Raw genomic sequence first — 57,671 nt, 5'->3', positions numbered from 1 at the left:
GTCGCGATCAGTCGTCGAAATTCTCGCCAAGTCAGACCAATCAATATTATCCAAAAGTGAGTGGTTCGTTCATTGTATCGGATCTTGATTTCTGGAAAAATCTGTCGTTCAGTAATGCCTTTAATAGTCTGAAACTACGGGCTAGCTATGGCGAAGCGGGTAACCTGTCGGGTATTGGTTCGTATGCTCGTTTTTATCAATTCAGTCCGGTGGCATTCCTGGGTAAGAATACCATAACACCTGGCACGCAATTGGCTAACCCTGATGTACAGCCCGAACGGATGGCCGAACTCGAAGGCGGTATCGATCTGGCATTCCTGAATGGTCGGATTGGGTTGGGCGTAACGGCTTATCATCAGAAAATTACCAATCTGGTTGTAAACCGGACGCTGGCGCCAACCACAGGTGGTACCAGCATCGTGAATAACGTAGGTGCAATGGAAAACAAAGGGTTTGAAATCGTGTTAGACGCTACGCCCGTTAAAACCAAGAATTTGAGCTGGGATGTCACGTTCATCTTCAACCATAACCGTAACAAGGTTCTGGATTTGGGTGGATTGCCGATCATCAACCCCGATGCTTCATCGGCGTCAGGATCACCAGTTAACCTGATCGTTGGCCAGCCTGTTGGTGTTTTCTATGGCACTCCTTATGCGCGTAAGTCAGATGGCTCATTACTGCTTTCTCCGTCTGGTTTCCCACAATCTGATCGGGCTATTGGACAGGCTAACGGCGCAGTTAACTACGTACAGGCTATTAATCCAGATGGTACGCTGGACGTAACCAAACCAACCGCCAACGCGATTATTGGCAACCCAAACCCAAAATGGACCGGTTCGTTCAGTACAAATCTGGCTTACAAAAAACTGTCTCTGCACGTGTTGTTAGATATGGTTCAGGGTGTCGATGTTTTCAATGCCGACAAACGGACACGGCAGGGCGTAGGTTTAGGCGACTATGCCGAGCAGGAATTGCGGGGTACATTGCCACGGGGGTACATCTTCGGCGTTTATAACACGCAGGAATTTCGGGTTGATCCAGGCTCATACACCAAGCTGAGGGAAGTGTCGCTCAGCTATACACTGCCTCCGCTGATTAAGGGGCTTAGCCGCCTGACAGTGTCTGCCGTAGGTCGTAACTTGTATTCATGGGACAAGTACACGGGTTTCGATCCAGAAACCAACGCAGGTGGTAACAACGACTTGCTGCGAGGCATGGACTTCGGAAACGTCCCTATTCCACGTACCTACCAGTTTAAACTAGCCGCGACATTCTAATTATGAAAAAGATTCTCATACCAACTCTCCTTACGGGCGTACTCCTGACGCAAGTTGCCTGTAATAAGGAATATTTAAACCCAAGCACAATCAGCCAATCGCAGGCGGTTAGCTCGCCCGACGGCTTGATGACCCTGGCCAACGGCTTGCAATATCGGTACACGACAGGTGGAGCCGGAAGCGTGCTATATGCCAGCACCGCCGGAGCAGGCCTGACAACCAAAGAAGAGTTTGTGCTGAATGCTGGTAACCTTGATGAAGTCAACCTAACGGTTGGTGCTGGTAACGTCAGCAACATCAATAGCGTTGTGGTTAACCTTTGGACCAAAAGCCATCTGGTTCGGGCTAACGCCGAGTTGATTCTGGCAAACACAAATGTTGTATCGGATGCCGGGACCAAGAGTGGCATTATCGGCTACGCATCTATATTCCGAGCTTTGTCGCTGGGTACACTGGGTCTGTTTTTTGAGCAGTCGCCTATTACTACGGGTACGAACGTTCCGTTTGTTCCTCGGATCGATGTATTTAAGTCGGCCATTGCAACGCTGGAAACAGCGGCTACGCAGGTAGCCAGCGCACCAGTTTCAGCTGACTTTACCAGTAAGATTGTGACAGGGATCGATATTCCCAACACGATTCAGGCACTGATTGCCCGATACGCGCTGTTTGCTGGCGATTATGACAAAGCATTGGCCGCAGCCGCCAAAGTCGATTTGACGAAGAAGTCAGTCTATAATTTTGATGACAATACCCGTAACCCATTGTTCGAAGCTACGTTTGGTAACCTGAACGTTATTCAGCCGACCAATGCTAACCTGGGTTTGACGGGTGCATTGGCGCCTGATCCAGCCGACAAACGGCTTGCCTTCCTGACGAAAGTGAGTAGCAATACGGCTGTAGCGCCAGTTGTTGCGTCGGCTTTCTACACAGCTAACGGCGCAGCTGTTCCAGTCTATCTGCCGGGAGAAATCTTGCTGATTCAGGCCGAAGCGTATGCCCGGAAAGGTGATCTGGCTAATGCTGTAATTGCTCTGAACAAGGTCTTGACTAAAACAGGGTCTTCTACAGATACTTACTTTGGTCTGGGTGCTGCATTACCTGCCTATTCGGGTGCGCAAACAGCCGATGCAATTCTGTTGGAAATTCTACGAAATCGTAATATTGAACTGGCCTACCAGGGTTTCCGACTGGAAGATAGCCGCCGGTTCAATCGGCCAGGACCCGGTGCGACGGGCTCGGAGCGGAATCGTAACTTTTTCCCATATCCGCTGACGGAGCGTAACAACAATACAAGTACGCCAGCCGATCCATCGATCTAAGAAGGGGAGAAAAGGGACGAGGGGGAGTAGAGGGAGAAAAGGTAAATCATTGCAAACCTTTTCTCCCTCTACTCCCCCTCGTCCCTTTTACTCCTTATTTTATAATTTCACCGGCAAACCCGTTCGAGTCGATTCATAAATCGCCTGGAATAGAGCCACTACTTTGCGGCCGTCTTCTCCCGTAACCAGCGGAGGCCGATTGTTGCGAATAGCATCGCAAAACTCGGCAATCTGGACGCCGAAATAGTAAACCGTCGCATCAATCGTGTTAAAGAATGCGGTGTCTTCTGCTACGAATTGTGCTAACAGATTCTCTTCGCCAGGAACTGTCCATAAATCATTAACAGGCGGATCGGTAATGCTCGACATACCCGCAATGAACAACGCGCCACCATCGGTCTGAACACCTACCGATGCCCCATTTTCGCCATGTACATGGACTTTTCCGAAAATGCCGGGTTTCTGCGAATTGCTGACAATGATATTTCCCAGACCACCATTTTTGAATTTGATAATGGCCAGCGCCGTATCGTCGACTTCAATGTACGGGTGATTCAGATTGCGCCAAACGCCATATACCTCATCAATGTCGCCCATATACCAAAGCAGTAAATCCAACTGGTGTGGCGACTGATTGACCAATACACCACCGCCTTCTTTGTCCCAAGTGCCGCGCCAGTCGTCACTTTTGTAGTATTCTTCACTACGCCAGCCCAGCATCTGAATGGTACCCAGTACGGGTTTCCCAATCTTTCCGGAGTCGATAGCTTCCCGAATCCGCATGGATGGTGCATAAAACCGCCGTTGACCAATAACGCCGAGATAACGGTTATTTTTCCGGGCAGCTTCAATCATCGCATCACAATCTTCGAGCGACGAAGCTAGCGGTTTCTCAACCAATACGTGCGAACCAGCATTGAGGGCCGCTACCGTTGGCTCCCGGTGGGCAGGGTGCGTTGTGCAGACAAGGCATAGATCGATATTCTCGCGATCAACCATGTCGTATACATCGCTGTAAGCCCGAATATTGTAATGATTCGCAAAGTCTTCTGCTTTCTGATAGGTTCGTCCATAAACGGCCACTAATTCGGCGTCGGGGGTTTGTAAAACGGCCTGAGCATGAAGGTGGGCTACTTTGCCGGGGCCAATGATGGCAATTCGTGTGGGAGCTGTAGACATAATTTAAAACGTATTCCAACTAAATGCTTTAGTTAGGAGTCATCTACTTAAAAAAGGGTGAAATTATGAAAGCTTGGCGACTCTGTCTAGTTCTGTTGATTATTGGTCTATTGGGGTGCCGTGAAGATGAAGCGACTCCTAATGATCAATTGTATCAACGATGGCGCATGACGCAGATACAGTATTCTAATGGCCAACTTATCAATGTATCGTCTGACAATCAATGGTCTATTGTAACGTTCAAATCAAATGGAATGATTCTCTATGGCGATGACGGAAAATTCGATCCCTGCTGTTCGCCTTTCCGCTTTAAACGGAAAGGCAATACATTGGATCTTGTTGATGTAGCATCCATTCCCCTTCCTGAGCTAACGCCAAATCCTACCTGCGCCTTGGTCGACTGTGCACCAATCGATAGCGCCTGGCAGATTGATGAATTGACATCTGATAGCTTGGTTATTAAGCAGGAACGGGCTGTTATTACCTATAAACCCTACCTCTGATATGAAAAACCTACTACTCTCAACAGCTTTGTTACTACTGCTTGTTGCCTGCCAGACTGATCAGCCAGTTGGCCCATCTGACCTGTTATATCGACGGTGGCGAATGACTCAGATCCAGTATTCTGGTAACCAGCCTGTCTATACAAAGGCTGGCGATCAATGGTCTATTGTTACCTTTAAATCGAATGGAACGATTCTTTATGGCGATGACGGAAAATATGACCCCTGTTGTTCGCCCGCTCGCTTTAAACGGAAAGGCAATACACTGGACCTCGTTAATGTTGACGATATTCCAATGCCTGAACGAACAGCAAACCCTATCTGCATATCAGTCAGTTGTGTTGCGCCGGGAGATGCCTGGCAAATTAACAAGCTAACAGATACTAGTTTGATTATATCGCAAGCATCGGCCATTGCCGTCTATGAACCGTATCCCTGAAATCAAGGCTTCAATACTACTTTGATTAAGCCTTTCTCTTTAGCATACAGTCGTTTAAACCAGTCGGCTCCTTCTTCGAGTGGCACCTCGGCACTCAGAATCGCTTCTACGTTTATGCGACCCGACGAGATTAAGGCCAAAGCTGCTTCGTATTCACCATTGATCGCACAGGAACCCTGAAGGCGTAACTGTCGGGTGACGACAGCTTGTAACGGAATTTCAACAGTTGGAGCCAGATTACCGACTAGCGTAACCGTTGCTCCTTTGCGCACACAGTCGATGGCGGTTTTCACAGTTGGGCCAGCACCAACTACTTCGAATGAAACGTCGGCTCCGCGTCCATGCGTCAGCGCCTGCACCTGTTTGGGGACGTCTCCGCTTTTGGCGTTAATTATGTGGGTAGCACCCAGCTTTTGTGCCAGCTCCAGCCGATCATCGTCCAAGTCAATAGCGATGATTGAGCCACAGCCCGCCAGTTTTAACGCCTGAATCACAAACAGGCCAATCATACCCGCGCCCACGACGACGGCAGAATCATTTACCTGAATGGGTGTTAGACTCAGGGCATGAAGTGCCACCGCTACAGGTTCAACCAAAGCAGCCTGGGTGAAACTGACATTATCAGGAATGGCATACAAAATGTGCTGTGGTACAGATACATATTCAGCAAAAGCGCCCTGCCGTTTGAAATCAGGGGTAGATACACCCACCACCTCGCGTCCATCGCTCAGGTTATATTGCCCCCGCCGGCTGTACCAATCATCGAGTGCATAAACGGTTGAGTCGAATGTAACCCGGTCTCCGGTGGCCCAGTCGCGGACATCGGCACCTACTTCGGCTATGATGCCACTAGCTTCGTGACCCATGACGATGGGAGGAATCCGGCGGCCGGAGCTACCATCCATGCCATGAACATCGGAGCCGCAAATGCCTACAGCCTGCACACGAACCAATACTTCGTTGGGCCGAATGGTTGGCTTGGGTACATCTTGTAAATCGAACTGATTGTATTCGGTAAGAACGAGTGCTTTCATGAGTAGCGCGGACATCCTGTCCGCAGGTTTGATACGTTTACTATGTCAGACAGGATGCTGGAACGCCAGCCCGGCCGCGTTACAATTTCTGATAAATTCGTATAAAGGCTTCAACGGGTACCTGATCGTAACTCCCCTGTTGAAGATTTGGGTTAATCTCGTAAGTGACTACCTCATCCATGGATTCCGGCAATTCGCCGAACAATTTGTTGGCAGCATTGGCTGTGTATTTTCGCTTAACCCAGATAAGCCGTTGATCGGGCTCTTTCCCCCAGGCCGGATTATCGCCAAGAATTAGCTGAATCTTGGCCCAATCGTTGAAGAAATACTCCTGTAAAAGTGGAATAATTCGATCGCGGAAAGCATCACATAGCTCTGGATACGTTTCTACCGTAGTCAGATAGGCGTGCCCAATCTGGTGATCGCGGTCAAGTAAGTATTCGATGCGTTCGTTGATGGTTCGCAACAACACCGGAAGTTCAATGCCGTCAATCTCGCGGAGGATTGTTGCGTCGGGGCGGATTTCGCGAAAGGAAAAGCGCCGACGCAAGGCAATGTCTAACAGCGCAATCGAGCGGTCGGTTGTGTTCATTGTACCGATCACGAACAAGTTGATCGGTACACCAAACCGTTCCTGCGAATACGGCAGCGTTAACCAAAGTTCGTTTTCAGCACCAAGGCGTTTGTCCGCTTCGAGTAGCGTCATCAAATCACCGAATACACTGGCTACATTGGCACGATTAACCTCGTCAATGAGCAAGTAGTGTGCTGGTGCCTTTGCCAATTTCTGCCGACGATTTTCTGGTGAGTCGTTCAGGCAATCAGCTATTGTTCCGTAACCTGCCTGTTGAATAGCCGTTTGGCAAGCTTTGTGAAAAATACCTTTCCTGATTTTATAGCTAATCTGGCCACTAATCACCTCCGGCCGAATTCCTTCAACAAATTCTTCGTAGCTATATGATGGGTGAAAGGTAATCAGACTTGCGTTTTGCTCACGCAGGTATGGCTGTAGTGCAAACGTTTTACCTGTACCCGGGGGACCAAACAGAATGAGATTATGAGGCTGTTGAGGTAGCTGCGACGCCGTTTCATACTCGGTTTCTGGTTCTTCAACAGCCAGGCCATTTAGAATGCGATCTTCCAGCGTAGGATCATCGGCTAACCGGATAAGCTCGCTTAGAAAGGCTTCATCTTCTGCCGCCCGATATACATCAGGATTGTGTCGGGCTGAATGGGGCCCACGTTTGGTACTTTCAACCAGTTCGAGCAGGCAGTCTTCCCAGCAGGTGCGCAAAACAGGCAAATAAAGAAGGTGTACATTAGATTGACCAATGACAACCGCCAGATAATCTGACTTTTCGGTTAGTGGTTCAAAGACTAACTCTTCAATACCTTTTAGCCGATCCTGATACGATTTTTTAATCGTCAAGTGATATTCAATCTCGCCACGGCGTGGTTTCTGAATCCGTAATGCCTGAAAGAAATTGACGTTGGCAGTAATCGACGACTTGTCCTGCTTTACGACAAACGCTAACCGGGCATCGCCATTGGGGAGGTTTACGATGTCGATCAACTCCTTCAATAACCCAAAAAATCGCCGGACTGCTTCGGCATGACCTATGTCGCGAATGCATTCAATAAGCGATTGTTGAGGGGAATCAGTTAGCACAGGAAAAAACTATAGTCGTTTGCGAATTTACGATTTTTTCAGCGGTTTTGGGCTTTACTATTCCTTGTAGTCAAAGTGATTATTCCGATAATCAATGGTAAGCTTTCCTTTTTGGAATGGTGCATTACTTAAAATGCCATCTCGTTTAATGTTCAATATGAACCTGTCGTTTAGAGGAGATAAGTAGGCCCGTTTATAAATCAGCTGTTTTTGATCTACCTCGAATGTAAAATTCTTCACGTAACGAAACCAACCTATTTTCGTTTTGCCAATTCCCGAAACCATTCCAGGTCGTTGGGTTGTCTTATAATCACCGAGCTTGGCAACTCCGTTTGTCGTCAGGTCAACACTGTTACTACCAGAATCGAAAAACATATTGAGTTGAGATCCTGATGTTGTATGAACAGTCAGGAAAGGAAGGCCTATTCCAAACAGATTTTTTTTAGCGGTGGTATCAATAAGTGGCTTACGAATGATCAGGGTTTGTGCCTTAAAGTCAGCGGTGTAGGAAAGTTTATGTAGAACATCCCAGCCTAATAAGCCGTCGACATGTATCCTTTTGAAAAACTTATTTTTTTTCGTGTAAAAGACCGGAACATTCGTCAACTGAACAGTACCGATTGATAGTGAATCAAGAAGCCCGACTGGTGTTTTAAGAGTTGTACCAACCGAATTTAGTATATCTGTATCAGCCAAGTACTTTACTTTTAATTCGTCGCTCAGTTTCTGAGAGATGGTTGAAAAATTTGCACCAGAATCAAGGATCAGCCGCACGGGCTTTCCGTTCAGCAAAACCTCTGCAACGATATAACTATGCTTCTTAATCGTGACTGGGATTAATAAACTATCCTGAGTAAACTGAATCTGTGTTGCTTGATGGGCAGCTAATGCCTTAGCCAGTTTGTAGAATACTTGCTTTTCGTTGGTTTGATCCGAAAATTGCACATAATCAGCATAGTTGCCGCGCCAGAAATACAGGTCCGTTAATAAGTAATAACGGGCAACTTTGCTTAATGGAGAATCTGTACGTAAGGCAACTTTCTTCATTAATGCCTCGGCTTTATCAAATCGATGGTAGAGGCTGTGCTCAATAGCGTTGATGTAATCCCGGGCTGTTGAATCTAGCGTAGTATACTCGATAGCTTTAAAATCGAAGTTTTCCAAAGCTAGGGTGGGGTCTTTCAATGGCGTATTCTGCTGGGCAAGAACGGGAGGTGAAAGGAATAAAAGGCAAATTGAATAAAAACAAAATCGCATGATGTTAGATTAAGAGTACGCCTGGTCGATATCGACGTCGCAAACATGCTGATATTGTGACTATTTGTCAATTTTTTGATTACTTTAAGGGTTGTTGTAAGTAAATGACTGGGTCAAATACCAGTAATTCGCCATCATCTCTCACAAGAACATTTCGATGGTGTAAATCGCTGACAATGATGCCAAAGTTTGTGTTGATGTAATCACTGTTTTGAAGTGGGGTAAAGTCAAATGGGAGCATATAAGTTGCTACTTCATCGGATGTTGCTCCTCGTATACCTCGCAACGCTTTTTGACTGACGACAGACTGCAATGAACCTTCTACATCCATCAAACCTAAAAATGTATAACCGGTCTCTGGGAAGAGCCAATTATGAAGTAGAAGGTTGTGCAGGTAACTTAACCAGGTTCCGTAATAATTCAGATTATTCCGCTTGTAATAAACCCCTAATTGAACATACACTTGATGCTCAGCACCGCCTTCACCACCTTGAGCTTCCCAGGCATCCGTGAATGGATCGGCAGGGATCATTTTATTAATAGAAGCCGCCCATCGTCTGAGCAATTTCTCTTCACCAACCCGAAGTGCCTGATCTAACGCTGCTTTTTCAGCACGGTTTTGAGGGGCTGGTCCTTGAGCCGCTTTGCTTGCTCGATGCACTCCTGCAATGACATCAAGGGCTGCTCGGAGACTTTCCTGATCATTTTTTCGCTCTGCAGCCGGTGGTACTCGTTGAGGTATATAACGTTCTCTTCCATCTGGTGTTGGCTCTCTTTCTTTATTAACGGACATATAATCTAACAAGTTCTTATTGGGGTTATGCCAAATAACTCCCAATACTCACCACATCGGCAAACACGCCTGAGGCTGTCACTTCGGCACCCGCACCAGGCCCTTTGATAACCAGCGGTCGGTCTTTATAACGCTCTGTAGTGAACGAAACGATATTGTCTGCACCGGTTAGCTGATAGAACGGGTGTTCCGAATCGACGGGGCGCAGGCCAATGGTTGCTTTGTTATTCTCGAAACGAGCCACGAAGCGTAACTTTTCGCCTTTTTCTTCGGCTTCGGCGAGCAGGTTTTCGAAGTACGCATTGTTGCGCTCCAGTTCGTCAAAAAAGGCTGGTATGGTTGGTGCCGCCAGACATGATTCGGGCAATAGATTGGTAATCGTGACGTCTTCTGGTTCGAGTGGGAAACCAGCTTCGCGGGCCAGAATCAGGATTTTTCGAGCTACGTCCAAACCACTTAGATCATCGCGAGGATCGGGCTCGGTGTACCCTTTTTCTTTCGCATCACGAACCACATCGGCAAACGATGTACCCGGACGAAACGTGTTGAAGATGAACGACAACGTACCTGATAAAATCGCTTCGATTTTCAGGAAGCGGTCCCCCGCTGTCATCAATCCTTGTACAGTGTTGATGATGGGCAAGCCAGCACCCACGTTGGTTTCGTAGAGGAATTTCACCCCACGATTCAGGGCCGTTCGTTGTAATCGTCGGTATTCGGCATAGGTGCCCGAATTAGCGACTTTGTTGGGCGTAACCACCGAGATATTGCTATCCAGCAGCGACTCGTAGAACTGCACAATATCCTTGTCGGAGGTGCAGTCGATGAATACCGAGTTGGGTAGGTTATAGTCCTTGATTTTATCGACGAAAGCGGGAAGCGATGTGGTTACGCCTTCGGTCAGTAGCCGTTCGCGCCAATCATCCAGGGCGATGCCTTTCGGGTCGAGCAGCATCTTCTTGCTATTCGTCATCCCCACCACACAAACCTTCAGCAGTTTCTCCGATCGCAGGAATTCCGACTGATCGAAAATCTGTTTCAACAGCGTTTTTCCAATGAGTCCTGTGCCCACTAAATACAGGTTCAAAACCCGTGCTTCAGACTGGAAGAAGATGTTATGCAGCGAGTTAAGAGCTTTCGAGAGGTTGTTCTTATTAATAACCACCGAAATGTTGATCTCCGACGATCCCTGCGCTACGGCAACAATATTCACCCCATTTTTACCCAGCACCGAGAACAGTTTTCCGGCAATACCGGAGCTTTTTTTCATGCCTTCGCCCACGGTTGCGATCACCGACAAATCGCGTTCGATAGCGATGTTGTCGATTTGACCATGTTCGATTTCCGTAGCAAACTCAGCGTCCAGAATCGTTTTCACATTCTCGGCTCCACGTGGGTCGATGGCGAAACAAATGGAGTGTTCGGAGGATGCCTGTGAAATCAGAATCACGCTGATTTTATGCGCTGCCAAGACACCGAATAACTTCGCTGATACGCCCGCTACCCCAATCATACCCGATCCCTGCACATTCACGAGAGCAATATCGTCGATACTCGAAATGCCCGTAATGGTGTATTGCCGACGTTCGGCGGTGCGGCTGACAACCGTGCCTTCATGTGTTGGGTTGAAGGTATTGAGGACCCGAATCGGAATGTTTCGGGCAAAGGCGGGTTGCAGACTTGGCGGATAAATCACCTTGGCGCCGAAGTGGCTGAGTTCCATCGCTTCGGCGTAGGTAATGGTTGGAATATTGAACGCGTTCGGTACTTTGCGCGGATCGGCCGTCATCATACCATCCACGTCGGTCCAGATGTCAATTACTTCCGCATTCAGGGCTGCGCCTAAGATACTGGCCGTATAATCCGAACCACCCCGGCCCAGCGTTGTGGTTTCATTTTTTTCCGTGGAGCCGATAAAACCCGTTACCATCTGGGTCGCCGTCGACTTGGCAAAATACTCCTGAATAAGCTGATTGGTCAGGCTATAATTTACTTCGGCCTGCCCAAACTGCGCGTCTGTCTTGATAATCTGGCGGGCATCGCAGAACTGTGCCGGAATTCCACGACTTTTTACACATTCGGTGATGATCGTTGTGGATAACCGCTCGCCAAAGCTTGTAATAAGGTCGTGCGTACGGAGAGTCAGTTCACGAATCAACGATACACCCCGCAGAAGGTCTTCCAATTCATTGATAATTCCCCGAACGTGGGCGAATACTTTACTCTGTTCTTTTATCGGAATCAGCGCTTTTACCACATTGAAATGCCGGTCTTCAATCCGCCGAACCAGTTCTATGTAATCCGTTTCCCCCGTTGTGGCCATGCGTCCAATTTCAATGAGCTGGTTCGTAACGCCACCCATCGCCGAGAACACAACGGCTATCTGATCGCCTTTCTGGCGGTGATTATCAATGATCTGAATAACTTGTTTGATACTCTCTACGGAACCAACTGAGGTGCCACCGAATTTAAGAACCTGCATTAGCAATGAGTGAATGAGTGAATGTGTGAATGAGCGAATGACCGGGCCGCCGATGCGGTAAATCGTTTGCAAGCACTCAACACAAGTTTACCAGGAAGCTATTGATGAGGTAATTTTAAGGATGCAAAGATAATGCCTGACGTAAACTTTATGGTGTTATTTATGAGAAAGGCGCACTGATAGGTGCGCCTTCGAGGATGTAAGTATGGCTGAGTTATGCCTAACAATTTGTGTTTTTTTTCTCTATAATGTTCCAACTCGGTAAAAATCAACTACTTTCTCGCGCAGTACTCGTTCATAACGGGCTTGAATCAGGTTTATAGATGCTCGGTCCAGGTTGCTTTTGGCTAGATTATAATCGACAGCATTGAGCAGCCCCGCGTTATAACGAGCTTCAGCCGCTTTGTACGATTGTGCCAGAACGATTACCTGTTGTTCTATTGCCTGATACCGTTCATTCGCATTTTGCTGTTGGTTAACGGCCTGGTCAATGGCTTGCCGTAGATTCCGCCGGACGCTCTCGGCCTGTGATTCGGCCAGTTGTTGTTGCAGGCGGGCGTTCGTAGTGCGATAGCGTACCTGAAAGCCATTCAGAATCGGGATTCGAATGCTCATGGTTACGCTTTTGTACTGATTGTTATCCAGTTGCTGAAAATAATTTATGCGTTCTGTGCTTAGAGTAGGCTCAAGCACTTTAACTGGATACGATTGCCCGGCTACATCAACAAATCCGGTGGTTGATTGAACCACAGCATCTGTACTGTACATGCTACGTCGGGCCGCACTTGAGTACGATGTTCCCCAGTTAGCATTAACAGTAATGGAAGGATACGCTAGTCCTTTGGCCAGGTCTAATCCTTTCTGCGCTGCTTTGGTGCGTAAATCGGCGGCCAGAACTTCGGGCATAACGGTTCGGGCCTGCGTAAAAATCTGGTAGGCATCGGTCGTACTTGCCTGTGGTATCGTTGTGCCTTCCAGCCGAACTACCTGTAACGCCGTTGTAGAGGGTAGATTCAGGACTTGCAACAGCGTTAGCATAGCCGCCTTTAGGTTTGTCTGGGTCTGAACGTATTGCATCTGATCATTAGCCAGTTGGCTTTTGGCATCGTACAGGTTAAAAGGGGGCGTGGTACCCGATTTTACCAGCTTCTCGGTTCGTTCAACCTGTGCCTGTGCCACGCTTACCTGTACCTCACTGGCCGTTACCAGATCCTGAGCTGTGAGCACCTGCAAGTAGGCCAGTAATGTGTTGAGGGTAATTGTATTTTTAGCCGTGGCTACATCAAATTGACTTGCCTTTGCTGTCAGACTTTGTTGTAATAATGTATTCTTCAACTGAAAACCGTTGAAGGCCGTCCAGCTTACACCTAAGCCGACTGTATTGATCGTAATCTGTGCATTGGTAACACTATTTGTATACGGATCGACGTTACGTCCAAAATTCAGCCCCTGATTCGAATAGCCCGACAGTGTCGGTAACTGACTTTTTCGCGTTTGTTCAACCGTGTTATCGGCTAGTTGCTGCTGCAATATCGACTGCCGAATGGAGGGCTGATTTTCAAGCGCCAGGGCAATGCACTGTTCCAATGTTAGTGTTGGTGAACTAGGTAACGAAGAGGTTGCGGGTTGTGCCCAGAGTTTTTCGGAGAAACCCAGTATGAATAGAAGAATGACTATCGGTTTCATAAAGCTAAAGCGGTTTGGGTTTCGGGAGTTGCTACAGGCGTTGCCGTTTGATCGCCGTTAGCGCTGATCTGGAGTAAGTCCAGTTGGGAGAAGCTGGGCGATTTTATGGCCAATGGCATTTGTGAGGCCCAGAGTTTGTAATACGCATTCCCTCTCGCCAGCAACTCGAAATGGGAGCCTTCTTCAATTAATTTGCCCTGTTCGATAACGATGATTTTATCGGCGTTCATAACCGTACTGAGCCGGTGGGCAATCAGAATAACCGTTTTGTTGTGTTCGCGCAGGTGCTGGATGGTTTCCTGAACACATTTCTCGGAAACGGAATCGAGCGATGACGTGGCTTCGTCCAGAATCAGGATGTCAGGATTTTGGTACAAGGCGCGTGCAATGGCAATTCGCTGTTTCTGCCCGCCCGATAAGCTGGCACCGTTCTCGCCCAGATACGTATGAAATCCATTGGGTAGCTTTTCAATAAACTCCGTGATACCGAGCCGCTGGCAAATGGCCACGATTCGCTGCATATCGGGCTGGTATTCGCCCACGGCAATGTTGTCAATGACGTTTCCCGCGAAGAGATCAATCTTCTGCGGCACTACACTTACACGACCGCGAAGACTTTCGTTGCTAATATGCTTGATGTCGTAATCGCCAATATGAATACTGCCGCTTTGAAGAGGATACAGGTTTTGGAGGAGCGATAGCATCGTGGATTTGCCCGAACCGCTTTCGCCAACCACTGCTGTAATTTTACCCTTCGGTACTGTTATGCTCAGACTGTCAAATACTTGCGTGCGACTCCCGTAGCGGAATGAAACATCGGTAAAGCGAATATCACCGATCATATCCGACTGAAGCTCAATTTTATTCTCTGTCGATTCTCGTTCCAGATCCATGATTTCGAACAGGCGGTCGGCGGCAATCAGCGCATCCTGTACTGTTTTGTTGGCACCGATGAGTTGACTGGCTGGGCCTGTGAAATAACCGATCAAGGCGTAAAATGACAGTAGTTCGCCAGGCGTAATCTGATTGTCGATCACAAAACCCGCACCCACCCAAAGCAGGATGATGGTGAATAATCGGGAAACGATTTCCGTAGCATTGCCCGACCAAACCGAGTTGCGGGCCGATGTGAAAATGGTTTTGAGTAACTTGACAAAGCGCGTTTCGGTCTTGATGTTGGCGAACGATTCCAGCCCGAAGCGTTTGATGGTTCCCATCGCATTCAGCGACTCGACCAGTTGAGATTCCAACTCGGCTGCGTCTTCCATCAATGTTCGCTGGTATTTTTTATTCAGCTTGTTAACAATGACGTAGATGCCTGCATAGAACGGAATAACGGCCAGCATAATCATAGCCAGTTTCCAATCGTAGGTAAACATCATGCCGAATGAAAACAGCACAATGAACGCGTTGACAACCAGACTTGTAGCGGCATCGTTGATGAACGCCCGAATCTTAACGGCATCGTTGATGCGCGAAATGATTTCGCCCACACGCATCGTATCGAAAAACTGCTGGGGCAACTTCATCAGGTGTTTGTAATACCCCAGAATCAGCCGGGCGTCGATTTGCTGCCCGGTTTTCAAAGCGAACATGCTTTTCAAACTTCCGATAAACAGTTGCAAAACGAGAATCAAAATCATGGTGATGCTCAATAGGTTGAGCAGATTTTGATTGCCTTCGACAATCACGTTATCGACAATTTTCTGGACATAAATGGAGGTTGAAAGCCCCAGAATGGTATAAATCAGCGCACCGAACAGTGCCTGAATCATTACGCTCCGGTGTGGCTGAATCAACTGCCAGAACCGTTGCGTAGCCGATATTTTTTCGTTGCCCGTTTCAAATTGTTCGTTGGGCAGGAGCAAAATCAAAACGCCCGTCCAGATTTTTTTGAACTCCTCGTGCGTATGTTTAACGAGCTTACCTGGGCCGGGATCCATGACCACGATGTGTTTATCCGTAATATCATAGATGACCACAAAGTGATGGAGTACTTCTTTAATGATGACGTGGGCAATAGCTGGTTTCGGGATTTTCGACAGGCTTTCGAATGTGCCGCGTACACCTTTGGCCTGGAATCCCAATCGAGTAGCCGCTTCGATCATCCCCAGTACATTGGTTCCTTTCTGATCGGTTGACGCCATTTGCCGGATGCGGGCAATGGGCATCATCAGGTTATAATGTGCCGAAATGGAAGCCAAGCAAGCCGCTCCACAATCGGTAATATCATGTTGTTTGATTATCGTATTTTTTGCCATGATTTCAGATGAGATTTGTCTCGAACAGCCGCGACTGTTTGCCACATTTACTTTTGAGCAAGTACAGGTGTATTTTTCGGATTAAGCCAGTCGTCGGCCTTATCGTAGAGCAGATCGAACAAACTACGCTCGGTAACGACAAAGCGCGCCCGGAGTGTCATGCCTTTTTTGAGATAACCTTTGTAGCCCTTTTTGAGCGACAGGAAGCTTTGATCGAGCTTACACTTGACTTTGAAAACCGGGCGATTTTCCATGATGGTAATATCGTTCGAGACTTCGGCCACTTTTCCCTGCGCCAAGCCCCATTGATTGTAATCGAAAGCATCTACCTGCATCCGAGATGTCATGCCGGGGCGTAGCAAGCCAATATCTTTTGGTGATACATAGCACTCAACCAGCAGATTGGAATCGGGGGAGACTACACCAAGGACTTCGCCGGGTTGCACATAGCTTCCAGGATAGCGCCCTGCCAGTTGACTGACCGTACCGGCAACAGGGGCTTTTATAGTATGAAGGTCGCGTTCGTTGAGGAGTTGGCGTTCCTGGGCGCGAAGTTCGTCGAGTGCGAGTTGTTGCTGGGTCAGGCTGGCCTGCCAGTCGCTTACCTGCCGTTCAATTTGCGAAGCATATTGCGCGACTACTGTTTTGTAGGTAAACTCTTTATCCTCAAACTCCTGCTGCGCCAGTACTTTGTCTTCATAGAGCTGACGCGTAACGTCTAATTCACGTTTGCGTTTCTGCTGCGTCTGCGTGTTTTCGGTGAGCAGAAACCGAAACTGTTCGTACTGCTGGCGCACAACCGGCGATTGCAAACCCGATACCGACAGCAAATTTGGACGAGTGGCGTGAACAAGCCGGTCGAGGTCACGAATGTTGAGGAGTTTTTCGGCTTGCTGGGAGTGATTCAGCCGAAGTTTGGTTTCCAGCACCTCGGTCTGTAACCGGATCATGGGTTGCCCCTGTCGAACGGGCTGATTGTCATGAACCAGTACCTGGGCTACTGTACCAGCTACCAGTGGGCGGAGTTCGTTCCGCTCGGCTACCGTGCGAATGATACCCGAACTTTGTACCGAAACTTCGGTGTGAATGAAGGGGAGAGAAACTAAAGCCGCCACAATAGCGAGTGCAACTAAGCAGTAGATGAGTTGGCCTCGTACGGTAACCTGGGGCAAATAAGCCTCCGTAGTGTGCTCGATAACGGCAGGCGGGTGTAACTGATGTTGCATCGTGTTAACGTTTTGGATAAGGGCCGCTATAGGGATGCGGTTATTTCTTATGCCAAAGGTCAGGCGATGCTACGCGAGGTTCAATAACAGACGGTTGTAGTTTATAACGAGAGGGAATAAGTTATACTAAGCGATACGATTACCTATACCCCGCTTGCCATTTCTCCCATATCTGATTGGGTTTTTCTGCATATAACTCCACATTGCCACAGTTGCCACATACAGCAGCATTAACCGTAAAACGATCCGAAAGACGAATGTCGAGCCAATTTCCAGTGTCTTTAGGAGCCTTTATTTTTAGTTGTATCGGGATAGGAGTTTGTATATCGCCATTAACAAAAACTGGATATATTATTTTTTCGGACTGGCACTTTGCGCACTTCTAACTTCGTTGGTTTCCATAAGATACTATGTGGACTATTTTAAAAATGCCACCGAATGCCAAGTGTAATGGCAACGGGCTGCACAATAGGTGTATTGTTGGCAACATTCAGTTGAAAGTCAGTCTGGTCGGGCGTTGTAATGACTTTTTTAGTAAAGAGCTTACCCGATTCTTTAAAGATCATTGATGGCGTATTCGTTAGCATAAATCGATAATTCGATTCAATAAAATAGTCGCGACGCTTTTTCTGAAATGTAAAACCTAACCCGCCTACGCCTGCCCATCCCCGGTCGGCATAAAAGACCTTGACTGGAGTGTCTAATTGCTTGCCTGGATCGACAAAGCCCTCACTGTTTGTAAACTCCGTCAGCAAATAGCCTGTCTGCGACCAGGCAAAAGCGCCCAACGCATAGAGAAATAGGGGATTTCCTTTCTTTTTAACTAACAGACTATAGGTAAGCCCCAATTGGGTGGATTTGTAGTAATCTTTACTCAGTGTACTTTGGAAATTTGAGACATCTACTTTGAAATGGTTTGTTAGTCGAAAGCCATAGTTGGTTCTGAATAAGAGAATAAGGTGTCCCGACGGGAATGACATTTGACTTTCGAGAGGTTTATGTTGGTAAGTTGCTAGTATGATAGGGCTTTGTTGAGCGTACTGAGCAACTCCCAGTCCATAGCTAAAACTCAATCGCTGGAGTACAGCTACCAATTTATCCCGGTTGGTTTTCCCGGGCGCGTATTGCTGTGTCTGTTGCGTTTGCGATATTGCTCTAAACTGCGCCATTTGGCTTTTCTGGGCCGAATCGGCTTCCAGGCTTGTATACTTATCCCAAAATGCGGGATCATATTCGTTCGTTAAATCCGAGAAAATAGCGCCATAGGATAACCGTTTATCATAGGGGACAGGCGTGCCCTGCTCATCATATTGGGTCGTGATAAACGCCAGGTCGTGGGTGGTTTCGCGGTTTGTTTGCTTATTCAGATACGTGGTTTTGCGTACTATGTGGGCTAGATGCCATACCCCATTTTGCTCTATGTACCTACATTCACGTGTTCGGTTTGTACTTGTAATCTGCCTTGTAAGTCCTTGTTGAAGGGGCTTATTACTCTGATACGCAATTTTTACATAAGCCAGCGACTTTTTATGTATCCAGAGTGTACCCGTGGCCGACTCTTCACTGTCTTTCGAGCTAAAGTTGATAACGTAGAGTGAGTCTGAGTTGTAGGGCGTAATGGCCGCCAGCGTATAGCGATACTTTTTGTTAAATGAGCTAGGATTTAGGAAGGCGGCTCTCATTTTAACAAGATCATTCGAATTAGCGATAAATGCACCGCCGTACCATCGAGTGGTTTCGATAGAATCTCGTCCCGGATTTTTGTTGATTCGGGCCTTTAGTACTTCGACCTGCGCATCCTCGTCTGTCGCTTGATAACCACTCATGACGACCTTCAGATACGCTTCCCCATAATGTACTAATTCGTCGTTATCTGTACGTTGATTCAGTTCTCGGTAAAAGCCCTCCAGGGCGAATGTTTTGTGCGGGTAATTTGATTTGATTTTTCGGAAGGCTCCCGTCAGTATAGTTTTTAAAATACTGTCTGGCATCACCCTAACTTCTTGCAGGGCAACACCTTCCGGTAGCGTTATAACCACAGGCTTTGTTGTATGATCAATTCGCTGCGTTACGGTTTGATAACCGATGCTACTTACCAGAATTTGACAGGGAAGTGTGGGGAGTATCAAGTTGAAATCCCCATGTTCATTTGTAGTCGTTCCTTTTGTGGTTCCAACAAGTTGAATAGAAGCAAATGGGATTTCTTTTTTTGATGTCGACAAGACTTTACCCTGTATACGCTGTCCAAATGATATGTTTGAGCAAAAGAGGAGCAGCAAAGGCAGAAGACATTGGGGTTTCATTATAAAACGAATCACTTTGTGGAGGCTGATGAAATGACGATCAGGCCAACCTTAGTAGGATGATCCTGGACTAATTCATCAACACGGAGGTGACGAATAAGCCAGAGAAATAAGCCATTTTTTTACTATAGGATATCCTTGGGAGTGCTCTCTGAACTGTGTCAGCAGGATTTATTCGAAGCGATGCGATTTTATTCGTTCTTCAAAGATAATACTGAACTGGTTAATGATCTCCTTCCAATTATAGGTGGTCGTCTCCCACTTGATTTGCAGGTTTTGAATCGTCAGATAAACTAACTTTTGTAAAGCCACATCCGACGAAAAAGCTCCTTTCGTCTTAGTCACTTTGCGTAACTGACGATGATAGCCTTCCACCGTATTAGTCGTGTACATCACTTTGCGGATGACAGGTGGATAGTCGAAAAACGGCGACAATAATTCCCATTTGTCTACCCAAGGCTGGATCGCTTTGGGATAAGCTGAGGCCCATTTTTCCTGTACCACCAACAGATTTTCCAAGCCTTGCTCCCGATTGGGAGCTTGATAAATCGTTTTCAGGTCATTGGCCAATTCTTTCAATAACTTGTCGGGTACGAAGCGAAAGCTGTTGCGGAGTTGATGGACAATGCAGAGCTGCACGGTGGTAGCCGGGAACACACTGGCAATAGCTGTATCAAAGCCTTTCAAACCATCGACACAGGTAATTAGCAGGTCTTCCACTCCTCGTTGTTTGAGGTCAGTGAGTACTGTCAGCCAGAACTTAGCCGACTCGCTTTCAGCCGTATAAATGCCCAACACCTGCTTTTTGCCGGACAGGCTCAGGCCAATTACGCTGTACAGTACACGCGTGACCACTTTGCCATCATGGCGCACTTTGTAATAGATGCCGTCCAGCCAAACCAGTGTATATAGGCTTTCTAATGGCCGATTCTGCCACTCCCGCATGGCTGGAATGACCGCTCCGGCGGCCCGGCTTATCTGTAATAGCGGTTAACTCGCTATCAGACAGGCTATAACCATACATCTCAGACAGATGCTGGCTAATGTCGGCGTAGCTATTACCGACACTATAGAGTGATAATACTTTCTGTTCCAATTGAGGTGTTAGTACCACCTGTCGCTTGGGGACAATTTGGGGTTGGTAACTGCCGGTACGATCGCGGGGCGTCTGTAGCTCTAAAGGGCCAGCGCTACTTTTGACGTGTTTAGACGTTTTCCCGTTTCGCCGATTCTGCTCAGTCAGGCGTGTTTGTGTGAGATGGCTATCCATTTCGCCCTCTAAAGCGGACTCTAAAAAGTGTTTGAGCAGCGGGGCAAACAGGCCGTTTTCGCCCGTTAGGGGTTTGACTTCGTAAAGGCCTTTGATAGCGGCCTGTTTGAAGGCCTCGAACCGCGACGGCGGACCGTTCGAAGTCGTTGGTCATGATGGTGAAAATAAGAGTTTTTATCCCTATTATTCACCTGTGACACAGTTCAGCGAGCAGTCTCCCTTTAAAGAAAATTTCCTATAATAAATATTACTATTAGGCTTATTATGTAATTCCGAAGATTTGATTGCTTTTCTGAATTATTCATGAAAAACATGTAGCTTAGTTAATAATTCACCTATCGGCTTATAAAGTAAGACGATAGGTGAATAGTTTGAATTTATCCATTGCAATAAATTTAGTAAATAATTTCTGATTAGTAAGATGCGCTTACAAAGGGCCTTTCTGACTGTTAGAACTCGATAGAATGGCATAGATACTAATAATCATGGAGGTAGCTAAAAGAGTATATTTGACTACCTGATTTTCAATTAATATACCAACAACTGTTAAGCAGTTAGCAAGTGCGATGGTGTAAGATCGACGTTTATCCATAGCAGATTTGTCTTGAAAAATGGAATTATTAGTTGTTAATTAAGCAATCTTGCTTTCTTGGCTGGCTCGCCAAATAATAATCAAGGTAGGTATTGCATTATTTATAATATGTAGTATTATGCTCCACTTTAATCCATAAATTAAAGATGTCCAGCTAAGAACTAAACCTGAAATAAAATGAGGAAGTAAGGCTAAGAAAATTGTTTGAGGGCGAGCATTTACAAAATCATAATTATTATAATGCCATAAAGCAAACCCGCAAGCACTAAGCCATATTATATATATGTTTATTTTATAGTTAGCTGTTAAACTGATTAAGTAATATGATAGAAATTTGTAAAATAAAATCCCGAATAAAATACTAAATATGCCAATAGATAAAGTCTTTACTGTTAAAGAATAAAAATTAGCTTGGTTTAAAACACATGCCATTAAATAGGCAATTACAATAACTGCTAGAGTAACGGTTAGGCGGTTTGATTGGATAATCCCCCGAAATGCAAATTCCTCAAGAAAAGGCGCTAAGATTACTACTTCGAATATAAATTGAAAATTTGAGGTCTCTGATAACCAAGAAGTTAAGTCCCCGCTTCCTTTTGATGGATCAATAAGCCCATACTTGTTTAATGAAATACTCAAAAAACCAATAATTAATTTAAATAAAAATATAAATCCAATCGCCTTCCCTATAAATAAAAATTTATAACTGACACTCGTATTAATATCTTTATTTAGATAATTTACTCCTTGCGAAAAAGCAAAAAAATCAATAAACAATTGCTTCATAATATAAAAACTGGCTACTTATTATAAGTAGCCAGTAATTTTTTAGCGTTTATAATTACTTGCCAGGTATGCCATGTTCAAACAGATAAGTACCCACGGCATAGCCGAGTTTATACCACATGCTATCTTTATCTACACCACCATCGATAAAGGCCAATTCGTCGAAATTTAGCTCAACTAACTCTAATGAATTCATAATTTCCAAAGTTTACTTAATTTGATTAGATCACTTACTATTTGTTGTGTGCCCGTGCGGCTTCTTCAAGCCCAGATACGATGTTACTAACAGCTCCATATACATAACCACATGCATATCCTATCCCATAAGCAATGTCGCTAATTATACCACCTCCATCAATAAGACTCAATTCGTTAAAAGTCAATTCAGAAACTTCAAAATTATCGATACTCAGTTGCATGATTTCTTTTTATTAAATAATAATTATTGAAAATATTTACTAGTTATCTAGTCGCATCTGCCGCAGCAGCACCATTAGAGAAACCACTAGAGAAGGCTTGTTTAACTCGGCACCAGGTTTCTCCAGCCCATGTTCCAGCATCGTCTAACCAATTGCCACCATCAATCATTTGCATTTCGTTGAAATCTAGTTCAACCATACTTGCCTTATCCATATTTAATGTTGTCATTATTTTCTTTAGTTTTTTTATGATTAACTTTTTTATGACTATTGCTGCCTCCACTTAACCCGGGATGCTTCAGCCGCAATAGACACTCTTGGCACTCTTAATTTATTCTACAACTACTAGTCAATCTCATGCTATTCCGACGAGTTTCTAACTAACGCCTTTTGTTGGATCGTTGCCCACATCTGATAAGAGCCTGTTTAGTTATCTTCCGAAAACTTGCCATAGCCTGATTATTGCCTACCGTTGCAGCGTTCCATTAATTCTTGATCAATAAGCTTGCCGATGCAAGCGGTACTCCTAGATTTCCTGCGTTTCAGGTAAATCTTTTCCTTTCCCCAGCGGTGGATCTGGTACTGGTTGCTCTATTGGCTGGGTTTTGATTGGTAAAACAATCCTCCGTTTTACAACAGAATCGCTTTCCGTATAGGACGATTCGGTCTTGCTCCCTGAACTGTACGTATTGTTAGCATACGATGGCTTTACTGTATCATTTTCTTTACAGGCAACCACCAGAATCATCAATCCAGCCACGGCTAATAGGTTTTTCTTATTCATAATTTTTTGTTCGTTTTTTATTTATTGTATGCTACAAATTTCTGGCGACTTAATTTTTAATTCAATAACCTAGGGTTGTACTTTATTCGATTAGGTTATAAGTTGATGGATGATATTAATTCGATTTTATAAGCTTCCCTCGCCGTAATCAACGAGAGAGGCCCTCAATTATATCCCATCCACTTTATTGTGAATTATTTTCAAATCTTATGTAGATCGCCTAATTACTATACTATAAATAGTTGCTAATTTTATTGTTGCTAGTTAATATAAAATCTGCTCAGGGAAGTCTGGTAACTTAGGGCCAGGATTTGGAATACAGCCCCCGTCAATACCTCCTTCGATTTGTACTTGTTCCGTTGTATTAAGTGCTGTCAATTCTTCTGATAGTTGATTTTGATCTTTCATGGTTATTTGTTTTTATTTATGGTTAGCAATTTGTAAGCAGCATTGTTGTAATTGATGATGCAAAGTTCTAGGGCAATTTCTTGTTATTCAACAACCTGTAGTTTTACTTTATTCGATTAGGTTATAAGCGCCGTATTTCTTAGGCAGCATCATCATAATAACTGGCTGCCTCGTCATGAGGCAATGCCATATTACCGAATAAATCACCAGCCGATACGACCCAGTTGTCGTCAAAATCGCCAGCTTCATCAGCCAGAAAATCGGTATCATTGTTGATCCATATTTCAAAAGAATGCTCCGAGTGAATGCGTGTTTTCATGATGTATGTTTACATTAGGTAGACATGAATTTAGATTTGTGTTGCTGATTTGTTGCATCAAAATTGGCTGTTAGTTTTTCGTATTTCAATAACCAATCGTTGTATCATAGTCTATTGGGGTATAACTTATGTGATTTGGTTATAAATGCGCAGTAATTTGAAATTTTCATTATTTCTGTTGACGATTTTTGTCATTCCGATCTTAGGAGGAATCGCAACTTCTGTGTTAGTCAAGCTTGAGATTCCTCCTAAAGTCGGAATGACAAAAAAATGATTACTAATTAGGCACTAACTACAGCTTGTCGGGCGCGTACGGAGTCGTAGTGCCGGGCTAAGCAATGGTAGAGTACCAACTCATAAGCTCGCTGTTTAGATGGAAACAGACGATTGACAAGCATATGAATCACGCTGCTTAAAATGGCATAGAGTTGGCGGGAGTTGGGTAAGGAGCGTACCAGACTTTGCAGCAGTTCGGCCTGGCGGTGTTCCCAATTAGTCAGATCGCCAGCAATCGGAAAATCGTCGGCTAGTGCCTGGTCCATCAAGGGGCGATACATCCGGTATTTTTCATTGAGTTGATGCCGTAAGGCCGATGTACCGCCAAATTCCTGAAAAAAACGTTCTTTCAACTCCCCTAATATTATCAGGCAGGCATTGGGCGTGAGGCCTGCGCCGATCAATAATTGGTCAATTTTACGAATGGCTATGGCAACCCGTAAGTTTTCGTCAAACTCATTACCGGTACGCGCTATGAAGGCTAACGTAGACAGGCTATCGTAGTAGAATAATGTTTCGCATAAGGGCATGTGCTCTATACCGTAGCGTTCGAGTTCACGCTGATAGGTATCTACTTTGATACGATGAACAATACCTGATTGAATGGCTTCATGCAATGCCTTTTCCATAACTCGTACTACATGATGGTAAAATTCAAGGTGAGCATTTCCCCGAAATCGAAGCCGTAGGTGTGGATCAGTGTCTTTGTAGCGCACAAAGAAGAATTGGTCAATGATCTGTGTCTTGAGTAGCTGTTGTACTACCGGATAAATGGTTTCGGTCAGGAGTGTATCGGAGGTTTTTTCGCCGGTGTAGACCTTCAAATAGAACCATTCACTTCCAATCGAAAACTTTCGTTGTGGCAACACGTCTGCTGATTGGCTCAGCCCCGAAAACGGTTTCGCCGATAAGTTTCCGAATGGAATAAGCACCTCATGCGTAAAATGGTCGCGTTTATTGGTTAAGGGAGAGCGGTCGGGCATGGATAGAAACTCCACTAATCGGATGCGGGCCGATGTACCTGAACGAGCCAGTCGACGGATTTCCTGAGCCAATAACGTTAGTGATTCAGGAATGTGCATAGAAATAAATAACTCATTGTCACCCTGGGCAATAACAAATTGATCGGGCAAGCCAGCAGCCGTTAATTGAGCAACTAATCGTAATGGATTGTCGGGGGTGAGATCGTTACAGGCCAACTGCCAGGTGGCCCGACTGATGATGATGTTACGATAGCGAACCCTAGGCAGATACGTTTGTGTTCGCAGAACCCCCCAATTCCAGGCAATGTTCAGGTGTGCGTCTTGCGATTGCAGGTCGCACAGAAACCGATAAATAGGTAACCCCTGCGAGAAATTATGTGCATTGCTCAAACGGGGAATTATCCGTTTGTTCAGCCGTTTCGAGCGTAGAATAATCTGTCCCTGCGTGGTTTGATCGTAATGGACCGATACCAGTAAGTCGGTCAGGGGAATTTGATAGTCCGGTGCTACCGATGACTGACCCATGTATGGGATTTCGTATTGGTGGGTGGTTGGCCGGATTAAAATATTTCCAACCCGGTTTTCGGGTAAGTGAACAATCTCTGCAATGATCACATCTGGATGATAGTTTTCTTCGGCGGCTGCGCACTGTTGAATCTGTTGAGCCAAGGCTTCATTGCCTTCCCCAAATCGGCTGAGCAGGTTTATTGCCGATGGGCCTTTACAAGCCAATAAATTAAACTGAAAGTCACCTTCATCCACAGCTTTGGCCGAACTGGCCAATAGCGTACCGAAGGCATAAAAGCTATCGGGAACAGACGGGGTTGCGACCTGGCTACTGATATAGGTCAAATCTGCCTCAGTCAGAATAATTTCATGGATTGAATCGCCTGCCCGATTCGTGCGGAGTGCCTGCGTGTATTTATCCATCACCAGTGTTTGCCACCAGTCCCAGGTTGTTGTTTGGTTAGGAGGGCTAGTAACAAAGGTTAAATCATCGATCAGGGGTGCATAACCTACACCAAACGTTGAGCCGGAGCCATAGCCAATGCCCGATTCGGCATCGAGAGCCAGCGCTAACGGAATCTCCTCGTCTTCGTAGCGATTGTAGAACCGCCGTTTAAACTCATCGAGGTCAGGACTGTCGTTGGGTTGGTTCAGAACTAGCAATTTCTCAAGATCTCGTTGTACGAGTTGCAACGCATGCTTACCCAGTTGCAGGGTCGGATTGCGAGTGTCGCCCCAGCCAAAAAAAGTATCTACCTGAACAATATCGGCAGAGGGGGGATAAATATTCCGGTCGGTAAACCATTGCTGAACCTCTGAGTAAGCCAGCAGTCGATCAGGCTGTTGTAGTGATCGTTGTAGTCGATGTAACTGTTCCGTTATGTCGGTTGTGTCTGCTAAGGAGGCAATTCGTTCTGTGAGCCGATTCAGATAGTGTAGCCCTGTTACGGTTGGTTCTAGCTCGAACGATAATAGTTGCCCTTCAATGAGTTGCTCAACAAAGCTAATTGCTTCGTGCTGATCAATGTTGCGTGTTGTAAGGGTATTTGCCAGTTCCTGAATGGTTGCTCCGGTACGTGCCGCTTCCAGAACAGTTGTCAGATGGCGTTCGGCTTCGGCAACACTGATAAAGTAGCTGCGCCGTTTATTGTCGAACTGCTGCTCAATATATCGCAACGAGGAGCCTATGGGATAGAGCGACGAGTTTGGAAACAGGCGTAGTTGGTCTCGAATAATGGGCTGATGGCTAAGCCACTGACAGATTGCCAGCAGGCAATCCATATCGATACGGGTATGCGTTCGAAGCGTTGCCGTTGTGCCTGCCTGAAGTTGGGTTTGCTCGCCGAAGCGCCCTATTGTACAGCCCGCAAAGAGGCCGTAAGGAGTTGGACGGCTACACATTCGAATCAGGTATTTATGAAGTGTGATCAGCAATTTATCCTGCTCGGGGAGGGTTTCGCCTGAGAGCCAGCGTTGAAACCGTTCATAGAGGGCGGGCGACGCGACAAAAATGGCTTGTTGCGCTATTGGATCCTGATAATGCTGACGCAATAAGTCAGATAACGGATTGGTAGCAAGTTGGTTGTAAAATTGAAGTAATGTGTCGAGGGAATACGTCGGCTGGCGCAGTAAAAAAAAATCTTTTGGCTGAATCATCTTGGAGTTGGATAAACAACTCCAAAAATACATTGTCACTTTTTGGGTGTATATAGTTTCTTGTTTTTTTTCGACCAATTATTTACCCGGACTTTCGCTTAGAATCTGTTTGAGACGTGCTACGGTTACTTGATTTGTGTACCCTGATAAACCGTGGCACGTCTCAAACAGATTCTAAGCGAAATAAATTGACATTCATCGTTGCTCGAAAAAGGAGACATAGCGATCCAGGCAAACCGCAAACCGCTCGAATGAATACGGTTCGGTCAGAAAGTCGAACGGGTTCAGGTTTAAATGACTGAACAGATGCTGCGGATACGGCGAGGTAATAACAACCGTCGGATGATTACGCAGGGCATCCAGAAACGGGCCGGGGACATCATTGTCTGGACCGGCAAGCCGCAGAAAGACCAGTGCTTGTTTGGTGGTCTGAATGGCGGTGAGCATATCCTCCGTAAACGCCCCGGTCTGGCCAACATTAAGCCAGCCGGTGCGTTGGAGGTAATGAGCGAGTTGACGCCGACTCGCCATTGATGGGTTTAGATAAAGTATAAATGTTGTCAAAAATTGCTAATTGTAAATATAGTCTTTCCGTTAGTTCTGGAATTATTGGTTAATGTTGTTAGACAAACGATTCGTTGTCTTTTAAAAACTAAGCGAGTAGGTGTGGTGGTAGTAGGTAAGGTTGAAATTTTCATGGCTGTAAGTAGTTAAGAAGTATGTATTTCTGATGGTTAAGTGTTTAAAAAATGGGTTTTTTCCCCGTTGACGATTCAAAAATAGTAGATGTATATAGGCCGCTTCAATTACTTTCGACATATAGGGGCGCCTTTTTCGACTAATAGCCTATTAGTTTCGACTAATGCTTTGCTTTGGCAAAGGTTCTACATGTATCGTGAGAGTAATTGTATAAGTAGTTTCAGTAGCATGTGTAATTAATTCATGTTGTCCGTTATATAGAATGTCTAAGCGTCTGCGCACATTGCCTAACCCAATTCCTCCTGATTTCATGTTTGCATCTATAATGTGACGCTGCGCCGGGATGCTATTTTCTACTCGAAAGACAAATTTGCCTGCGGTTATATCAGCGTTTATTTGTATGTAAGCTGGCTCTGTAGTTCCTTTTAGGCCATGTTTGAACGCGTTTTCCACAAAAGCAATCAACAATAAAGGAGCAATTTGGTACTGTTCCAACTGGCCATTTTGCTCATAGTCAATCACCACATATCGATCAGAAAGACGATTACGTTCTAGGTCAAGATAGTTTTGAATGTAAGCCAGTTCTTTATTAAGGGTGATTTTGGGTAAATCTGTTTCGTAGAGGTTGTAACGCATCAACTCCGATAAGCGAAGGATTAAATCAGCCGCTTTTTCATTGGTATCAAAAACATCAGCGTAAACACTATTAAGCGTATTGAATAAAAAGTGAGGATTGATCTGAGACTTTAAAAAAGTTAATTCAATTATTAATTTATCTTTTTCAAGTTCGGTATTTCTTATTCTAATAATAACTAGGTGGTTTACTGCCAGAACTCCTAAAAAAATTAAAGCCCATGGGAACGTGTAGAAAAAACTCCATATAGCGATTGTACCATTAGTAATAAATCCTAATGGCCCAGCATTACGAAAAAAAAGCCAATCTCGTTCGATACGGCTGCTATGCTTAAAGTGCTGGATATATTCAAAGAAGATGTAATTGCCTTCATATATAATCATGTGCCAAAAGAAAAGCCATAGCAGGCTAATGCCAATGTGTAAACGATATAAATATCTTGGAAAAACAAAATACCCAAAAAAGTAATAAATAATGATTGTCGGAATGACTTGTCCTGCCGTAACCCAATTTTTAATGAGATTAGTATCTTTATAGAAAGATTCAATTAAAATAAATCGCAGGAAGAGTGTAAAGGTTAGCCACATTAAAATATGAAATGTATACTGCCCAATAGTACTTTTTAACCATTTCTGTATCGTTAAATGTGGGAATATTGAATTCTTTATTCTATTTCGAACTTGGCTCATAATATTAAGAGTAGGAGTGGATTTTGCTAGCAATACAATTTGTTGCTCAGGCTTCTTAAATCATATTCTTCTTCAACTCCTCCATGACACGCTCGCGGTAAGTAACGCCAATCACTACTTTCTTTCCGTCGAGAGTAGTTATCTGATTGCCATCAATCTCTTTGATCGCCTGTCGCCTAACAATGTAAGATCGGTTAATTCGCAAAAACTGTGAGGGGGGGAGCATCTCCCCCAGTTTACCCATGGTCATGTGCGTGACCAGTACCCGCGTTGTGAGGTGTAATTTGAGGTAGTCTTTCATCCCTTCGGCGAAGACAATATCCTCTGGCGCCACACGAATTAGTTTTTTGTCTTCCTTAATTAGAAAGTAAGGGATTTTTTCGCGCGGATCAACTGAGGCTTCCGTTGGCACATGGACTGGTGGGCGCGTTGGTGTCGGCGCATTGGGATCTATGGCAAAGCCAAGCCGTTTGGTTACCCGGTTAATAGCTTCCAGAAATTTATCGAACCCAACAGGTTTGAGTAGATAATGGGTCACCGCATCGAAGTTGTAGATATCAGACGCGAATTGGGGCGAAGCTGTTACCATAATGACCAGTGGATGAGGTTGTGGGAGCGATTTTAAAAACTCAATCCCCGTCATATACGGCATTTCAACGTCCAGAAACAGGATATCGGGTTTGAGCTGCTGTACCTGTTCCAGGCCCTCAAATGGGTCGTAGGTCTGCCCAAGCAGAGCCAGATAGGGCACACGACTAATGTATTTCGACATGATGACATGGGCAGGTGACTCGTCATCGACTAAGTAACAGGTGAGTATATCGGTCATAGTGGAAGCAATATATTCGATTAGCCTGTTATGGTGACGTATTAGTCGAAGAAAATGCCCTATTAGTCGAAATAAATTTTCTGCCGTTATGCTGTCCGGTTAGTTTGTATCAGTCAAACAACATAAACCTTTACCGATATAAATTATGAACCCCATTGCCACCAAAATCCGCAAACTTCGGGAAATTCACGGTTACCCACAGGAGTACGTTGCTTTTCAGTTAGGTGTTAGCCAGGCCGCTTACAGCAAAAAAGAAACAGGCCGTACAGAGTTGTCACTGACAGTATTACAACAGGTATCGGCTTTATATAAGATTAGCCTAATGGATCTTATTGAACTAACCTTGCAGGATTTGCTCATCACGGTTGTTCGGCAACAGTAAATAATATCTATATATTATCATCAATTTAGTTATCGACCACCTCACTTAAACGTACAGCAATGGAGTGCATGCGCTGAATGGCGTATCCTTAAGGTGGGTTGATATCCATGCGCGAAAACAGGTTGTGGTCATTGGGATTCCGGTCATGCTGGCTGTGGATTGGTTGGCAAAATTGTGGAGGCCATGAATCGAAAATACGAGTTAATTGCTACCTGCATTATAGTAGTGTACCTACGGGCTTTAGCTGGTGTTCAACTCAAAACATCCACGGCTGAAGCCCGTAGGTACAACTTTTTCAACCAATACCCCGCCCCTCTATAAGCACCAATCCTGCTCCAATGGCCAGCGCATCTTCGGCTAGGGCAACCAGCGTATCGGGCACATCTTTTTCGTGTGTTAACCAGTGGCGTAAGTGAAAGAAGGCGAACGATCCGGCTGCTGCCCCCAAAGCTCCTAAAATGGCACCATAGCCTACAGATTGCTTATCGGCTTCGGTTAAGGCGGCCCCGCACAGCGCACCAGACGCAATCCGACCCCAAATCTGTGGTTGAGCAATACGATCGGGAGCGCTGGGAAGCTTGTCGCCAATGAGTTCACCGCCAGCCATCAGCTCCAGGGCCATTGTCGCTTTAGAGGATACCAGAAAATGAAGTTTTGAGTCGGCTAGTGGTTTTTCCGGCGTGTGCGACAATTTATAACTTACAAAAGCGGGAGCCATCATGCTGCGCATGCCAGCAATAATGCCAATCTGGAAGGCATTGATGTATGTTCGAATCATGATTAATTGACGTTGAGTAGTTTATGTAAACTCAACGTCAATTAGTCTGCTTTGTTTTGGGGCGACTAAGTCATCAATCATTATATCTGTAAATGAAAAATATAAAATTGTTTTCGCTGTGTTTAAGGTGATTTGACTTAAGAAACTGGCTATAAATCAATATTTTCTACTGTCTTCTGCGTAACTTGAAAGACAAATTTAACTTGTGCCAAAAATTATACATAGTAATGAAAAAACATACTTTATTCGTTTCTTCACTAGCCTTTGCTGGCCTTTTGGCTCATACAACCTTCGGGCAGGTCGCTACATTGAATGCGCGTATGGATAAAACCGCCGAAGGACTTGAGAAAAAAGTAGTCGCCTGGCGTCGTGATTTTCACCAACATCCAGAACTAGGTAATCGGGAGTTTCAGACGGCGGCTAAAATTGCAGCTCACCTGCAATCGCTGGGCATGGAAGTGAAAACGGGTGTTGGCAAAACAGGCGTTGTTGCCTTGCTCAAAGGTGGTAAGCCTGGGCCAGTAGTAGCGTTGCGAGCCGATATTGACGGGTTACCCGTAACCGAACGGGTTGATGTCCCCTTTAAATCGGAAACCCGCGTTGAATACAATGGGCAGCAGACAGGTGTTATGCATGCTTGCGGACACGATACGCACGTAGCTATCCTGATGGGCACAGCCGAGATCTTGGCATCCGTCAAAAATGATCTGCGGGGTACGGTTAAATTCATTTTCCAACCTGCCGAAGAAGGCGCGCCTGAAGGTGAAGAAGGTGGCGCATACCTGATGGTGAAAGAAGGCGTTCTGGAAAACCCGAAAGTCGATGCCATTTTTGGGCTACACATCAACTCGCAAACTGAAGTCGGTACGATCAAATATCGGCCCGGTGCGACAATGGCCGCTGTTGACTCGTATGCCATTAAAATTAAAGGGAAACAAACCCACGGTGCTGCTCCCTGGTCGGGTGTTGACCCAATTGTAACATCGGCGCAGGTGGTGATGGGTTTACAAACGATTGTAAGCCGGAACGTAACCCTTACCGATAATGCGGCTGTGGTAACAGTGGGTGCGTTACACAGTGGTATTCGGCAGAATATCATTCCCGAGGAAGCGAACATGATCGGTACAATCCGCACGTTCAGCCCCGAAGCGCAAAAGCTGGTTCATCGACGTATTGATGAAATTGCAACGAACATTGCTGAAAGCGCGGGAGCTAAAGCCGAAGTGAAGATTAACGTCATGTATCCGGTTACCTACAATGATCCTAAACTGACGGATCAGATGGTGCCGAGCCTGGAAGCTGTGGCAGGTAAAGCCAATATCAAACTGACGCCAGCGCAGACCGGAGCCGAAGATTTCTCATTCTACCAGCAGAAAGTACCGGGCTTCTTTTTCTTTTTAGGCGGTATGACCAAAGGCAAAAAAGTAGAGAATGCTGCTCCGCACCACACGCCTGATTTTCAGATTGATGAAGGTGGATTTGTATTAGGTATGAAATCGCTCTGCCGTCTTACCACGGACTATATGGAGTTCGCCAGCAAGGGCGTTGCCGTTAAAGAATTGACAACGGCGAGCGGGCATTAAAAAGTTGTTTCAGGTTTCAGCCGGGCCGCCGGTGCGGTTCAATGTTTCAAGTTTACATTCATTTAGACTTTGGAACATTGAACCGCACCGGCGGCCCGGCTGAAACTTGAAACAAAGTTAAGCACCTTCCCGATTTCGCAGAATTCGCGATAATAATCCGGGCAGAAAGCGCTTTAAGTAAATACCGTAAATTTCGGAGCCGCCGATATAGACTTCCTCTTTTTCCTTCGAAACGGCTCGCAGCAGTCGTTGGGCGAACTCATCAGGCATCATTCCTTTCTCTTGATTGTCATCCATTTTGCCGTGTGTTTGTCCATCGGCCCGGAGTGCATTGACTGAAATTTCCGTTTTGATGTAGCCAGGACAAACAATCGTTACACGCAGTCCTTCGTTGTGAACTTCGGCTCGAAGTGCATCGAAAAATCCATGCAGGGCGTGTTTGCTTGCACAATAACCCGACCGTTGCTTCGTCCCTAATTTACCTGCTACACTGCTTGTCACAATAAAATGACCACTACCCTGCGTCAGCATGAGTGGCAAAACAGCTTTAGTAAGCGCTACAACCCCAAAGAAATTTACGTCCATCAGGCGTTGATAGACCGAGAAATCGGTGTCGAGAACGGTGCTCCGCTGGGTGATGCCCGCGTTTTGAAACAGGTAATCGACGCGACCAAAGCGTTGCCGTACCTGCTCAACATAATTGGGTAGACTGTCTAGCGCAGTCATGTCCATTGGCAAGACCAATACATTCGAGGGGGGCAAGCCTGTTTGGCTAGCTACCCGTTGCAATTCTTCTTCCCGGCGGGCCGATAACACCAGTTTGACGTTTTCTAATTTGCTTACTTCCAGGGCAATAGCTTCGCCAATACCCGAAGATGCGCCAGTAATCCAGACAACAGAGTTAGTGAGTGGCATAGATTAGGTTTTTCTGACAGGATTTACGGGATGGACAGGATTTAATTTGAGAAGCTAAAAATCCTGTTCATCCTGTAAATCCTGTCGAAAGAAAATCAATTCGTGCATTTCCTTTCTCCACCACCAACTCGACTATTTTTCCAATAGGAAGTGCCAGGTTAAACTCGACGTGGCCAGCGGGGAAATCGAATAAGACGGGATAGGGGTAAACCGAAACCGTATCTGCAATGATCTCGAAGGCATCTTTCCCAAAGGGTAATGATTGATTTCCGCGCATGTCGGTAAATTGACCTACAACTAACCCGGTCAAATTAGCCAGTCGGCCGGAGCGTCGGAGTTGGGTCATCATTCGATCAAGCGAGAAAAGCGTTTCGTCGATGTCTTCGATAAACAGGATTTTTCCGGTGAAATCGATATCGGTTGGTGTGCCGATTGAATTGACTAGCAGGGTTAGATTACCGCCAACGAGCGCACCTTTGGCAGAGCCTGTTCGGTTCAGTGGGTGCGTTGGGATAACATAATTTTTAGGAAACTCCCCAAACAACCATTGGCGAAGTGATTCCAGCGAAGCCGCCCGCGCAGAGTCACCAAATTGCCGAGGCATCAGGCCGTGAAGACTCACGATGTCATTGTTGTGCAATAAACTTAAGAGAACCGTGACGTCGCTAAACCCCACAAGCCACTTAGGATTTGCTTTTAGGCTGGTTAAATCGAGATCATCCGCAATACGATAACAACCATAACCACCCCGCGCAGCAAAAACAGCCCGAACGTTTGGGTCATCGAACAGGCGTTGAATATCGCTCCGACGTAACTCATCCGAACCCGCAAAAGGGCCATCAATGGCGTGCAGGCTTTCGCCTTCAATGACATTGAGATGCCAGTCTTCGCGCAAAATTCGTAGCCCATCGGCTAATTCTTCATAAGGAAACCAGCTGGCAGGAGCCACAATACCGACCGTATCGCCGGGACGTAAAAAGGGGGGGAGCATTCAGGTTATAGTTTGGGATTTGAGGTTTACGGTATTCGGTTTGAGGTTTACGGTTGGCTGACGCGCTAGTAGCATTTATGCGTCAGCCAACCGTAAACCTCAAACCGAATACCGTAAACCTTAATTTAATTCAGCTTCTTCGGTTTCATCGAGTTTATCCAGGTCGAGTCTGGTTTGCTGATCACCATCGAACATCGGACGGAACTTGTGCCCCCAGAGAATTTCATCGTATCGATAGGAAAAGCGTGTATGCACACTCTGAACAAAGGTATCGTCTAAGGCCTGAAACGAAATCAAAATTTCCGAATCCGATTGCTCAAGCTCTTCGGGCGTACAGCCGTACAACGGACTCTTTTCGGTAATCGGATGAACCAGCGTCCAGTTGGCCGGAAAGAACGAAACTTTATTCCGTTCAAAGTTGAGTGGGTAATATTTCCGGGTAAGCGTGCCATCCCCTTTCGGTTCCAGGCGGGTCAATGTGGCTGTTATTTCCAGGTTAATAAGTTGGTTCGGACGGGTGTTTATGATCCGAAACATCCAGGCATTTACATCCAGATAAGGCGCAAAGACTGATCGTTTCGAAAAACGAATGCGGGCGAGTGGGCGCGAAAATCGTCCATACAATAAACCTGTAGCAAGGGCGAATGCCAGTAACCCAATCATGGACTCAAAAGCCGCAATCGAACTGGTCAGGAAGCTATTAGGCGAAATATGGCCATATCCAACGGTCGTCAGCGTTTGTGAACTGAAAAAGAAACATTTCCAGAAAGGGCCGTTTAGCTTTTCATCCGCGATACCGACTAGTGTACTAGGATCGGTGAGCATATAGACCCCGGCAAACAGCGTGTTAGTGAACAAGTAAGCAACCAGAAGCCAGCTGAAAAATTGAACCCAGCTCATGGTAATCAGCCGATTGTATACATTCAATCGATCCCAGAGCGACCCATGCTGCCGGACCAGATTGAAACTGCCATCCTGATTGACCAGCCTTATTTTTGAATCGGTTAACTTCGTGCCAAAACCAAGATCTGTACGCTTTTCTTCCTGCTCAACTAACTGGCTGTTTTGGGGTGCGTGGTTAGAAAGTTGGCGAGTTTGTGAATTCATAGCGAATCGGTTTGTTAATAAGCATAAGCTGTAGCACTAGGTCGGTTAACAAAGTTATCGCTAATTTGTCGTGCTCAACCCGAATCATCCCACATTCTATTTACTCAATGCACCCAATTGAAATTGTAACGGGTTTACTAGGACTGACAACCTTACTGGCGGTAGTGGCCAGACGGTTTCGAATGTCATACCCAATTTTGCTGGTTATTGTCGGACTGCTGATTGGCTGGATACCCGGTTTGCCGTCGGATATTCTATCGCCCGATGCTGTTTTCCTGGTTTTTCTACCGCCGTTGCTCTATGCAGCAGCCTGGCAGATCGACAACGTTGAATTGAAAATGTACAGCCGCTCGGTTTCGTTGCTGGCTGTTGGACTGGTGTTATTTACCTCTACCGTCGTTGCTTTCGTAGCACATGCCGTCATTCCGGGTTTTTCGCTGGCACAAGGTTATTTACTGGGAGCAATCATTGCTCCGCCTGATGCGGTAGCGGCTTCGTCAGTCATGCGGGGGTTGAGTGTTCCGAAGAAGATTTCGACCATACTGGAAGGCGAAAGTTTGGTGAATGATGCGACCAGCCTGATTATTTACCGATATGGTTTAGTCGCTATTTTAACCAATCAATTTGTGCTTTGGGAGGCAAGCCTTCAGTTTGTTGGCATTGCCATCGTAAGTATCGCCATTGGGTTGCTCATTGGCTGGATTATGCTTTGGGTACATCAGATCATCAGCAAAGATGCCGTTATCAGTACGGCATTAACGCTGCTGACGCCTTACGGAGCTTATCTAGTTGCCGAAAATTTCCATCTTTCCGGCGTACTGTCGGCTGTGGCTACGGGCCTCTTTCTATCGACGCGCACTTCCATCTTGTTTTCGTACCATAGCCGATTGCAGGTTAATTCGGTTTGGGAAATTGTTGTTTTTCTGCTGAACGGGCTGGTGTTTATTCTGATCGGGCTGCAACTGCCCATGATTGTTTCTAATCTGAACGGGTATTCGCTGCCTGAGTCGGCCCTGTATGGGTTACTCATTAGTGGCGTAGCAATTGTGTGTCGATTAGTCTGGGTATTTCCGGGAGCTTATGTACCTCGGTGGCTGAGTGCGCGTATTCGAAAACGGGAAGAAAAACCAACTTGGCAACAGCTTGTTGTCATTGGTTGGGCGGGTATGCGTGGGGTAGTCTCGCTGGCAGGTGCCCTGGCATTACCAACTACGATGCCCAATGGCGAACCCTTTCCAGCGCGCGACCTGATTCTGTTCATTACGTTCATCGTTATTTTAATCACGCTGGTTGTTCAGGGGCTTACACTGCCGATAATCGTTGAATCGCTCAATGTTCGGGAGCAGATTGATGAAAAGAAAGAAGAGCGTAAACTGCGGCAGAAAATGGCTTTACAAGTGATTACCCACCTCGAAGCTAACCACTCGGCAGGTTCTGTACACGATGATGTGCTGAACTATGTAAAGAATGAATATGAACTGAAAATAAGTGAGCTAAGTGGTATGCTGCGTGCCTCAAGTAATGCACAACGCCCCGCCGAACTCTATCAGCAAGCCATCCGACTTCAGTTGGAACTGATTGACGTTGAACGAACTGTTCTGATTGAACAGCGTCAAAGCAGTTTATTAGATGGAGATGTGCTGCGTAAAATGGAACAGGAACTAGACCTAGAAGCAGCCCGACTTTCGTTGGTTCAACCGGCAGAATAAGCAAGTCGCCATTAGTTGCTTAGAAACTTGTACTCTCCCATTTAGATTCTCGGGTTCGCCCGCGCGGTTGATTTTATAGGGGTTGATTATCAGTAAAATATTGTCAATAGAATCAACCGAATCAACTTTACTAAAGCACTAGTTTTCGCCACTCACAAAGAGCGGCTACCGCATAAACCCTACCCGTCATGATGGTACCTGTATGGATTCTATCGGTTGGCTTCGGTGTCATTGGCATCTATCTACTCATCCAGGGCATTAAGCGAATTATGAAGGCAGCTGGCGGCTCCGTTTTGCTCAAGCTACCATTGACGCAAAAAAGTGGGCAGTTTGTCGTTACCAATGCGGGCGATTACACCATCTGGCAATCTGGAAGAACTTTACAGCGAGTGCCAATGAAGATGTCTGCTCCTACTATCCAGGCTCTACTGACAGGTGAAAAGGTCACGGTGAATCCAACTTTTTCAAGCATACGGGTGAATAATGGCTGGGAGGGCCGTATCCAGCTATTTACATTCCGGGCTGAAGCCGGGGAATACAAATTAGAACTAGCAACTCCTTATCCAGAATCGGCCTACGCTCTTGAAATTCGGGAGCGCAAGCCGGGTTATTTATTGGTTTTTGGTATTCTGATTGTTCTTCTTGGGGCCGCCTGCCTGATCGGTGCGATGGTTTTACCCGTCATTTAGGATAGTACTGACTATAGCTAAGAATGAGATTTAAACACAGAGGCACAGAGAACACAGAGCTTTTATTTCTTTTTTGTGTTCTCTGTGCCTCTGTGTTTAACAATATACTTCAAATCATTATTTTAACACGCTGACTGTTACGCTGGATGGCTGCCGAGGGGAGAAATAAACCCGGTGGGTTGCCTTCTGGAAATCAGCTTCTGTTGCTTTGTAAATATTCACAAACGTCTGCGGGTTACGATCGACTAGCGGGAACCAGGAACTCTGGACCTGTACCATTAATTTGTGGCCTTTTTTGAAGGTATGCGCTGCATCCTGCATATCGAACTTCACTTCCGTTACCTCACCGGGTTTCATGGCTTCGGGTTTTGAAAAGCTGTTGCGGAACTTGGCCCGCATGACTTCACCCCGTACCAGCAGCTGAAAACCACCCATTTTAGTCCCTGGAATTGGGCTATTGTTGGGCGCATTGTTCGGATACACATCAATCAGCTTGACCACGAAATCGGCATCGGTACCCGTTGTAGAAACGAACAGGTCGGCGAATACATTTCCGGCTATGGTTACATCTTCCGTTAACGTATCCGATTCATAAACCATCACATCAGGACGCGTAGCCGCAAAACGTTGATCTTCGTACATGAAATCACTTCCCCGAATATTTCGGACTTCGGCTGTGTACGGAACCGGTTTTTTAGGGTCACTCACATATTCATCGAATGGCGTTGAACTGGTTTTGGGCAGCTCAAACGACAGTTTTCCATTGGGGTGGAAATAGAGTTTTTTCTCCTGTGCAGTCTTGGGCGGCCATTGATCGTATTTGCTCCACTGGTTTGTGCCCGTATCAAAAATATACGCCTTAGGAAGTTGTGGGTCAGGTTTGTCTTTTAGGTAATGACTGAAAAACGGAAATTCGATGGTTTCCCGGTAAAACTCCGATGTTTTGCCGCCAAAGCGAATATTACCCAGTGATTCGCCCGTTCCGCGTGCCCAGCCGCCATGAATCCACGGTCCCATAATCAGTGAATTGGGCGATTTTGGATTATTCCGCTCGATACCGGCATACGTTTTAAGGGGCCCATACAAATCTTCCTGATCGAACCAGCCGCCAACCGTCATAACGGCGGGTTTAATATTCTTCAAGTAAGGAACGGGTGTACGAGCCTGCCAGAACTCATCGTAGGCTTCATGATTCATCATGTCGTTCCAGATGGCGTTCTTTTCTTTGAAAATTCGCTCATTCGCATTTTTGATCGGTCCCAGATTCATGTAAAACTCATAACCGCTCGGCGTACCATAAGCCGAAAAACCAGGACTGTTTTTGGGCGTGGGAACAGGTCGAGGTTGGCCGTAAGAAGACAGAAAGGCAAACGTGCCCATCAGGAAAAAAGCACCGTTATGGTGACGGTCATCGCCCATAAACCAGTCGGTAACCGGCGCTTGAGGAGAAGCCGCTTTCAACGCGGGGTGTGCATCAATAATCGTTGTTGTGGTATAAAAACCGGGTGCCGATATGCCCCAGGTACCTACGCGCCCATTGTTGTTCGGAATGTTTTTAAGAAGCCACTCAATGGTGTCGTAGGTATCGGACATTTCATCAACGTCGGTCTTCTTTTTCTTGTTGGGTATATACGGCTTTACGGCCACAAAGTCCCCTTCGGACATATATTTGCCCCGTACATCCTGATACACAATGATGTAGCCATCCCGCGCAAAGAGCATTGATGGCCCGAGCGACGTTTTGTATTTATCCTCGCCATAAGGCGCTACACTATAGGGTGTCCGATCCAACATGATCGGGTACGTCTGATCGGTATTTTTAGGTACATAAATTGAGGTGAATAATTTCACTCCGTCCCGCATCGGAATCATGCGCTCCAGTTTGGTATAATTCTCCCGAACATAGGCCGAATCGGCTTTGTTGACGCCTGATCCCTGAGCCACTAGACGTTGAGCTAGTAGCGACAGAATCAGGCAAAGAAGGAGACTCAGAGTTTTCGGTTGCGTAGTAGTCAGTTGATGAATGGTAATTTTCATGAATGAATAAACAGGTTGTATTGACGACTATAAGAGGGAATAAAACAAAGTTAGCCGGAACTACGGTTTAGGCCTACCGAGTTGGGGGTTTATTACGGTGAGATTTATAGATAAATACGTTTTTAGTCAACCTGGCCTACTACTCTTTATTCCAGGAACCATTTAGCAGAACATTCACTTTTCGGAATAAAGCAGCTGCCTATAACTCATCATAGAGAGCGGTGTTTCGATGTTAAAAAATGTTAACCGTTCGATTCGTGAAGCACCTTTATGGGTTACTTAAAGTGAATTTTTTATAAGATCTGCCTGATATTCAATTATAACTAATTGGAGTAGTCATATCTTAAAATAAAGATTTTATCATGAGTAGTTGTTTTTTTGGAATTATTAGGTAGATATACCTATATTTAACCAAATTTTAAGGCGTACCCACTCGTAACGATCTTGATTAATCAATAAACTATGAAATTTCATTCAGGTATGATCAGTCTGGTCGTGCCAGCTTTTAACGAGGAAGAAAATTTACCCGTATTGGTTCATCGCCTGATGGCTGTTATGGCACAATACGAATCCTACGAAATTCTGATTATAGATGACGGTAGTTCTGATCAGACCCGTTATGTGCTCAGGCAGTTAAGTAAGGAATACCCGGTTGTTCGTTTCCTATCGTTTTCCCGAAACTTTGGCCACCAGATGGCCCTACGTGCTGGTTATGAAAACGCTCGTGGTGAAGCTGTTATCTGTCTTGATGCTGATCTTCAGCATCCTCCCGAACTCATTCCGACCCTGATTGCCAAGTGGCGCGAGGGATACGAGGTCGTGTATACGGTTCGCCGTCCCGATCCTAAACTGTCCTGGTTTAAGCGGACAACTTCGAAGTATTTCTACAAAGTTCTGCGGAACGTTTCGAACCTGGAGATTGAAGATGGCGCGGCCGATTTCCGCTTGCTTGATCGGAAAGTGGTGAATACCATTAAACAATTTAAAGAAAACGACCTCTTTCTACGGGGCGCTATTTCGTGGGTTGGTTTCCGTCAATGCCGCATTTTGTACGAGCCTGCTGCTCGTTATGCGGGTCGTTCTAAATACTCATTCCGCAAAATGCTGCAATTGGCAGCTATGGGAATAACGTCGTTCTCGACCCGACCACTCTATTTGTCGGTATTACTTGGTTTTGGGATGTTTCTGTTTGCTGCCTTGTTTGGTGCGGAAACACTTTATGAGCATTACTTTACCAATGCTACCGTATCGGGCTGGACAACACTGGTGTTGCTCATGGTACTGGTTGGCGGGGTGCAGTTCATCATGATTGGTATTATCGGTGTATATTTGGGCAAAACGTTCGTCGAAGTAAAAGGACGACCTGCCTATATTATCGGCGATACAAGCGAGATTGAGGAGACTGTAACAACATGGCAATCACCAACCGAGGTGGACGAGATATTTTATTCACCGTTGATGTAGAAGAGTTTGATACCGCCGTTGAATTCGGCCATGATATTCCGTTAAGCGAACAAGTGGCCGTTTCAACGCGTGGGTTGACTTTACTAGCTCAGCGGTTCGATGCAGTGGGCGCTCGCACCACGCTTTTTACAACGGCCAACTACGCCCTCCACGAACCAGCCTTGATTCGGAGTTTAGCCGAAAAGCACGAAATCGCGTCGCACGGTTATTTTCACACGACTTTCGAGCCTGCTGATCTGCTCAAATCCCGACTAGCGCTGGAAGAGTTATTAAAGCGTCCTGTAACTGGTTTTCGTCGGGCGCGGATGGGTTATGTTGACCCAAGCGATGTGCATGACGCTGGTTACCAATATAACTCATCGCTACATCCAACCTGGCTTCCGGGTCGATACAATCACTGGGGCGAACCTCGCCACCCATTTAACGAGTTGGGGGTTTGGCAAATTCCGGCTTCGGTTACGCCAACTGTACGGATACCGCTGTTCTGGCTAAGTCTGAAAAATTTCCCATTATCCTATTATAAATTACTCTGCCGCCAAACGCTGGAGGCCGATGGTTTTTTGAATCTATACGTTCATCCCTGGGAGTTTACCGACCTGTCGGGCTACGAGAAAATTCCAGCCTACGTGCGTAGGCACTCAAAGGATGAATTGCTCGATCGGGTCGAAAACTTACTTCGATTCCTGAAACCACTTGGTGATTTTAATACGATGGGAGAATTTGCAAACCAGTTGAGCAGGGAAAATTAGCGGAGTTTATATCAGTCAAAAATGAAAATGCCATATCTTGGAGATATGGCATTTTCATTTTTGACGAAAACTGATTTTAAATGAATATAACATCGTCAATCACATCAGACCCCATGTCTTTATTGACTAACTGAATAAGTTTCTGTTTGGCATTAACGAGTTCGTTACGAAGTGGGGCCGACCCAATTTCAATATGAAGCTTGCGGTCTCGAACGTACAGGCGGTTTGTACGCGACGCAATGGCTGGCCCCATCATACGTCCCCAGAAAGCCTCCAGGTAGGTTTCGTTGAAGCGAGTCTGGAGCTGATACGCTTTTAACAACTGCCCGATGGCATCTTTTAAGGACGTGACGCCAGCCACTCTGGTGGCATTTTCACGGTTGTAGCGATACGTTTGGTTCATTGGGCAGTATGTCTTACTACAAAAGTAAACAAGGAATCGACTTGATGAATGACTAGCGATCGACAAATCGGAAAAAATGTACGAACGGATAGAAAAAGCATCTAGTGTTTGGATTCGCACCGTTTGGCTAGTATACTTGCGCTATCAAGTCAATTGTTACGCGTCAAGTTAAGTCATACCGGCGCGCGTTGATTTATACAGAAGTGGGGAGAGATCAGGCTCTTTGAACCACTGGCAACCTACCACACGGCAAGGTGCTAACTCCTGCCTAAAGTTATTTAGGAACTATAAATCGTAACCTACATGCTCTACATCCAGCAATGTATGCCCCCAGGGGCCTGCTAAGCATTCAGCACCAACCACCACGAAAGCCGGGAGGGTTTGTCGTGCGCTCCTAAAAAGCTATAAAGTTTTACAGTCATATAGTTGTATCGTTTACTACGCAGTAAACATGTCCAGAGGTGCTGAACTTTATAACCCAACAACCCTATAACGTTTCAACTTTTTTACCATGTCTGAACTTCATTTCGATACTCTCCAGCTACACGCTGGTCAGGAACCCGACTCGGCCACTAACGCTCGGGCGGTCCCTATTTATCAAACAACGTCGTTTGTCTTTAATGACTCAGCGCACGGGGCTGATTTATTTGCGCTGAAAGCGTTTGGGAATATTTATACCCGGATCATGAATCCAACGTCCGATGTGTTCGAGAAGCGTATTGCCGCCCTCGAAGGGGGCGTAGCTGCGTTGGCCGTAGCATCGGGGCAGGCGGCTCAGTTTATTGCCCTGAGCAATATTCTGAGTGCTGGTGATAATTTTGTAACGACCTCATTTCTATACGGCGGAACCTACAATCAATTTAAAGTTTCGTTCAAACGGTTGGGCATCGAAGCCCGTTTTGCGGATGGCGATAAGCCTGAATCGTTTGCCAAACTGATTGACGAAAATACCAAAGCGATTTACCTCGAAACCATCGGAAATCCTGGATTCAATATTCCTGATTTCGATGCGTTTGCTGCTTTGGCGAAAGAGCATGATTTGCCCCTTATTGTGGATAATACATTTGGCGCGGGTGGTTACCTCTTCCGACCACTCGAACACGGAGCGGCTGTGGTTGTCGAATCGGCTACGAAATGGATCGGTGGACATGGTACGAGCATCGGTGGGGTTATTGTCGATGGTGGTACCTACAACTGGGGCAATGGTAAATATCCACAGTTCAGTGAACCTTCGGAAGGCTACCACGGCCTAGTCTTCAGCGATGTGTTTGGCGTAAATGGGCCGTTTGGAAACATTCAGTTCATTATTCGTGCTCGCGTTGAAGGCCTGCGCGATTGGGGACCAGCCATTAGCCCATTCAATTCATTCCTGTTGCTTCAGGGATTAGAAACGCTGTCGCTGCGTGTTGATCGTACGGTACAGAATGCGCTGGCGTTGGCACAATGGCTCGAACAACATGAGCAGGTTGAGGCTGTGAATTATCCCGGTCTGGAAAGCAGTGCCTATCATGATCTGGCTAAAAAATACTTGAAACGCGGTTTTGGTGGCGTTTTCTCGTTCAAAATAAAAGGAGATAAAAACGCTGCCGATCAATTTGTCAATAACCTGAAATTAGTAAGCCATCTGGCAAACGTCGGTGATTCAAAAACGCTGATTATTCACCCGGCGGCCACCACACACCAGCAACTAAGCGAGCAAGAGCAAGCGAGTGCAGGCGTTGAAGTAGGCGTATTGCGGGTGTCGGCAGGTATCGAGTATATCGATGATATTAAAGCTGACTTCGAGCAGGCGTTTGCCAAAATTGCCGAATCGGTAGGTGTTTAACAGGTTTCAAGTTTCAGGTTCAATGTTCCAGGTCTATGAGCTTGGGGCATTGAACCTGAAACCTGAAACATTGAACCTGAAACATAATTTCCTTTGGATCTCCAGTATTTCGATTATAAATATTCGTTCGCGCTCGAATCGGGCGAAAGCCTGCCCGGATTTAGGTTGGCTTACACTACACGCGGCAGGCTCAATGAAGACCGCTCGAACGTCGTATGGGTGTGCCATGCGCTGACCGGTAATGCCGATGCAGGCGATTGGTGGGGTGGCATGGTTGGCCCCGGTAAATATTTCGACCCTGAAGCCCCGTCAGGAGCAGGGCAATTTATTGTGTGTGCCAATGTGCTAGGGTCATGCTATGGCTCTACAGGTCCTTTATCTGTGAATCCTGCAACGGGTAAGCCTTTTCATCACGATTTCCCAATGGTTACGATTCGGGATATGGTGAATGCGCTGGATTTACTTCGACAGGAGTTGGGTATCGAAAAGATTCACACCTGTATTGGCGGATCTGTAGGCGGAGAGCAGGCGCTGGAATGGGCCATTTATCAGCCAAATCTTATTGAAAACCTGATCGTTATTGCGGCTAGCGCCGTAGCTTCTCCCTGGTGCATCGCCTTTAACGAAGCGCAACGAATGGCTATCGAAGCCGACCCAACCTGGCCAGAACAACGCGACGATGCGGGCTTGGCAGGTATGAAGGCAGCCCGCGCGATGGCCATGATTTCGTACCGGAATTATGATACGTATGGGTTCACGCAGGCGCTGGATAACAATGAGCAACTAGACGGCTATAAATCGGCTAGTTACCAACGCTATCAGGGCGAAAAGCTGGTTGAGCGGTTTAATGCCTTTACCTACTGGACTCTCTCAAAGGTGATGGACTCGCACAACGTGGGCCGTAACCGAGGGAGTATCCTCAATGCACTGGCACAGATTAAAGCCCATACACTGGTTGTCGGTATTCGCTCCGATTTATTGTTTCCGCCAGTTGAGCAACAATTTCTGGCGCGCCATATTCCAGATGCCACTTACGAAGAAATTGATTCGTTATACGGACATGATGGCTTTTTGATTGAATTTCGGCCACTGGCTAATATGATTCGTAAGTGGATGGGTGGTTTGGCGGTTTCGAAAGCGAAGATGGCCGAAGCGGTGAAAGAAAATAAATAGTCATTGATAAAGACAATTGGATGTTCTGGTACGAAGCCGAAATTCAACAAATAGAAAGTAAACTGAGTAGCTTACCACCAGCTTCAGATCGAGTCGTTTTTTATGGTAGTTCATCCATTCGGCTTTGGACGACGTTGGCTCAGGATTTCCCCCAGATCAATACCCTCAATTTAGGCTTTGGGGGTTCTACATTAGCCGCCTGCGCGTGGTTTTTCGAACGAGTTATTATTCCGGTAAAGCCTAAGTCGATTGTGTTTTACGCGGGTGATAATGACTTGGGCGATGGGCGACATCCGGAAGAAGTATACCTCTTCTTCTGCGCTTTTGCTGATAAGCTACGGACGCTGCTACCCGGTGTGCCCCTTTCGTTTCTGTCAATAAAAATTAGCCCTTCGCGTTGGGGTATTTCTGAACGAATACGGCATACGAATAAGTTGATCTACGGCGAACTGGAGAAATACGCTGATTATCAATATATCGACATGACTACTCCTTTACTAGGTAAGGATGGTCGTCCGCGTAATGAATTGTTTGAAAGTGATGGCTTGCATTTAAGTCCGGCAGGATACCGAGTGTGGCAGCAAGCGTTACTGAAAAACGCCCGATTTTTTTAATGATTTGTTTACCTGCCAGGTAGCGTTTATCTGCAATAGTTATTGCAATTTCACAGATACTTAATGTATGCCGCTATGCAACGCGAGTATCATAAATGGTTCAGTCCGAATCTGAACCGTGACATGGAGTTGCTCATCTTTGGCCACGCAGGAGCGCGGGTCCTGGTATTCCCTACCCGTCGCGGACGATTCCATGAGTATGAAGACCTTGGCCTCGTTTATGCACTCGCTGATCGGATTGAAAATGGCTGGTTGCAGCTTTTTTGCGTAGACAGCGTAGACCGAGAAAGTGTCTACAATCGATACGCCAGTCCGCAGGACCGTATTCGGCGGCATAATCAGTACGAGCAGTATATTTTAAATGAGGTGCTCCCCCTTTCCCGCCTGAAAAATCCCCAGCCGTTTATGATTTCGCATGGTTGTAGCCTGGGGGCCTATCACGCGTTGAATATCGCGCTTCGGCATCCGCAATGGTTTGGGAAAGTTGCCGCTTTTAGTGGTCGTTACAATTTATCGGAACCCGTAGCTGAGTTTCGGGGCTTATTTGATAACTACTACGACGAGGAAATCTATTTCCACAGCCCGAATCATTTTGTTCCCAATTTGAACGACGGCGCCATTCTTGACCACTTGCGCCGAATGCAAATTGTAATGACCATTGGTGCCGAAGATCCCTTTCTCCACAGCAATCTGAATCTAAGCGAAGCGCTCTGGTCCAAAAACGTATCGCACGAATTATACCTCTGGGATGGTCGGGCGCACCAGGCCGATGATTGGCAGAAAATGGTGCAACTGTATCTCTAATTAAAGTATTTTTAGAATACACCGTGTGCCGTTCAAGTGCTGTCAGTTAGTAGTAACCTGCGCAGTGAGGTTAATCATAAACGCAAACGAGTCTCTTATCTTCTCTTAATAAAATAGATTAGACAACTACCTCATATTGAGGGGACTTTCAATTAGTTTATGGCTTTTTCTTTGCTTTTTGCCACGAAAAGCGTTCGGAAAACAATGTCCCAAAGTTTACTGCTTACGCCAAAGCCTGATTCGGCATCGTTGAAGTGATGAACCATATGATGGGTTTTCATTTCTTGTAAAAACGGATTTGATGATTTGGCGTGGTGAATCGCATAGTGCATCATGTCATAGATAAGATACCCGGTTATGAAGCCGGCAAAAAATGGATACACGTAGCCCTCACCCAGTACATAATAAAAAGCCAGGTAGAAAATAGCGGCCAGGGGCGCCCCTAGCAAGGGTGGCATAACTAAACGCTTCGAATCATTGGGATAATCATGATGTACCCCGTGCGTTAAAAAACTGATTCGTTTGCCTAAAGCTGTCGTTGGATGAAAATGGAAGATATATCGGTGCAGCATATATTCCGCCAATGTCCAAAATGCGAGTGCACTGATAAAGAGTAGGATTGAAGCAAGTAAGGACACTCCGCTAGTGAACCCTTTGTACAGCGATACGATCACTACTGGAACCCAGAAGAGTAGAGGTATACTCCAGTGTACTCTCGAAAATAGGTCAAGAACTGGATTTTTGAAGATCCGGACAGATTCATCCTTCAACGATACATAATTCTTTGCCATGCCTCCTTTTTTGTTTATCAAGTGTAAAGATAATCGGTGCCGGGTACAGGAAGTGCTACTATGTCTAAAATTGAGATAGTTGTAGGGCAATGTCGTCATAGGGCCTTTCCAGTACAAATCCCTCGTCGAAGCTAGTACTTTACCAAAATAGATTCTATCGATTCTTTGGATTCTATCAACTTTGATTATCAGCACAATAGGACCAACCGCGCGGGCGGCCCCGAGAATCTATAGAATCCCCTAGAATCTAGTTTGCCAAAGCACTAGTAGATTCAGTTCAAAAAGCCATCCAGATAACTTAAGATGGTGTCCGTTTGCATCATAAGGGAAACATGTCCTTGCCCAGGAACAATAGCCAATTGGGATTTTGGCATGGCTCCCAGATCAGTACACCGCTCACCGCCCAGGAGCTGATACGTTTTTATCAATTCAAGTTTATCCAACCCGTCATTGTCGCCGGCTATGATCAGGACAGGTGCAGAAATTTGCGAAATATTGTCATCCCCCAGGTCAAATGGCGTTGACGCCGAAGCGATCATCTGTTCCAGGAACGCGGTCCATTTGCTTTTATCCGGTGCCACAGCCTCATAGGCAGCTTGTAAAGGCGTGTTTGTGAAAAACTCAGGCTTTGTTTGCTTAAACCTGTCGGTTATTTCTGACATCCAGCCACTACTTTTATAGGTGGACGAAATGATCACTAATTTCCTTAACCGTCCGGGGCTTTGTATAGCAAACTGGTAAGCCACAGAGCCGCCAAAGCTATAACCTACTACATCCGCACTATCAATGTTCAGGTGATCCAAGAGGCCTTCCACATCACGGGCTAACGTGGCCCTTGACAACTTTCTATCTGAAAGCGGGGTATGCCCATGTCCCTGCAATTCAACAGCAATGACTTTCCTGTTTTTTGACAATTCGGGTATGAATTGTCCCCAGTTCATATCAATGGTCATATACGCACCATGCAGCAACACGATAGGGCTACCCTCGCCATATACTTCGTAATACATATCGATGCCGTTAACAGGCGCATAACCACTGCTGTGAGACTTGCTTTGTTGTTCGCTGGATTGAGAAAAGGCAGACATAGTACTTGCTATTAGTCGTATTGAGTTAAGTGGATTGCCTGTTTGACTGGATTTTCAGAACAGGATACAGGATTTTTGACTTTATCGATTACCCAAAGATAGAAAGCGTTTGAGCGTTTCTCGATGTGTAAAAGCGACAGTTTCAGGGGTGAATGCGACAAATAGTATCGATCCACACCCTGACGTATCGGCTAAGTTTTTCTCGCTATTTATTCGGTCTGATCAGCAACTCATGTATCCGTTTCAACGCCTGATCTCCTACGGCAACTTCTCCGTCAGGTACAAATAAGGCGGGTGGAAGTGATGTGTAAAGACCTTTTCTTTACTGTCGGGGTATTTTTTGAAATACGCGCTGTCGGCTAGTAAAACAATGGTATTTCCTGTTCTGACGTAGTTGTTGCTGTTATAATATTCGGGGGCCACATACCCATTCAGCTTCTTTTTGACTGTGCTGGAAGCCATTTTGCCCAGATATTTCTGATAGTTCCTTTGGGCTTTTAGCGATGGTTTGCTCAGGCTATTATATACATATTTCAACACAATGCGTTTGAGCAGTTTCTGCTTCTTAATCAGCGCAGGCGCTCCTGCAAAGGGATTCGTCGTATTAAAGTCATTGACGGTCTGGAGCGAAAAAGGCACTTCGGGGACCCAATCGGCAGAGTTAACCACGTTATATGCCCAACCCATTTGCGTAGCCGCTTCATATTCATAGGCATAATAAAGATTCCCCGGTTTAGGACCCGCACTACAATACGTTTTGAGTTGAATATCTGCCGGAAGCTGGGACTGCTTCTGTAGATTTCGCAAATAAGAGGTAAGCAGAAACGCAATGGCACCTCCCTGACTGTGGCCCATAATCAGGATATTTTTGACACCAGACCGGTAGCTGGAATCAATTTTGGGCAGAATGTCTTTCGCCAGAAAGGCGGTACTAACCAACCAGCCTACATGAACCGCTGCCTGGGGATGCTCGGCCAGATCGTAGGTGAATTTCTCCGTATCGCTAATTTGTAGCTCCCCTTTGGCTGGAACCATAGCTGCGTAAAAATTGGCCAGCCAGCTAACACTATTGGCCGTTGTTCCCCGAAGACTAATGACAGCAACACCTTGATTATTACTCCATAAGTCCCACTTATTATCTAAGCCAACGACCTTGGAACGATAAATCAGTTTGAACTGCTGAGGTGTGGGAAAGGCATGAACGTAGGTCGAATCGCCAAATTGTGCCGATACCTTAAGCATTTCGATGTATTCGGCTTTATCAAAACCCGGTTTGAGCGGCTGGCCCAAAAGTGTTATCGGTAATACAAACAGGGCAAGGAGCGGGGCGATGTGTTTCATAAGTGAGCCATGTATAAAGCGCTGAGACCGGACTTGGGCTGTTCGCGGGAGGAATTACATGGCTCAAAGATGAACGAAAAGTTGTCTGCTCCCAATAAAAGGTAACCTTTTTGAGGGAGTGGAAACTACAACGACTTCACCAGGGCGATGACTAGTTTTGCGGAGTTACGGGCAGCTGTTGGGTAAAATTTGTCGTAGGCAATGTGCGCTTCGGCGTCGGCGCGGTCGCTGAGACTGCGGATAACCAGAAGTGGTACCTGAATTTGGTAACAGACCTGTGCAATAGCGGCTCCTTCCATTTCGGTTGCATCGGCCCCGAAATTAGCGCGTAGACTTTTCCCTTTTTCCGACGAAGCCACAAAGACATCACCTGTTACAACGGTTCCGGTAATAACCTTAACGGGTCGGTCTGAAACACCCCCCGACGCCAGGGGAATTCCTTCGAGTGGAACCGTTTTCACAACGGTTTCGGCTAAACGCAACAAGGCAGAATCGGCTGGGAAATAAAGTGGATTGAACGCTTTGGTGATCGCATTCCGAGTCTGTTGCGTTGGCGTGTTTTTATCAGTAATTGAGCTATAATCGTGGTGGGCCGTTTGTTTGGCAATGACAATGTCGCCGGGTTGTAAATCGGGGTTGGTGCCGCCCGCAATACCCGTAAACAATATGCGTTGGGGGCGAAAATAATCGAGCATTAAAGCCGTTGTCATGGCTGCATTGACTTTGCCAATCCCTGTTTCGGCCACCACAACTTTCTGATTTCCAATATTACCAGTCGTGAATGTGACACCATCAACCAGAATAGTTTTCGGCTTTTTTAATTGTTCTTTGACTAAGGCTACTTCAGCGCCAAAGGCACCTAATAAGCCGGTGATGTTCTTCGGTTTATATCGTTGCGCAACTGTGAAGTGGGAAAGAAAGAGGAGAAATAGCGTTATTTTTTTCATTAGAGAATGGGCGTAGCCATGATGTAATTTGAATAAAATTTCAGCTACCGATTTTAATCGGTAGTTTATGGTGTTAATGCATCAATGACCACTGGCCAGAGCCAGCACACAAAACACATCGACAATCCACAAGCCCAGCGGAACTTCACGACTTTTGCCAACGGCAACCTTCACGACAGTCCATGATAGGAAACCCCAAATAAGGCCCTGCGTGATGGAATAGCTAAATGGAATGAGAACAAGGGCCAGGAAAGCCGGAAGCGCGTCATCTAACTGCCCCCAGGCAATGCGCGTAATTGGCTTCATCATAAATGCTCCAACCAGTACCAGGGCCGGGGCTGTGGCAATGGCTGGAATGACTGATAATAAGGGTGACAGAAACAGGAACGGTAGAAAACAACAACCCGCCACGATGGCCGTCAACCCTGTTCGCCCACCCTGTGCAATACCCACCGCCGACTCGATGTAGGCCGTTCCGGGGCTGGTACCAAATAAACCCGCCAGGGTTGTTGATACGGCATCGGTTAATAGCGAACGATTCAGGTTGTGCGGATTGCCATCGGTATCCTGCAAACCACCCGCTTCGGCCACCCCGACAAATGTAGACAAGCTGTCAAATAAATCCGTGAACGCAAAGGCAAAAATAACTGGCCAGAGCGACCACGATAATGAACCGACCAGATCTAATTTCCCAAGCAACGAAAAGTCAGGAGCAGCCCAAAGTCCCTGAAAATTGACTAATGTTTTCTGTCCGAAATTAATGGCCGACGCATCACCCCAAAGGCGCCCGATAGGCCAGGCAGCTAAGGTGGTTAGAATAATGCCAATGATTATAGCACCGGGCACATCGCGTACAACCAGAATGCTGGTTAATAATAAACCAAAGACAAACGTGAGCACAATTGGATCACTAAAATGGGCGATACTCACCAACGTGGCAGGATTGGCCACAATAAACTTCGCATTCTCGAAGCCAATCAGTGTAATAAACAGGCCAATACCTGCCGAAACGGCGTAGCGCAACGGTTGCGGAATCGCTCGTACAATAGCCGAACGGACATTCAATACGGATAATAACAGGAATAAAACGCCAGCCCAGAAAACAGCGCCGAGCGCTACTTCGGGCGCTATACCCATGCCTTTAACGGCAGTAAACGTAAAGAAGGCGTTTAAGCCCATGCCGGGGGCTACTACAATTGGGTTGCGGGCGTATAAGCCCATCATCAGACTGCAAAAAAACGATAGTAAGACCGTGGCTGTCAGTACACCACTAAACGGCAATCCGGCCTGACTCAGAATAGCTGGATTGACAACAATGATATACATCGTTGCCAGGAAGGTAGAAATACCGGCAAGAATTTCAGTTCGGCGGGAAACGGCGGGGAGTTGGGAGGAAGGAGACAAGTAGTTTGAAGTTTGTAGTTTGAGGTTTGAAGTTGTCTTCTTAGAACTTCAAACCTCAAACTACAAACTTCAGACTATAAACTCAAGCACCCGTCAGCAAACTTCCGGCGGCTTCATCGACCCAAACCTGGCCATTGGCGTGTGTTTGCAGAATACTGGCTGGCATTTCTTCCGTTATCGGACCACGTAGGGCCTCTCGAAGAACGGGTGCTTTCTTCGCTCCACTAACTAATAGAACGACCTCCTTAGCTTCGGTCAGGTGGCGAAGGCCGACGGTAATTCCCTGAGTCAGGATGGTCTCTTTCTCGAAATATTTCTGCCCAACGGTTATTGTACTTTCCGCCAGGTCAACTACATGACAGCCGAGGGTAAACGGTGTGCCCGGTTCATTCAGTGCAATGTGGCCATTCATGCCCATGCCCACCAGCAATAAATCCAGTCCGCCTTTGGCTTTAATAACTGCATCGATTTTAGCGCATTCGGCTTGTAAATCAGTTGCTTTGGCGTCGAACACATGAACTTGGTCTGGACGCAGATTCAACGGGGTAAACAAATCGCGGAAGACATAATAGGAGCAACTTCCAAAATCTTCTGGACCGAAACCTACCCATTCGTCCAGCCCCACAAACGTACACTGGCTAATATCGACCTTGTCTGATTTTACTAAATCGACAAACCGATGGTAGGTTTCAATAGGGGTGTCGCCTGAGGCTAAGCACAGTAAGGCGTCGGGTTTTTGGTTAATGATAGCCGCAATATGCTCAGCGGTGTACTGCGACAAAGTCGCATGGTCAGGGAATTGATGGAATGTCATTAAGGTATTCGGTTTATAGTATTTGGTTTACGGTGGGCTGACGCGTTAGCTATTATGCGATAGCTTACTGTAAACCAAATACCATAAACCGTAAATCTATTTCAACTCATTCGCTCGTATTTCTTTCGTCCAGTGTTCGACACCTTTCTGGTCGTAAACTTTCATGGTCAGCACGCGATCCTTTAACGGGCCGCTCACGCTCAAAAGGCCGAAGTTTCGTTCGGTTACTAACGTGTTCGCCACATAAGTGGGCTGCTTCAACTCGTCGGCGCGGGGTTGGGCTACCGACGATGTTAAGGGCGAGATAGTTAGGTCGTACAGGGGATACGTGCCCGGTCGATCTAATTTGTGTAGAATCGAATGGTGACGGTCGCCGGTAATGAACAACACGCCTGGAATTTTGGCGTCGGTAATGGCTTTAAATAATCGATTGCGTTCGGTGCCGTAAATGGAATAATTTTCAAAAGCCTCTGTCGGATTGACGATTTGACCACCCGTTACAATAAACTTAAAAGTAGCTTTGCTAAACGTCAGGGCGTCAACCAGCCACTGCATCTGTTTATCGCCAAAATAGGCTTTTTCCGGGCCATCGGGCATATCGTTCGGTGCCCGGAACGTTCGGTCGTCGAGTAGGAAAAACTGGCAATCGTTCCAGAAAAATGTACCGGCACAGCCTTCCGGAAACACAAAGTTCGGATTGGTCCAGAATAGTTTAAACGCTTCGAGCGTAACAGGTTTGAGCCAGTATGACCGATCTGCATCATTCGGGCCGTAATCGTGATCATCCCAGGTTGCATAGTTATGCGTATTGGCCAGCAGCGGCTGCATTTCGGGCAATGAGCGCGTGTGAGTATAGCGTCGCAAAACGCCCGTTCTCGTATTCCAGTCAACTTCGCGCGTGTAGGTATTATCGCCGGTCCAGAGCATGAAATCCGGTTTTTGGGCAGCCACCGCCGTAAAAATCTCGTAGCCACCGCCGTAAGGTTTACCCGGACGATCCACCTCAGGTTCGTTGACGTAGGTGCAGCTTCCGACGCCGAAGCGAAACGTCGGAGGGTCGGTCCGCCACTGCCATAGGGGTTGGGTCTGAAACTGGGTCGGGTAGGGCAGGCTCACCTTCTGGCCCTCGATCAACAGTTCGTAGGTGTACTTTTTTCCGGGTTCCACCTGATCGGCGAGCAGGTGGGCTGTAAAAGCCGTTTGCCGGTTGGTTTGTACTTCGTTGGTCAGATGGTTGACACTCGGGTTATCCGTATCATGGTAGCGGATCTGAACTTTGGCAGGTTGTTTAGTCTGCGCCCAGAGCATCACCTCGCGCATTTCCGAATAGCCAACCATTGGGCCAGACTGGAGCTGGCTTTGGCTGGCCGATTTGGGCTTTGAGGGAGCAACTGACGTTTGCCGTTTACCTGGTTGTTGGCCAAATAACACCAACGGACCTAATAACGTGAGTAGTAAGAGAAATTGAATTTTGTACATGGGGGAAAGATGGCGTAATTTTGCGGCTCGTTTGACAAAGTTATGCAACTAAATAACCAAACCTACCAGATTCAGGGCGTCGATGTACTGGCCATAGCCGACGAGTTCGGGTTACCTTTATATGTGTATGATGCCGATAAAATTATCGAAAAAATAGGCTTACTCCGGTCTTCCTTCGCCGGTGTTAACCTAAAGATAAAATACGCGGCTAAAGCGCTAACCAACGTATCGATCCTGAAACTGATGCGGCAGCAAGGTGTGGAGATGGATTCGGTTTCGGTTAATGAAGCCCGAATGGGTATGCTGGCTGGTTTTACATCGGATCAGATTATGTTTACGCCCAGCGGAGTTTCGTTCGAAGAAATCCGGGAAGCGATTGACATGGGTCTACAACTAAACGTAGATAGCTTGTCGCTGCTGGAATGGGTGGGACAAAATTACGGGAGCAATGTTCCTGTCAGTATTCGGATTAATCCGCACATCAGCGAAGGCGGCAATATCAAGATTTCGACAGGGCACGCTGATTCTAAGTTTGGGATTTCAATCCTGCAACGGACGGATATAAAAGCGCTGGTTGACCAATATCAGATTTCGGTAACGGGTTTGCATATTCATACGGGTTCGGATTTTAAGAATGCCAATGCGTTCTTAAAAGGTGCCGAGGTGTTATTTGCCCTCGCCAGCGATTACCCTAACCTGACCTTCATTGATTTCGGAAGTGGCTTTAAAGTGGCTTATAAAGAAGGAGACCATATTACAGATGTGGCCGAGTTAGGCCGTCAGGTCTCTGCCGCGTTTCGTGATTTCTGCCAACAATACGGTCGAGAGCTGGAATTATGGTTCGAACCAGGTAAATTTCTGGTAAGCGAAAGTGGTCATTTGCTAGTCAAAACCAATATCGTGAAGGAAAACCCAACGCGGACATTCGTGGCGGTAGATTCGGGACTGAATCACCTGATTCGCCCAATGATGTACGATGCCTATCACGACATCAAAAATATCTCAAATCCGACGGGAGCCGAGAAAACGTACAATGTAGTCGGGTACATCTGCGAGACGGACACGTTTGCCACCGATCGCCCTTTGCCCGACGTTCGGCCCGGCGATGTGCTGTCATTTGAGAATGCGGGAGCGTATGGCTTCAGCATGGCTTCGAACTACAACGCCCGTTTCCGCCCAGCCGAAGTATTGGTTTATGAAGGAAAACCTTACCTGATTCGTCAACGCGAAACCTTTGAGGATTTGCTGCGCGGACAGGTCGATGTAGCAGTTTTGAATCCTGAAACAATTGAGCAAGTAAGATAAAAGGTATAGTTTACGGTTTGAGGTTTACGGTGGCTGACGCGAAAACAACTCATGCATCAGCCACCGTAAACCTCAAACCGTAAACCTCAAACTAGTAACTAATAATGGGACGCGCATTTGAATACCGGAAAGCCCGGAAAATGAAACGTTGGGGGCAAATGGCCAAAACCTTTACCCGCATCGGAAAAGACATCGTGATGGCCGTTAAAAGTGGCGGTCCTGATCCTGATAGCAATGGTCGGCTTCGGGCTATTATCCAGAATGCCAAAGCGGCTAACATGCCGAAGGAAAACGTAGACCGGGCAATTAAAAAAGCCTCGTCGAAAGAGCAGGAGGACTACAAAGAAATTGTGTACGAAGCCTATGCTCCTCATGGTATTGCGCTCGTGATTGAAACCGCTACGGATAACCACAACCGGACGGTTGCCAACGTACGGAGCTACCTGAACAAACTCGGCGGTAGCCTGGGCACACAAGGCATGCTCGACTTCATGTTCGACCGCAAATCGGTATTCCGGATTCCTGCTGAAGGCATTGATCAGGAAGAGTTGGAGCTGGAATTGATTGACGTTGGAGGAGACGAAGTTGAACTTGACGAAGAAGCGAATCAGTACATCATTTACGGCGAGTTCACCGCTTTCGGTAGCCTTCAGAAATTTCTGGAAGAAAAAGGCTACGAAATCAAACAGGCTGAATTCGAGCGGATTCCGAACGACTACAAAGAGTTAACCGACGAAGAGGTTGCCGACGTTGAAAAGCTCATCGAACGTATCGAAGAGGACGACGATGTGCAGATGGTGTATCATAATATGAAATAGAAAACGGAGAAAAGGGAGTAGGGGGAGGAAAGGGACGAGAGGAACGGTTTGCTACCCTCTTCTCCCTTTCCTCCCCCTACTCCCTTTTCTCCGTTATTTATCTGGCGGAAACCCCCTCTCGAAGGATTTGCACCCACCCCTTGATGAGCTGGGGAGGGGAGTTCTTGTCCAGCATGGCATAA

General features: G+C 46.3%; 50 protein-coding genes, 1 pseudogene and 1 riboswitch (1 of these 52 running past the window's edge). Of the genes and pseudogenes, 16 read left to right on the top strand and 35 right to left on the bottom strand.

The features are described from left to right. Both ACYVGR_RS34025 and ACYVGR_RS34020 read left to right on the top strand, forming a co-directional pair. Positions 1-1,277: the 3' end of a SusC/RagA family TonB-linked outer membrane protein gene (locus tag ACYVGR_RS34025; protein ID WP_460964829.1), read on the top strand. 1,903 nt of this gene lie to the left of the window's left edge; the window shows 1,277 of its 3,180 coding nt (coding positions 1,904-3,180); its start codon lies off the left edge, out of view; the stop codon is at positions 1,275-1,277. Positions 1,278-1,279: 2 nt separating this feature from the next. Further along, positions 1,280-2,596 (top strand): RagB/SusD family nutrient uptake outer membrane protein, encoded by a 1,317-nt coding sequence (locus ACYVGR_RS34020; RefSeq protein ID WP_460964827.1) that lies wholly within the window; start codon positions 1,280-1,282, stop codon positions 2,594-2,596. A 99-nt stretch (positions 2,597-2,695) separates the two neighbouring features. Here ACYVGR_RS34020 and ACYVGR_RS34015 read toward each other — a convergent pair whose 3' ends face one another. Beyond that, positions 2,696-3,775, bottom strand: a complete 1,080-nt coding sequence (locus ACYVGR_RS34015; RefSeq protein WP_460964825.1) for a Gfo/Idh/MocA family protein — start codon at positions 3,773-3,775, stop codon at positions 2,696-2,698. A 65-nt stretch (positions 3,776-3,840) separates the two neighbouring features. Between ACYVGR_RS34015 and ACYVGR_RS34010 the strand changes: the two genes are divergently transcribed. Together ACYVGR_RS34010 and ACYVGR_RS34005 are read left to right on the top strand one after the other, a co-directional pair. Then, on the top strand, positions 3,841-4,278 hold the full coding sequence (locus ACYVGR_RS34010) for a hypothetical protein (RefSeq protein WP_460964823.1): 438 nt from the start codon (positions 3,841-3,843) through the stop codon (positions 4,276-4,278). Between the two features lies 1 nt (position 4,279). Then, positions 4,280-4,717 (top strand): hypothetical protein, encoded by a 438-nt coding sequence (locus ACYVGR_RS34005; protein WP_460964821.1) that lies wholly within the window; start codon positions 4,280-4,282, stop codon positions 4,715-4,717. Positions 4,718-4,719: 2 nt separating this feature from the next. On the opposite strand, the gene ACYVGR_RS34000 is transcribed toward ACYVGR_RS34005, so the two are convergent. From ACYVGR_RS34000 to ACYVGR_RS33900, 21 genes and pseudogenes are all read right to left on the bottom strand, one after another. After that, on the bottom strand, positions 4,720-5,751 hold the full coding sequence (locus ACYVGR_RS34000) for a galactitol-1-phosphate 5-dehydrogenase (protein ID WP_460964820.1): 1,032 nt from the start codon (positions 5,749-5,751) through the stop codon (positions 4,720-4,722). Between the two features lie 79 nt (positions 5,752-5,830). Next, the gene (locus ACYVGR_RS33995) at positions 5,831-7,420 is read right to left on the bottom strand and encodes an McrB family protein (RefSeq protein WP_460964818.1); all 1,590 of its coding nucleotides are present in this window, start codon (positions 7,418-7,420) and stop codon (positions 5,831-5,833) included. A 57-nt stretch (positions 7,421-7,477) separates the two neighbouring features. After that, positions 7,478-8,677, bottom strand: a complete 1,200-nt coding sequence (locus ACYVGR_RS33990; RefSeq protein WP_460964816.1) for a retropepsin-like aspartic protease — start codon at positions 8,675-8,677, stop codon at positions 7,478-7,480. A gap of 79 nt (positions 8,678-8,756) precedes the next feature. Then, positions 8,757-9,470: a putative polyvalent protein kinase domain-containing protein gene (locus ACYVGR_RS33985; RefSeq protein WP_460964814.1), complete on the bottom strand. Its 714-nt coding sequence runs from the start codon at positions 9,468-9,470 to the stop codon at positions 8,757-8,759. A 25-nt stretch (positions 9,471-9,495) separates the two neighbouring features. Beyond that, complete coding sequence (thrA, locus tag ACYVGR_RS33980; protein ID WP_460964812.1) at positions 9,496-11,952, bottom strand: bifunctional aspartate kinase/homoserine dehydrogenase I; 2,457 nt, start codon at positions 11,950-11,952, stop codon at positions 9,496-9,498. 243 nt (positions 11,953-12,195) lie between these two features. Further along, positions 12,196-13,638: a TolC family protein gene (locus tag ACYVGR_RS33975; RefSeq protein WP_460964811.1), complete on the bottom strand. Its 1,443-nt coding sequence runs from the start codon at positions 13,636-13,638 to the stop codon at positions 12,196-12,198. Next, positions 13,635-15,899 (bottom strand): peptidase domain-containing ABC transporter, encoded by a 2,265-nt coding sequence (locus tag ACYVGR_RS33970; RefSeq protein WP_460964809.1) that lies wholly within the window; start codon positions 15,897-15,899, stop codon positions 13,635-13,637. Before ACYVGR_RS33970 ends, ACYVGR_RS33975 begins: the two co-directional genes overlap by 4 nt. Before the next feature lie 47 nt (positions 15,900-15,946). Then, positions 15,947-17,125, bottom strand: a complete 1,179-nt coding sequence (locus ACYVGR_RS33965) for an HlyD family secretion protein (protein ID WP_460964807.1) — start codon at positions 17,123-17,125, stop codon at positions 15,947-15,949. Positions 17,126-17,547: 422 nt separating this feature from the next. Further along, positions 17,548-19,428, bottom strand: coding sequence for a carboxypeptidase-like regulatory domain-containing protein (locus tag ACYVGR_RS33960; protein WP_460964805.1), 1,881 nt, complete (start codon positions 19,426-19,428; stop codon positions 17,548-17,550). A gap of 171 nt (positions 19,429-19,599) precedes the next feature. Beyond that, positions 19,600-20,794: pseudogene (locus ACYVGR_RS33955) on the bottom strand (IS256 family transposase). Between the two features lie 535 nt (positions 20,795-21,329). Beyond that, positions 21,330-22,076 (bottom strand): CPBP family glutamic-type intramembrane protease, encoded by a 747-nt coding sequence (locus ACYVGR_RS33950; protein ID WP_460964804.1) that lies wholly within the window; start codon positions 22,074-22,076, stop codon positions 21,330-21,332. Positions 22,077-22,131: 55 nt separating this feature from the next. Beyond that, positions 22,132-22,272, bottom strand: a complete 141-nt coding sequence (locus ACYVGR_RS33945) for a hypothetical protein (protein WP_460964802.1) — start codon at positions 22,270-22,272, stop codon at positions 22,132-22,134. A gap of 37 nt (positions 22,273-22,309) precedes the next feature. Further along, the gene (locus tag ACYVGR_RS33940) at positions 22,310-22,495 is read right to left on the bottom strand and encodes a hypothetical protein (protein ID WP_460964801.1); all 186 of its coding nucleotides are present in this window, start codon (positions 22,493-22,495) and stop codon (positions 22,310-22,312) included. Between the two features lie 43 nt (positions 22,496-22,538). After that, positions 22,539-22,724, bottom strand: a complete 186-nt coding sequence (locus ACYVGR_RS33935; RefSeq protein ID WP_460964799.1) for a hypothetical protein — start codon at positions 22,722-22,724, stop codon at positions 22,539-22,541. A 297-nt stretch (positions 22,725-23,021) separates the two neighbouring features. After that, entirely contained in the window at positions 23,022-23,279 is a 258-nt protein-coding gene (locus tag ACYVGR_RS33930) for a hypothetical protein (protein ID WP_460964798.1), read from the bottom strand. Positions 23,280-23,543: 264 nt separating this feature from the next. Beyond that, on the bottom strand, positions 23,544-23,687 hold the full coding sequence (locus tag ACYVGR_RS33925) for a hypothetical protein (RefSeq protein WP_460964796.1): 144 nt from the start codon (positions 23,685-23,687) through the stop codon (positions 23,544-23,546). A gap of 139 nt (positions 23,688-23,826) precedes the next feature. Then, complete coding sequence (locus ACYVGR_RS33920) at positions 23,827-24,006, bottom strand: hypothetical protein (protein ID WP_460964794.1); 180 nt, start codon at positions 24,004-24,006, stop codon at positions 23,827-23,829. 281 nt (positions 24,007-24,287) lie between these two features. After that, positions 24,288-27,428, bottom strand: coding sequence for a lantibiotic dehydratase (locus ACYVGR_RS33915; protein ID WP_460964792.1), 3,141 nt, complete (start codon positions 27,426-27,428; stop codon positions 24,288-24,290). Between the two features lie 195 nt (positions 27,429-27,623). After that, positions 27,624-27,959 carry a hypothetical protein gene (locus ACYVGR_RS33910; RefSeq protein ID WP_460964790.1) on the bottom strand — a complete coding sequence of 112 codons (336 nt, stop codon included), beginning with the start codon at positions 27,957-27,959 and terminating at the stop codon, positions 27,624-27,626. A 318-nt stretch (positions 27,960-28,277) separates the two neighbouring features. After that, the gene (locus ACYVGR_RS33905) at positions 28,278-29,450 is read right to left on the bottom strand and encodes a sensor histidine kinase (protein WP_460964788.1); all 1,173 of its coding nucleotides are present in this window, start codon (positions 29,448-29,450) and stop codon (positions 28,278-28,280) included. 55 nt (positions 29,451-29,505) lie between these two features. Continuing rightward, complete coding sequence (locus ACYVGR_RS33900; RefSeq protein ID WP_460964786.1) at positions 29,506-30,279, bottom strand: LytR/AlgR family response regulator transcription factor; 774 nt, start codon at positions 30,277-30,279, stop codon at positions 29,506-29,508. 145 nt (positions 30,280-30,424) lie between these two features. Between ACYVGR_RS33900 and ACYVGR_RS33895 the strand changes: the two genes are divergently transcribed. After that, the gene (locus ACYVGR_RS33895) at positions 30,425-30,661 is read left to right on the top strand and encodes a helix-turn-helix domain-containing protein (protein ID WP_182458474.1); all 237 of its coding nucleotides are present in this window, start codon (positions 30,425-30,427) and stop codon (positions 30,659-30,661) included. 295 nt (positions 30,662-30,956) lie between these two features. Here ACYVGR_RS33895 and ACYVGR_RS33890 read toward each other — a convergent pair whose 3' ends face one another. Next, a complete protein-coding gene (locus ACYVGR_RS33890; protein ID WP_460964783.1) occupies positions 30,957-31,439 on the bottom strand; it encodes a DUF4126 family protein in 483 nt (160 codons plus the stop codon). 227 nt (positions 31,440-31,666) lie between these two features. On the opposite strand from ACYVGR_RS33890, the gene ACYVGR_RS33885 reads away from it, so the two are divergent. Next, positions 31,667-33,022: an amidohydrolase gene (locus ACYVGR_RS33885; protein WP_460964781.1), complete on the top strand. Its 1,356-nt coding sequence runs from the start codon at positions 31,667-31,669 to the stop codon at positions 33,020-33,022. A 117-nt stretch (positions 33,023-33,139) separates the two neighbouring features. Here the strand turns inward: ACYVGR_RS33885 and ACYVGR_RS33880 are convergent, their stop codons facing one another. The 3 genes from ACYVGR_RS33880 to ACYVGR_RS33870 all read right to left on the bottom strand — a co-directional run bounded on the left by ACYVGR_RS33880 (position 33,140) and on the right by ACYVGR_RS33870 (position 36,035). After that, positions 33,140-33,937, bottom strand: coding sequence for an SDR family oxidoreductase (locus ACYVGR_RS33880; RefSeq protein ID WP_460964780.1), 798 nt, complete (start codon positions 33,935-33,937; stop codon positions 33,140-33,142). A 67-nt stretch (positions 33,938-34,004) separates the two neighbouring features. Further along, positions 34,005-34,928, bottom strand: coding sequence for a S66 peptidase family protein (locus tag ACYVGR_RS33875; RefSeq protein WP_460964779.1), 924 nt, complete (start codon positions 34,926-34,928; stop codon positions 34,005-34,007). Between the two features lie 120 nt (positions 34,929-35,048). After that, positions 35,049-36,035 carry an ion channel gene (locus ACYVGR_RS33870; protein WP_460964778.1) on the bottom strand — a complete coding sequence of 329 codons (987 nt, stop codon included), beginning with the start codon at positions 36,033-36,035 and terminating at the stop codon, positions 35,049-35,051. A gap of 107 nt (positions 36,036-36,142) precedes the next feature. On the opposite strand from ACYVGR_RS33870, the gene ACYVGR_RS33865 reads away from it, so the two are divergent. Both ACYVGR_RS33865 and ACYVGR_RS33860 read left to right on the top strand, forming a co-directional pair. Continuing rightward, a complete protein-coding gene (locus ACYVGR_RS33865) occupies positions 36,143-37,744 on the top strand; it encodes a Na+/H+ antiporter (protein ID WP_460964777.1) in 1,602 nt (533 codons plus the stop codon). A gap of 188 nt (positions 37,745-37,932) precedes the next feature. Next, positions 37,933-38,433 carry a BRCT domain-containing protein gene (locus ACYVGR_RS33860; protein ID WP_460964775.1) on the top strand — a complete coding sequence of 167 codons (501 nt, stop codon included), beginning with the start codon at positions 37,933-37,935 and terminating at the stop codon, positions 38,431-38,433. 117 nt (positions 38,434-38,550) lie between these two features. Here ACYVGR_RS33860 and ACYVGR_RS33855 read toward each other — a convergent pair whose 3' ends face one another. After that, entirely contained in the window at positions 38,551-40,470 is a 1,920-nt protein-coding gene (locus ACYVGR_RS33855) for a CocE/NonD family hydrolase (protein ID WP_460964774.1), read from the bottom strand. A 462-nt stretch (positions 40,471-40,932) separates the two neighbouring features. On the opposite strand from ACYVGR_RS33855, the gene ACYVGR_RS33850 reads away from it, so the two are divergent. Together ACYVGR_RS33850 and ACYVGR_RS33845 are read left to right on the top strand one after the other, a co-directional pair. Further along, positions 40,933-41,934, top strand: coding sequence for a glycosyltransferase family 2 protein (locus tag ACYVGR_RS33850; protein ID WP_460964773.1), 1,002 nt, complete (start codon positions 40,933-40,935; stop codon positions 41,932-41,934). Continuing rightward, positions 41,883-42,683 (top strand): polysaccharide deacetylase family protein, encoded by an 801-nt coding sequence (locus ACYVGR_RS33845; protein WP_460964772.1) that lies wholly within the window; start codon positions 41,883-41,885, stop codon positions 42,681-42,683. The genes ACYVGR_RS33850 and ACYVGR_RS33845 overlap by 52 nt, the downstream gene beginning before the upstream one ends. A gap of 76 nt (positions 42,684-42,759) precedes the next feature. On the opposite strand, the gene ACYVGR_RS33840 is transcribed toward ACYVGR_RS33845, so the two are convergent. Next, on the bottom strand, positions 42,760-43,086 hold the full coding sequence (locus ACYVGR_RS33840) for a DciA family protein (protein WP_111344273.1): 327 nt from the start codon (positions 43,084-43,086) through the stop codon (positions 42,760-42,762). Between the two features lie 190 nt (positions 43,087-43,276). Next, positions 43,277-43,380, top strand: a riboswitch (SAM riboswitch). A 217-nt stretch (positions 43,381-43,597) separates the two neighbouring features. On the opposite strand from ACYVGR_RS33840, the gene ACYVGR_RS33835 reads away from it, so the two are divergent. From ACYVGR_RS33835 to ACYVGR_RS33820, 4 genes are all read left to right on the top strand, one after another. After that, on the top strand, positions 43,598-44,911 hold the full coding sequence (locus tag ACYVGR_RS33835) for an O-acetylhomoserine aminocarboxypropyltransferase/cysteine synthase family protein (protein WP_460964771.1): 1,314 nt from the start codon (positions 43,598-43,600) through the stop codon (positions 44,909-44,911). A 93-nt stretch (positions 44,912-45,004) separates the two neighbouring features. Beyond that, positions 45,005-46,084, top strand: a complete 1,080-nt coding sequence (locus ACYVGR_RS33830; RefSeq protein WP_460964769.1) for a homoserine O-acetyltransferase family protein — start codon at positions 45,005-45,007, stop codon at positions 46,082-46,084. Positions 46,085-46,104: 20 nt separating this feature from the next. After that, on the top strand, positions 46,105-46,698 hold the full coding sequence (locus ACYVGR_RS33825) for a GDSL-type esterase/lipase family protein (RefSeq protein WP_460964767.1): 594 nt from the start codon (positions 46,105-46,107) through the stop codon (positions 46,696-46,698). Between the two features lie 75 nt (positions 46,699-46,773). Beyond that, complete coding sequence (locus ACYVGR_RS33820) at positions 46,774-47,502, top strand: esterase family protein (protein ID WP_460964765.1); 729 nt, start codon at positions 46,774-46,776, stop codon at positions 47,500-47,502. A 152-nt stretch (positions 47,503-47,654) separates the two neighbouring features. On the opposite strand, the gene ACYVGR_RS33815 is transcribed toward ACYVGR_RS33820, so the two are convergent. The 7 genes from ACYVGR_RS33815 to ACYVGR_RS33785 form a co-directional block, all read right to left on the bottom strand. Then, entirely contained in the window at positions 47,655-48,293 is a 639-nt protein-coding gene (locus ACYVGR_RS33815) for a sterol desaturase family protein (protein WP_460964763.1), read from the bottom strand. Between the two features lie 272 nt (positions 48,294-48,565). After that, positions 48,566-49,381: an alpha/beta fold hydrolase gene (locus ACYVGR_RS33810; RefSeq protein WP_460964761.1), complete on the bottom strand. Its 816-nt coding sequence runs from the start codon at positions 49,379-49,381 to the stop codon at positions 48,566-48,568. 258 nt (positions 49,382-49,639) lie between these two features. Next, complete coding sequence (locus ACYVGR_RS33805; protein ID WP_460964760.1) at positions 49,640-50,722, bottom strand: lipase family protein; 1,083 nt, start codon at positions 50,720-50,722, stop codon at positions 49,640-49,642. Between the two features lie 125 nt (positions 50,723-50,847). Further along, positions 50,848-51,669: a 5'-methylthioadenosine/adenosylhomocysteine nucleosidase gene (locus tag ACYVGR_RS33800; protein WP_460964759.1), complete on the bottom strand. Its 822-nt coding sequence runs from the start codon at positions 51,667-51,669 to the stop codon at positions 50,848-50,850. An 81-nt stretch (positions 51,670-51,750) separates the two neighbouring features. Continuing rightward, the gene (locus ACYVGR_RS33795; protein WP_460964757.1) at positions 51,751-53,073 is read right to left on the bottom strand and encodes an NCS2 family permease; all 1,323 of its coding nucleotides are present in this window, start codon (positions 53,071-53,073) and stop codon (positions 51,751-51,753) included. Positions 53,074-53,155: 82 nt separating this feature from the next. Beyond that, positions 53,156-53,887 carry a glucosamine-6-phosphate deaminase gene (locus ACYVGR_RS33790; protein ID WP_460964755.1) on the bottom strand — a complete coding sequence of 244 codons (732 nt, stop codon included), beginning with the start codon at positions 53,885-53,887 and terminating at the stop codon, positions 53,156-53,158. 96 nt (positions 53,888-53,983) lie between these two features. After that, positions 53,984-55,366: an alkaline phosphatase D family protein gene (locus ACYVGR_RS33785; RefSeq protein ID WP_460964753.1), complete on the bottom strand. Its 1,383-nt coding sequence runs from the start codon at positions 55,364-55,366 to the stop codon at positions 53,984-53,986. Between the two features lie 42 nt (positions 55,367-55,408). On the opposite strand from ACYVGR_RS33785, the gene lysA reads away from it, so the two are divergent. Further along, positions 55,409-56,671, top strand: coding sequence for a diaminopimelate decarboxylase (gene lysA / locus ACYVGR_RS33780; RefSeq protein WP_460964751.1), 1,263 nt, complete (start codon positions 55,409-55,411; stop codon positions 56,669-56,671). 104 nt (positions 56,672-56,775) lie between these two features. Continuing rightward, positions 56,776-57,489: a YebC/PmpR family DNA-binding transcriptional regulator gene (locus ACYVGR_RS33775; protein WP_182458423.1), complete on the top strand. Its 714-nt coding sequence runs from the start codon at positions 56,776-56,778 to the stop codon at positions 57,487-57,489. Positions 57,490-57,671: the final 182 nt, after the last annotated feature.

The organism is Spirosoma litoris (genome assembly GCF_054776755.1).
The sequence above is the reverse complement of the archived record's forward strand: the minus strand, read 5'-3'. Positions and strand labels throughout refer to the sequence as shown.

Coding starts and splice junctions, on each gene's coding strand:
- ACYVGR_RS34020 (WP_460964827.1), top strand. CDS start 1,280: ATGAAAAAGATTCTCATACCAACTCTCCTTACGGGCGTACTCCTGACG.
- ACYVGR_RS34015 (WP_460964825.1), bottom strand. CDS start 3,775: ATGTCTACAGCTCCCACACGAATTGCCATCATTGGCCCCGGCAAAGTA.
- ACYVGR_RS34010 (WP_460964823.1), top strand. CDS start 3,841: ATGAAAGCTTGGCGACTCTGTCTAGTTCTGTTGATTATTGGTCTATTG.
- ACYVGR_RS34005 (WP_460964821.1), top strand. CDS start 4,280: ATGAAAAACCTACTACTCTCAACAGCTTTGTTACTACTGCTTGTTGCC.
- ACYVGR_RS34000 (WP_460964820.1), bottom strand. CDS start 5,751: ATGAAAGCACTCGTTCTTACCGAATACAATCAGTTCGATTTACAAGAT.
- ACYVGR_RS33990 (WP_460964816.1), bottom strand. CDS start 8,677: ATGCGATTTTGTTTTTATTCAATTTGCCTTTTATTCCTTTCACCTCCC.
- ACYVGR_RS33985 (WP_460964814.1), bottom strand. CDS start 9,470: ATGTCCGTTAATAAAGAAAGAGAGCCAACACCAGATGGAAGAGAACGT.
- thrA (WP_460964812.1), bottom strand. CDS start 11,952: ATGCAGGTTCTTAAATTCGGTGGCACCTCAGTTGGTTCCGTAGAGAGT.
- ACYVGR_RS33975 (WP_460964811.1), bottom strand. CDS start 13,638: ATGAAACCGATAGTCATTCTTCTATTCATACTGGGTTTCTCCGAAAAA.
- ACYVGR_RS33970 (WP_460964809.1), bottom strand. CDS start 15,899: ATGGCAAAAAATACGATAATCAAACAACATGATATTACCGATTGTGGA.
- ACYVGR_RS33965 (WP_460964807.1), bottom strand. CDS start 17,125: ATGCAACATCAGTTACACCCGCCTGCCGTTATCGAGCACACTACGGAG.
- ACYVGR_RS33960 (WP_460964805.1), bottom strand. CDS start 19,428: ATGAAACCCCAATGTCTTCTGCCTTTGCTGCTCCTCTTTTGCTCAAAC.
- ACYVGR_RS33950 (WP_460964804.1), bottom strand. CDS start 22,076: ATGAAGCAATTGTTTATTGATTTTTTTGCTTTTTCGCAAGGAGTAAAT.
- ACYVGR_RS33945 (WP_460964802.1), bottom strand. CDS start 22,272: ATGAATTCATTAGAGTTAGTTGAGCTAAATTTCGACGAATTGGCCTTT.
- ACYVGR_RS33940 (WP_460964801.1), bottom strand. CDS start 22,495: ATGCAACTGAGTATCGATAATTTTGAAGTTTCTGAATTGACTTTTAAC.
- ACYVGR_RS33935 (WP_460964799.1), bottom strand. CDS start 22,724: ATGACAACATTAAATATGGATAAGGCAAGTATGGTTGAACTAGATTTC.
- ACYVGR_RS33930 (WP_460964798.1), bottom strand. CDS start 23,279: ATGAATAAGAAAAACCTATTAGCCGTGGCTGGATTGATGATTCTGGTG.
- ACYVGR_RS33925 (WP_460964796.1), bottom strand. CDS start 23,687: ATGAAAGATCAAAATCAACTATCAGAAGAATTGACAGCACTTAATACA.
- ACYVGR_RS33920 (WP_460964794.1), bottom strand. CDS start 24,006: ATGAAAACACGCATTCACTCGGAGCATTCTTTTGAAATATGGATCAAC.
- ACYVGR_RS33915 (WP_460964792.1), bottom strand. CDS start 27,428: ATGATTCAGCCAAAAGATTTTTTTTTACTGCGCCAGCCGACGTATTCC.
- ACYVGR_RS33910 (WP_460964790.1), bottom strand. CDS start 27,959: ATGGCGAGTCGGCGTCAACTCGCTCATTACCTCCAACGCACCGGCTGG.
- ACYVGR_RS33905 (WP_460964788.1), bottom strand. CDS start 29,450: ATGAGCCAAGTTCGAAATAGAATAAAGAATTCAATATTCCCACATTTA.
- ACYVGR_RS33900 (WP_460964786.1), bottom strand. CDS start 30,279: ATGACCGATATACTCACCTGTTACTTAGTCGATGACGAGTCACCTGCC.
- ACYVGR_RS33895 (WP_182458474.1), top strand. CDS start 30,425: ATGAACCCCATTGCCACCAAAATCCGCAAACTTCGGGAAATTCACGGT.
- ACYVGR_RS33890 (WP_460964783.1), bottom strand. CDS start 31,439: ATGATTCGAACATACATCAATGCCTTCCAGATTGGCATTATTGCTGGC.
- ACYVGR_RS33885 (WP_460964781.1), top strand. CDS start 31,667: ATGAAAAAACATACTTTATTCGTTTCTTCACTAGCCTTTGCTGGCCTT.
- ACYVGR_RS33880 (WP_460964780.1), bottom strand. CDS start 33,937: ATGCCACTCACTAACTCTGTTGTCTGGATTACTGGCGCATCTTCGGGT.
- ACYVGR_RS33875 (WP_460964779.1), bottom strand. CDS start 34,928: ATGCTCCCCCCCTTTTTACGTCCCGGCGATACGGTCGGTATTGTGGCT.
- ACYVGR_RS33870 (WP_460964778.1), bottom strand. CDS start 36,035: ATGAATTCACAAACTCGCCAACTTTCTAACCACGCACCCCAAAACAGC.
- ACYVGR_RS33865 (WP_460964777.1), top strand. CDS start 36,143: ATGCACCCAATTGAAATTGTAACGGGTTTACTAGGACTGACAACCTTA.
- ACYVGR_RS33860 (WP_460964775.1), top strand. CDS start 37,933: ATGATGGTACCTGTATGGATTCTATCGGTTGGCTTCGGTGTCATTGGC.
- ACYVGR_RS33855 (WP_460964774.1), bottom strand. CDS start 40,470: ATGAAAATTACCATTCATCAACTGACTACTACGCAACCGAAAACTCTG.
- ACYVGR_RS33850 (WP_460964773.1), top strand. CDS start 40,933: ATGAAATTTCATTCAGGTATGATCAGTCTGGTCGTGCCAGCTTTTAAC.
- ACYVGR_RS33845 (WP_460964772.1), top strand. CDS start 41,883: ATGGCAATCACCAACCGAGGTGGACGAGATATTTTATTCACCGTTGAT.
- ACYVGR_RS33840 (WP_111344273.1), bottom strand. CDS start 43,086: ATGAACCAAACGTATCGCTACAACCGTGAAAATGCCACCAGAGTGGCT.
- ACYVGR_RS33835 (WP_460964771.1), top strand. CDS start 43,598: ATGTCTGAACTTCATTTCGATACTCTCCAGCTACACGCTGGTCAGGAA.
- ACYVGR_RS33825 (WP_460964767.1), top strand. CDS start 46,105: ATGTTCTGGTACGAAGCCGAAATTCAACAAATAGAAAGTAAACTGAGT.
- ACYVGR_RS33820 (WP_460964765.1), top strand. CDS start 46,774: ATGCAACGCGAGTATCATAAATGGTTCAGTCCGAATCTGAACCGTGAC.
- ACYVGR_RS33815 (WP_460964763.1), bottom strand. CDS start 48,293: ATGGCAAAGAATTATGTATCGTTGAAGGATGAATCTGTCCGGATCTTC.
- ACYVGR_RS33810 (WP_460964761.1), bottom strand. CDS start 49,381: ATGTCTGCCTTTTCTCAATCCAGCGAACAACAAAGCAAGTCTCACAGC.
- ACYVGR_RS33805 (WP_460964760.1), bottom strand. CDS start 50,722: ATGAAACACATCGCCCCGCTCCTTGCCCTGTTTGTATTACCGATAACA.
- ACYVGR_RS33800 (WP_460964759.1), bottom strand. CDS start 51,669: ATGAAAAAAATAACGCTATTTCTCCTCTTTCTTTCCCACTTCACAGTT.
- ACYVGR_RS33790 (WP_460964755.1), bottom strand. CDS start 53,887: ATGACATTCCATCAATTCCCTGACCATGCGACTTTGTCGCAGTACACC.
- ACYVGR_RS33785 (WP_460964753.1), bottom strand. CDS start 55,366: ATGTACAAAATTCAATTTCTCTTACTACTCACGTTATTAGGTCCGTTG.
- lysA (WP_460964751.1), top strand. CDS start 55,409: ATGCAACTAAATAACCAAACCTACCAGATTCAGGGCGTCGATGTACTG.
- ACYVGR_RS33775 (WP_182458423.1), top strand. CDS start 56,776: ATGGGACGCGCATTTGAATACCGGAAAGCCCGGAAAATGAAACGTTGG.